Below are 57,671 nucleotides of genomic sequence, written 5' to 3'. Positions count from 1 at the left end.
CGAATTGCTCGACCGCCCAGCTCGTCGTCGCGCTGAAGCCGCTGCACGACCACGCCAAGATCAAGCGCGTCGTCGTCTCGACCTACCAGTCGGTTTCCGGCGCCGGCAAGGACGGCATGGACGAACTCTTCAACCAGACCCGCGCGGTGTTCGTCGCCGACCCCATCGAATCGAAGAAGTTCACCAAGCGCATCGCCTTCAACGTCATTCCGCACATCGACGTGTTCATGGAAGACGGCTACACGAAGGAAGAGTGGAAGGTTCTCGCCGAGACCAAGAAGATGCTCGACCCGAAGATCAAGGTGACCTGCACCGCCGTGCGCGTTCCCGTCTTCATCGGCCATTCGGAATCGGTGAACATCGAGTTCGAAAACGAGATCACCGCTGACGAAGCGCGCGACATCCTGCGCGAAGCGCCGGGTTGCCTCGTCGTCGACAAGCACGAGAACGGCGGCTACGTCACGCCTTACGAGTGCGCCGGCGAAGATGCGACCTACATCTCGCGCATCCGCGAAGACGCAACCGTCGAGAACGGCCTCAACCTGTGGGTCGTTTCCGACAACCTGCGCAAGGGTGCCGCTCTGAACGCGATCCAGATTGCCGAGCTGCTGGTCAATCGTGGCCTCATCAAGCCGCGCAAGCAGGCTGCCTGAAAACGGCATTAGAACCACTCACTCCCGCCAGGCTCTTTCGAGCCTGGCGGGTTTCCTGTTTCACGAGGGGCCGATCCTTCCCGGATTCACGTGAAACCACGATAAAGTTACCTGCCGCTTGCGGTAGGTGACACGGCCGGCGAAGGCTGGCATTTTTAAGAGCAACGAGATTCGGGCTATGACGGGGTATTTCATGCACAGGGCGAAGTGCGCAGCAGTGGGGCTTGCCGCCCTGATTTCGACTGCAGTTTTTCCGGCGGTGGCATCGGCCGCCCAATGCGGCAATGATGGAAGCGGCTTTGAGGCCTGGGTGCAGAACTTCAAGCAGCAGGCCTCCGGCAACGGCATCAGCCCGCAGGTGCTCGACCGTGCACTCTCCGGCGTCTCCTACAACAAGGCGACGATCCGCGCCGACCGCGGCCAGAAGAGCTTCAAGCTGTCGCTCGAGCAGTTCATGCAGAAGCGCGGCGGCCAGGTTATCATTTCCCGCGGCAAGAAGATGAAGCAGCAGAACGCCGCACTCTTTACCAGCATCGAGCGGCGCTACGGCGTGCCGGCTGGCCCGCTGATTGCCATCTGGGGCATGGAAACCGGCTTCGGCGGTTTCATGGGCAAGGAGCACACGCTCTCGGCCGTTTCGACGCTGGCCTATGACTGCCGTCGCTCGGACTACTTCACCAACCAGCTCTATGCGGCCCTGCAGCTCGTGCAGCGCGGCGATCTGAGCCCGGATGCGCGTGGCGCCGCCCACGGCGAGATCGGCCAGACCCAGTTCCTGCCCGCCAACGTCCTGAAATACGGCGTCGATGGAGATGGCAACGGCCATGTCGACATGGTTCGCTCCAAGGCCGACGCGCTGGCATCCACCGCCAATTTCCTGCGCGGCCATGGCTGGCAGCCGGGCGCCGGCTATCAGCAGGGCCAGGCGAACTTCGCTGCGATCCAGGGCTGGAACGCCGCAAGCGTCTACCAGCAGGCGATCGCCATCATCGGCGCCGAGATCGACGGTCTCTAGGATTTTCGTCCTTCGGAACGCATAACCAACCAGACAAAGGGCCCGGTTCGAAAGAGCCGGGCCTTTTTTGCTGACCGATTACATTCCCGGGCGGGAGAAGTCGCCCGTCACCGGGTCCATCACCCAGAGTTCGCCGGTCGAGATGTCGAACCAGGCGCCGTGCAGGTGGAGCTTGCCCTTGGCCTCGAGGATCTGGACGCACGGGAAAGTGCGCAGATTGGCAAGCGAGTTGCGGATCGAAACCCGCTCGAGCGCACGCTGGCGCTCCGCCTGCGTCATCACGTCGTTGCTCTGGATCTGCTCAGCCGCGGGCCTCAGCAGATGCATCCAGCGACCGATGAAATCGCCCGGTGACAGAGGCTCCGCATCGGGATCGAGTGCCGCTTTGATACCACCGCAGCGGCCATGGCCCATGACGACGATGTCGCTGACGCGCAGCGACTGCACGGCGAACTCGAGGGCTGCCGAAGTGGAGTGGTAGTGACCATCCGGCTCGTAGGGCGGCATGAGATTGGCGACGTTGCGCACGACGAAGAGTTCGCCCGGGCCGCTGTCGAAGATCGTTTCCGGCGCAGCGCGCGAGTCGCAACAGGCAATCACCATCGTCTTCGGCTTTTGCCCGGTTTCCGCCAGCGCCTTGTAGCGTTTCTGCTGCTCGCTGAAGCGACCGTTCATGAAGTTGTGGTAGCCGTTCAGAAGATAGTCCGGAAAACGCTGCTGCTGCTTGTCCATCGATTGCTCCGCTCGTGCTTCAAGGCGGCATGGCCGGCTTTCGCCCACCTGCGCCTCCGTCATGAAAATGATCGCGATCTAAAATTCAATCCACGATGCCATAGGGGTGGCGGTCCGTGAACAGCTTCTTCACTTGCGCCGCATCTGATTCGGATGAACCAGTCGGCGCATCTGCACCATCGCCATTGGCGTCGATAGGCTCGACGCGTCCTGCTCGATGGTCAGTTCATCCGCGCCGCGCTTGACGCTCCGCGCGATGATCTCAAATACGCTCGCAGTCGCCATCTGCAAGGCGCGTTCCTCTGAAAGTCCTTCAAGGATCCGGGCGAGAAACACCGCCGCCAACAGGTCGCCCGTACCATTCGGCGGGTTTTCGACCAAACGATGTTCGGCAAGCAGGGCGTGGTTGCCCGAGAGAAAGAGATTGCCGGTCCCGCCGCTCATCATCGGCACGGCAGACGTCACCAAGACGCGGGCCGGACCGAGGCCGAGCGCTGCATCAAGGATCGCCGTGTTCGTCTCCAACGTCGCCCCGGCAAGCCAGGCAAGCTCGTAACGGTTCGGGGTCGCGAGATTTGCAAGCGGCAGCAACCGGTCGCGAATGGCAACCGCCGTGGTTTCCGGCACATAGAGACCGCCAGCATCGCCGATCACGGGGTCGCAGGCGTAGATCAGTTTGGGATTGCGCTCCTTCAGCGCCGTCACCAGCCGGGCCACGCTTTCGGCCTGTCCGGCCGAGCCGAGGTAGCCCGAAAGCACGGCACGCACCTCTCCGGCCCAGGGTGCTGCAATGAGGTCATCGATCACCGACCCGAAATCCTGATCGGAAATGGTGACCCGCGTCGAGCGGCCGTGGCCCGGATGCCAGGGGAGGATGACGGTCGGCAGGGCCCAGACTGGATGCCCCAGAGTTTCAAGCGCGAAGACCACGGCCCTGTTGCCCACCTTGCCGCGCACGACATGGCTCGAGATGACGATGACGGCGCCGGGCAGGGAAGGCATTTCGGGCATCGACCAGTCCAATCCTACGATCTCGAAACTCTGTTCACCCGACTGTCACCCCCCTGTCAACAGCCGATGGCAGATAGGCTCCGGAGAAGCCTCTGGCGTTTTCGTGCTTTTTCTTCGATTTTCGAGCAATTTTCGCGAAATTACCTTCGATTTAAATGGATTTAAGCTGTTTTCACGTGAAATTCTCCGATTTTGGGCTCGATTTTGCCGAAATCAGCGTAAAAAGCGGTCGCCATTAGCCATGGTTCTGATAGGGTTTGGCCTATCATGAATGGGAGAGACTTCATGGGCGTGAAATACAATCCGAAGCGGGACAGACACATCGACGCAGCGAAGGCGGCCGCCATCAAACTGGGCGTCGAGGCGCTGGCGCCGGAGATCCTCTTCGGTGGGGCCAGCAACGATGACCTCGATCTCTATTCGGCGGACATGCTGGCGCTGACGGCCGCCCATGCCTATCAGGAACTCGCCCGCTGGGATGGCGGCAAGCCGCAGGTTTCCGTCGAAACCGTCGCCGGTGTAGCACCTGGCGGCACCGAGGTGTCGATCATCGCGGTCACCGAACGCAACATGCCGTTCCTCTATGATTCGGTCATGGGGGAAATCACCAGCACCCACCGTGACATTCACCTCGCGATCCACCCCATCCTGGTCAAGGAGCCGGGCAAGCCGGCAAAGCTCTTCGATCCCGAAGAGGAAAGCGATCCGTCGCACCGCGTCAGCCATATCCAGATCCACCTGACGAAGCTGGCCCCCGTCGAGGCCGAACAGCTCAGCAACCGCATTCGCGACGTGCTGGAGCAGGTGCACCAGGCTGTGCACGACTGGCCAGCGATGACCGCGCTGCTCGATCATGCGATGCAGGAACTGGAGGCCTATAACGCCTCGCGCAAGAAGAGCGACCGCGACGAGGCGCTTGCCTTCCTCCGCTGGTTGCGTGACAACAACTTCACCTTCCTCGGCATGCGCGAATACACCTATTCCGGCAAGGGCGGAAAGGCGATGGTCGAGCGCGGCAAGGGCAGGGGCCTCGGCATGCTCTCCAATCCCGATGTGCGCGTGCTGCGCCAGGGCAAGGACGCGGTGCTGACTACGCCTGAAATTCTCGCCTTCCTCGAAAGCCCGGATTTCCTGATCGTCACCAAGGCCAACGTCAAGTCGGTCGTCCATCGCCGCGCCTATATGGATTATATCGGTGTCAAGCGCTTCGACGCCGACGGCAATGTCGCCGGAGAACTGCGCATCGTTGGCCTCTTCACCTCCTCGGCGTATACCCGCCAGGCGGCCGAGATCCCGCTGCTGCGCCACAAGATCGAAAAGATCGTCGATCACTTCGGCTACGATCCGCAGAGCCATTCCGGCAAGATGCTCGACAACACGCTCGAATCCTATCCGCGCGACGATCTCTTCCAGATCGATGTCGGCCTGCTCGCCGCTTTCTGCGAACAGATCAACGAACTCGGCGACCGGCCGCGCATCCGCGTGCTGCCACGCATCGACCATTTCGACCGCTTCGTCTCGGTCATCGTCTTCGTGCCGCGCGAACAGTACGATTCGGATGTGCGCGAAAAGATCGGCGACTACCTGAAGACGGTCTATGACGGCCGCGTCTCCGCCTACTACCCGGCCTTCCCGGAAGGGGGCCTTGCCCGCGTCCACTTCATCATCGGCCGCTCCGCCGGCAAGACGCCGCGCATTCCGCAGGCCAAGCTCGAAGAAGCCGTTCGCGGCATCGTCACCCGCTGGATCGACCGGTTCGACCTGCTTGCCCGCAAGGACGGCATCGAGCTCGATGTCGACAATGCCTACCAGTCGTTCTTCACGCCGGCTGAAGCCTATGCCGATCTGGCCGACATCGCCGCCTGCAAGGGCCCGGATCCGATCCGCATCGAGTTCTACCACTATCCCCGCGCCGTCTCGCGGCCGGACACCGCCGAGCTCAAGATCTTCCACGCCAGCGAACCCGTGTCGCTTTCGCGCCGCGTACCTTTGCTTGAAAACCTCGGCTTCCGGGTCATCAGCGAACAGACCTACGACATCGGCGTCAATGCCCATGGCGAAGAGAAGCGCAAGGTCGTGCTGCACGACATGGAGCTGATCCATCGTGATGGCCTTGCGCTGAACCTCGAAAAATCCGGCCCGGCGCTGGAAGAGGCGTTCCTGGCCGCCTGGAACGGCGCGATCGAGGACGACAACTTCAACCGGCTGATCCTGCTTGCGGGCCTCAACGCCCGCGAAGTGACGGTGCTGCGCGCCTATGCCCGCTATCTGCGACAGGCCGGCATCACCTACTCTCAGGGCTATATCGCCGACACGCTGAACAAGTATCCGGCGATTGCCGCCGATATCTTCAAGCTGTTTGTGACCCGTATGGATCCGAAGCTCGAGGAAAAGCCGCGCGCCAAGAAGTGCAACGCGCTGCTGTCGGCGATCGAGGACGCGCTCTCGGCCGTTCCGAGCCTCGACGAGGACCGGATTCTGCGACGCTACGTCAACGCGATCGAAGCGACGCTCCGGACCAACTACTTCCAGCATGACGCCGACGGCAAGCCGCGCGCGGTGCTCGCCTTCAAGCTGGACCCGAAGCAGCTCGACGGTCTGCCGGAACCGCATCCGTTCCGCGAAATCTTCGTCTACGGCACCGAGGTCGAGGGCGTGCACCTGCGCTTCGGCAAGGTCGCCCGCGGCGGTCTGCGCTGGTCGGACCGTGCCCAGGACTACCGCACGGAAGTGCTCGGTCTGGTGAAGGCGCAGCAGGTCAAGAACGCCGTTATCGTGCCCGTCGGCGCCAAGGGCGGCTTCTATCCGAAGCTGCTTCCGGTGGGCGGCACCCGCGACGAAATCTTCAAGGCCGGCACCGAAGCCTACAAGACCTTCATCCGCACGCTGCTGTCGGTCACCGACAACATCGTCGGCCAGGATGTCGTGCCGCCGGCCGACACGCAGCGCCATGACGGCGACGACCCTTACTTCGTCGTTGCTGCCGACAAGGGCACCGCGACCTTCTCCGACACGGCCAACGGCCTTGCACAGGAAGCGGGCTTCTGGCTCGACGACGCCTTCGCATCGGGCGGTTCTGCCGGTTACGACCACAAGAAGATGGGCATCACCGCCCGCGGCGCCTGGGAAACCGTCAAGCGGCACTTCCGTGAGATGGATACCGACATCCAGACGACGCCCTTCACCGTTGCCGGCGTTGGCGACATGTCGGGCGACGTCTTCGGCAACGGCATGCTTCTGTCCGAGAAGATCCGCCTCATCGCAGCCTTCGATCATCGCGATATCTTCATCGATCCGAATCCGGATATCGATGGGTCCTTTGCCGAGCGCAAGCGCATGTTCGACCTGCCGCGTTCGAGCTGGCAGGACTATGACCGCAAGACGCTTTCGAACGGCGCGATGATCATCTCGCGTGCCGAGAAGTCGGTGACGTTGACGCCTGAGGCGATGGCCGCCATCGGCCTCGACAAGCAGAAGGCAACGCCCTTCGAGATCATGAACGCGATCCTGAAGAGCCAGGTCGACCTGCTCTGGTTCGGCGGTATCGGCACCTATGTGCGCGGCAGCAACGAAACGGACGCCGAAGTTGGCGATCGCGCCAACGACGCCATTCGCGTGGCAGCCGAAGAGGTCCGCGCCCGCGTCATCGGCGAGGGCGCCAACCTCGGCGTCACCCAGAAGGGCCGCATCGGCTTCGGCCTCAATGGCGGCCGCTGCAACTCGGATGCCATCGACAACTCGGCGGGCGTCAACTCGTCCGACGTCGAGGTCAACATCAAGATCGCGCTGGCTTCCGCCATGCGCGATGGCCGCCTGACCCGTCCGAAGCGCAACACGCTGCTCGCCTCGATGACCGAGGAAGTGGGCCACCTGGTGCTGCGCAACAACTACGAGCAGTCGCTGGCGATCTCTCTGACCGCCATGCAAGGGCTCGGCAACCGCACGACGCTCGGCCGGCTCATGACCCGGCTGGAGGCCGACGGCCATCTCAACCGCAAGGTCGAGACGCTGCCGACCGACCAGGCCATGACCGAGCGTTACCAGGCGGGCAAGCCATTGACCCGCCCGGAAATCGGCGTGCTGCTCTCCTACTCCAAGCTCGTTCTCTTCGATGAGCTGATTGCGAGCGAGCTGCCCGACGATCCGTACTTCACGGCGACGCTCGAGCGTTACTTCCCGGGCAAGATGCGCAAGGCTTATGCCGGCGATATCCACGGTCACCGCCTGCGCCGCGAAATCATCGCGACGATCCTCGCCAACGAGGTCATCAACCGCGGTGGTCCGGCCTTTGTCTCGACCCTGACGGACGCCACCGGCTTCCTCTCGGCCGACGTCGTCAAGGCGGCGGTGCTGGCGCTCGACGGCTTCGACCTGCCGCGGATCTATGACGAGATCGACGCGCTCGACAACAAGATCGGCGGCGGCCTGCAGAACATCCTCTACCAGGAAGTCGGCCGCATCTTCACGCTCGTCACCGAGCGGGCGCTGCGCACCCATGCGGCGACCGGCTCGGTCTCCGAGGCCGTATCGCGCCTCGGCGACGGCCTGCAGAAGCTGCGTGCGACCATGCGCACTGCAGTGTCCGGCGAGAGCGCCGAAGAAGCCCGGTTGAAGACGGCAGCCTTCGTCGAGGGTGGCGTTCCCGCCAAGCTCGCCGAGGAAATCTCGGAACTGGCGCTGATGACGCTGGTGCCCGAGATCATGCAGATTGCCGCAGAAACCGGCGAGACGCTGAGCCGCACGGCGCAAGGTTATTTCGCCGTCACCGACACGCTTCGCATCAACCGTCTGCTGGCGGCATCCGATCGCGTTCCGGCAACCGAGCAGTTCGAGGCCATGGCTCTGTCACGCGCCGTATCCGATATCGCGGCGGCACGCCGGGATATCACCGCGGCAGCCCTGCGCGAGCAGAAGAAGGAGCGCAACCCGGTTGCGGCCTGGGAAGAAAGCGAGCGCGTCCGTGTCGCCCAGGCGACTGGCCAGCTGCGCCTTCTGACCGAGAAGGGTGAAACGACGCTTGCCAAGATCACCGTCGCTGCAGGTCTCCTCAACGACCTGGCACGCGGAAGGGCCAAGTAACGGTACCAAAGAGGATGCGGGCAGTTTTTTCGCCCGCGTCCGGTTCCAGACCTTTTGGAATCGGTTCAATTGAAGATAGGCTGCGCCGCGCGTTCGAGGGGACGCGTGGCGCAGTCGTTTCGGGAGGGGACTTTGCAGATTTCGGCCGAGGGGACTGAAGACCAGCCACGCACGTCCCGTGCGGGCATCGGCGGCTGGATGCTGTTCGACTGGGCCGCGCAGCCCTTCTTCACCGTCATCACGACCTTCATCTTCGGCCCCTATTTCGTATCGCGGCTGACGGAGGACCATGCGGTCGGCCAGGCGATGTGGGGCTACACGCTCACGGTTTCGGGCATCATCATCGCGGTTCTTTCGCCGGTGCTCGGCTCGATCGCCGACGCCACCGGGCCGCGCAAACCCTGGATCGCCTTCTTCGCCGTCATCAAGATCGCATCGCTGGCTATGCTCTGGTTCGCAGCCCCCGGCTCGCCGATCCTCTATCCGGCGATCTTCATGATCCTCGCGACGGTCGCGGCCGAGTTCTCGATCGTCTTCAACGATTCGATGATGCCCCGTCTGGTGCCGGAGAAGGACGTGGGGCGCATTTCCAACATCGCCTGGGGGCTCGGCTATCTCGGCGGCATGATCGTGCTGGTCGCCGTCGTGGCCTTGCTTGCCGGAAGTCCTGAGACCGGCAAGACGGCACTTGGCATCGACCCTCTGTTCGGCCTGGATCCGGCAAAAGGGGAGGATGCACGCATCACCGGCCCGATCTCCGCCGTCTGGTACCTCGTCTTTATCCTGCCGATGTTCCTGTTCACGCCCGATGCCACCAAGGCGGCGATGTCGCTCGGCAAGGCAACCGTCACGGGCCTCAGGGAGCTCAAGGGCACGCTCGTCGAGCTTCGGGAAAGGCGTGGGATCCTGCGCTTCCTGATCGCGCGCATGGTCTTCCAGGACGGCGTCAATGGTCTGCTGGCACTCGGCGGCACCTTCGCGGCCGCGATGTTCGCCTGGCAGACCCTGGAGCTCGGCGTCTACGGCATCATTCTCAACGTCGTCGCGATCGGCGGCTGCCTCTGCGCCAGCTGGCTGGATGCGCACCTTGGCTCCAAGGTGATCGTCACCGCCAGCCTGATCTGCCTGACGATTGCCACGATCGGCATCGTCTCGACGGGCCCCGGCTTCACGCTGTTCGGGCTGCTGCCGCTGTCGATGGAAGATACCGGCGGCCTGTTCGGCACGGCCGCCGAAAAGGCCTACATTCTCTACGGCCTGCTCGTCGGTGTCGCCTTCGGCCCCGTTCAGGCCTCGTCGCGCTCCTACCTCGCCCGCAGCGTCAGCCTCGACGAGGCCGGTCGCTACTTCGGCCTCTATGCGCTGTCCGGCCGGGCCACCTCGTTCCTCGCCCCCGCATCCGTTGCCACGATCACGCTTGCCACCGGCTCGGCACGGATCGGCATGATGGCGCTGATTGCTTTTCTGGTGATCGGCCTGCTGATCCTTCTGCGCACGCCCTATCCGGCCGATGACGGTCGCAAAAAAGCCGCCGCGTCCTGGGGAAGCGACGGCTTCTGACTGTTGGGCCTTAGCGGCCAATTCCGGACAGACGCCCAGCGCCCGCCCCGACGATCTTAGTGGCGGAAGTGGCGCATGCCGGTGAAGACCATGGCGACGCCATGCTCGTTCGCAGCCGCAATCACCTCTTCGTCACGCATGGAGCCGCCCGGCTGGATGACGGCCGTAGCACCCGCGGCGATCGCCGAGAGCAGGCCGTCGGCAAACGGCAGGAAGGCTTCGGAGGCAACAGCCGAACCCTTGGTGAGCGGCGTTGCAAGGCCCAGCGCCTTTGCGGCTTCTTCGGCCTTGATCGCGGCGATGCGGGCGGAATCGACACGGCTCATCTGGCCGGCGCCGATGCCGGCCGTCTGGCCGTCCTTGGCATAAACGATCGCATTCGACTTCACGTGCTTGGCCACCTTGAAGGCGAACTTCATGTCTTCGAGTTCCTGGGGCGTCGGCGCGCGCTTGGTGACGACCTTGAGTTCGAGATCCTCGACCATGCCGTTGTCGCGCGTCTGCACGAGCAGGCCGCCCGAGACGGTCTTTGCGGCAAGACCCGGAATGCGCGGATCCGGCAGGCCACCGGTCGCAAGCAGGCGCAGGTTCGGCTTGCGGGCAATCACGGCCTTGGCCGCATCGCTGACCGAAGGCGCGATGATCACTTCGGTGAAGAGCTTGACGATCTCTTCGGCCGTCTCCGCATCGAGCTCCTGGTTGAGCGCGATGATGCCGCCGAAAGCCGAGGTGGAATCGCAGGCAAGCGCTCGGCGATAGGCTTCGGCAAGCGTCGGCGCGGTCGCGACGCCGCAAGGGTTGGCATGCTTGATGATCGCGACCGCCGGTGCCTTCTCGGGCAGGAACTCGGCCACCAGCTCGAAGGCGGCATCCGTGTCGTTGATGTTGTTGTAAGAGAGCTGCTTGCCCTGCAGCAGCGTCGCGGTGGCGACACCCGGGCGGTTCTCTCCGGTGAGATAAAAGCCCGCCTTCTGGTGCGGGTTTTCGCCGTAGCGCATTTCTTCCTTCAGGACGCCGCCGATGACGCGATGGCGCGGCATCGGGGTGTCGAGCGCCTCGGCAAACCAGTTGGAAATGGCCGCGTCATAGGCGGCAGTCCGGGCATAGGCCTTGGCGGCCATCTTCTGGCGGAAGGCATAGGTCGTCTTGCCGGAAGCAAGCTCTTCGAGCAGCACCGGGTAGTCGGCCGGATCGGTGACGATCGTCACATAGGCATGGTTCTTGGCCGAGGCGCGGATCATCGCCGGGCCGCCGATATCGATGTTTTCGACCGTCGTCGGGTAGTCGCCGCCCTTGGCCCTGACCTCTTCGAAGGGATAGAGGTTGATGATCGCGAGGTCGATGGCGGTGATGCCGTGCGTCGACATGGCCGCAACGTGATCGGCATCGTCACGGATTGCCAAGAGGCCACCGTGAACGCCTGGATGCAGCGTCTTCACGCGGCCGTCCATGACCTCGGGAAAGCCGGTCAGCTCGGAAACGTCGCTCACCGGCAGGCCAGCCTCGGAGAGTGCCTTGTGGGTCCCGCCCGTCGAAACGAGCCGAATGCCCTTTTCGTTAAGGGCGCGCGCGAGCTCGACGACGCCCGTCTTGTCGGAGACGGAGAGGAGGGCGGTGCGGACCGTAACCTCGTTCGGGGCGGGGATTTTCTTGGAGGCGACAGCCACAACCATGCTCCTTTGGCGGCGCCGGACGCCCCGGGAGGAAGCTCCGGCGGTTGAGATGGCTGCCCGTTAGCATAGCTTGCCGGGCGAAGGAACCTCGCCGGGCCTGAAGATCGCGATGAATCTGGATCGGATCGATCCAAATTCTTCAATGCGATCGCTCCTGAAACGCGAACGGAAAACTTGAGGCGCTTTCTTGGGCGTGCCCGTCGTCAAGACAGAAGGCTCAGTTCGCGCGTGAAAACGTCCACTGGATCTCCGGCTGCTGCGCAATCGCAAAGGTCACCGTCAGCTGCTGCGAGGCCCGGATACCCGAAGGATCGGCAAAGAAGATGTCCTCCTCGACGGCAAGGTCACCATCCTGGCAGGCAAACAGCCAGATCTCGCCATCCGGCGCCGTCAGGAAGATCTCGCGGGCGCTGTTCTGGCGAATGGCGACCGCCGGGTGAATGTGGAACCGCGCCACGGCAATCGCGGTATCGCTTGCCTCCGGGTCGCTGCCGTCGGCGCGCGACAGCCGGTCGCGACCGCGGACCATGCGACCGCCGTTCAACACACCGATGCCACGCTCGTGGACCAGGCCGAAGGCGGCAAGATAGCCATCGTGGCTTGCGGTCACCGATTCGAGCCCGCCCGCTTCGTCCTTGCGGGCCGCCGTCACGTGCTTGACGCCCGACGTCATGATCGGTCCGAGAAAGCGCGATTGCGAGAAGCGCGACGACGACGTGTCGTTGACCGTCACGGTCGAATGGGCAGCCGTCATCCGCGCCATCTGGCGGAATCGCTCCCCGGCAAACTTCGGGGCGCCGGAATTGACGACGAAGCGCGTCTTGCCCGAGGACATTTCGAAGGACAGGCAGCCGGCATGGGCACTGCGCGACAGGTCTACGGAAAGCGGCCGGCCGGTGTCCATGATGACAACGGTGTTTTCCATGGCCATACGTTCGTAGTGGGCGTGCGGCAGCGAGCGGAAGGGCTCGCCGGCCGTCTCGTCATAGCGCAGCACCGACGCCAGTTCATGCGCCAGAACCGAGGTAGCACCATTAAACAGCGCGAGTTCGCCGCCCTGGTGCCGGAAGAAGCGCAGGGCCGGGTACATCCGGTCGATGCAGGGAATGAGGCGCGACGGCACGTCATGCCCGAGATTAACGTAGGTCTGGCGGAGTGGCAGCAGATCCAGCAACAGCTCAAGACCCGCGCGCGGACTACGCGAGAAGTGGCTGCCGTCGGGCAGGATCTGGCGGTCGAGTTCGAGATCGAGATGGCGCGATGCCTTGCGGATGGCGCTCGGCGATGCCGGCATGGAGACCGACGCCATGGCAAGCGCAAGCCGCACCCGAAGCCTCTGCTCGCCGTCGCGCACAGTATCGGCGATATGCCTGAGATAGCGCACCTGCAGCGCCAGGCTTTTCAGGAAACGGCGGTAGAAGCCATGCTCGGCATTGCGCAGCACCACCGGCGAATGGGACAGCCAGGCGATGATGCGCTGCGCCATGATATCCGCATCCCAGGCGATGCCGCCGAGATCGCGTCCATGGGTGCCGATCCAGTCGTCGACGATCTGCCGCAGCCGGACGAAACCCGCATCCTCGCGGATCGCCCGCAGGTGCCGCAGCCAGCCGAAGGAATGCAGCCGGGCCGCAAATTCGCGCGACGGCAGATCGATCTCGAACGGCGACTCGCCCTCCGTGTCGAGCACGCGGCCGGCAAGAGGGAAGCGCCCGGCAAGAATTTCTTCCGCGACAAAGGGATCGACGGCCCTCAGATCCGTCGGCGCAACGATCAGGCGATTGGGGGTGGAGCCGGTAAAGCGCAGAGTGGAGACGCGCCCGATCGACAGGCGACGCGACACGCGGCGCCAGCCTTCACGCACATACAGGTAAGAAAGCCTTCGCCTGCCGGAAAACAACATCAACGCCGCCGGTTACCTCATTTCTGGCACGATCACTCACATCATCGGAGCGCGCCAGGACCTCGCGCCAGCGTCCGCATGGTGCCGCGAAGACCATTAAACTTTTATCAATCCTGCCATCTTTGATAGGCTTCCCGGTCGAAAGCGTCAAATGATGCGGTGAAACAGGGCCTTGAGGCCCGGTTCCAGCTGCTGAAAGCTCAGTTTGCGCTGTTATTTGCGCCGAATCACCGCCGCGTAGAAACCATCGAGGCCGCTCGAAAACGGTGCATCGAGCGGCAGCATGGCCGGCGTCGTCCGCATTTCGCCGACCTGCGTGATCGCATCCTCGAGCCCCGGCCAATCCGCTGCAGAAATCGGAACGCGCTCGTAGCTTTCGCCGGAACCGATAACCCGGGCAACGACCTCTTCGCCTTCACGCGGGTCGAGGGAGCAATTCGAGAAGACGACGGTGCCACCGGGCTTGACCACCGTCAGCGCATGACGAAGCAGCCGCTCCTGCAGGTCGGCAAGCTTTTCGATGTCTTCCGGTCCCTTGGTCCACAACACATCAGGGTGACGTCGTGTCGTGCCGGTCGAGGAGCAGGGAGCGTCGAGAAGCGCCGCATCGAACAGGGCTTCCGGCTGGAAGTCCGCCATGTTGACTTCCTTGGTCTCGGCCTCGAGCCCCAGCCGCTTGAGATTGCCCTTCAGCCGGCGCAAGCGGCTGCCGGACTGGTCCAGCGCCGTCACTTCGGCGCCAGCAAGAATGAGTTGGGCCGTCTTGCCGCCCGGTGCGGCGCAGAGATCGACGGTCCGCTTGCCCTTGAGGTCGCCAAAGAGCCGCGCAGGGATCGATGCAGCCGCGTCCTGGACCCACCAGCCGCCATCATCGAATCCGGCTAAGGAGGGGATGGAGCCGGAGAATGCGCCGAGCCGCACAGAGCCGGTCGGCAGGACGGTGCCACCAAGCCGCTCGGCCCAAGCCGCAGGCTCGGATTTGACGGAAAGATCGATTGCCGCCGGCGTCAACTGCGCCTCGGCGATCTTCTCGGCCGCCGCTGCGCCGTAGTGGGCAATGAGGCGCTCGAAGAACCATTCCGGCATCGCCGGAATATGGCGCGTGCTTTCGAGAACGGCTTCCTTTTCGCGCGACAGGCGCCGCAGCACGGCGTTCACGAGATTGGCGAAGCGGCGGTTGCGCGGATCGTTCTGCGCCTGTTCGACGGCGAGATCGACGGCGGAATGATCGGGCACGTCGAGATAGAGGATCTGTGCCGCTGCCACGGCAAGCACATGCTCCAGCGCCCGCGCACCCTCCGGTAGGGGCGTCTGCAGCAGCGAGTTGATCGCAGCCTGCACGCGCGGGAGATGGCGAAGGGCGGAATTGAGTATTGCCCGGACCAGAGCGCGGTCGGCGTCGTTAAGCTCGCGATAGGCCGGGTTGCCGTGCTCGCTGTCGAGCATGCCGTCGAGCGACGTCTTGCGGTCGATAACTGCTGCCAAGATCTTCGCGGCGGCCTGACGAGCCCTCAACCCCGGCTTCTCCGGACCACGCGGCGCCGGAGCAGGCTTCTTCGATTTCGCTGCGCCGCCGTTGCGGTGCGATCGTTTCGGACGTGAATCGTTGTTGTTTTCTGCAGACATCAGGACCAGGGACCTTTGGGCGGTTCGGAACCACCGCGACCCCATCCGGTAGAGGGCACAGAGCGCGATTTGCGCACGGGATTATCAGCACGAACCGGCGGCGTCGAGACCGAAGACATCTCCTGCGCCATCTGCTGCAGGGCCGCGATGCGGTTTTCGGTGTTCGGATGGGTCGAGAACAGGTTGTCCATGCGCTCGCCGGAGAGCGGATTGATGATGAACATATGCGCCGTTGCCGGGTTGCGCTCGGCATCGTCATTGTGGATCTGATGGGCGGCGCCTGCGATCTTCTGCAGCGCCGAAGCGAGCGCCAGGGGCTTGCCGCAAATCTCGGCGCCGCGACGGTCGGCCGAGTATTCGCGCGTCCGGCTGATCGCCATCTGCACCAGCATTGCCGCCATCGGCGCCACGATCATCGCGACAAGCGTGCCGATGAAGCCGAGCGGATTGTTGTTTTCACGGTTGCCGCTGAAGAAGAAGGCAAAGTTGCCGAGCATCGAGATCGCGCCGGCAAGGGTTGCCGTCAGCGTCATCGTCAGCGTATCGCGGTTCTGCACGTGCGCGAGTTCATGCGCCATCACGCCGGCGACCTCGTCATAGTCGAGAGCGTGAAGCAGCCCGGTCGACGCGGCGACCGCGGCATTCTCCGGATTGCGACCGGTGGCAAACGCGTTCGGCTGCGGGCTATCGATCACATAGACGCGCGGCATCGGCAGGCCGGCATTGCGAGCGAGGTCACGCACGATGCCGTAATATTCCGGGGCACTGCGCTCATCGACCTCCTGCGCGCGGTACATGCGCAGCACCATCTTGTCCGAGTTCCAATAGGAGAAGAAGTTCATGCCTGCGGCCATGACGAAGGCGATCATCATGCCGCCCCGTCCGCCAATGGCGAAGCCTACCGCCATGAACAGGGCGGTCATGACTGCAAGCAGCATGGCGGTGCGGACAAGGTTCATCAGGAGGCTCCGGGTCGTCTACGTTTCACGTGAATCAGGGTTCCCGTCCGGGGAACGGCATCCTATATGATGGGTGCAAACACCCAATTCTTCAATATTGATGCTCGAATCCGGATACCGTTCAGATGCAGAACGACAATGACAACGCCGCCGACCGCCCGAAGAAGCCGCTGCCGCCCGCCGCTGTGCGGGCGCTGAAGGAAGCGGAAGAGCGGCGTCAGGCGGAGATCAAGAAGGAACTGCCGCAGGAGATCGGCGGGCGCGGAGGTGAAGATCCAGCCCGCTACGGCGACTGGGAGATCAAGGGTCGGGCGATCGACTTCTAAGTTCAGGTCGGGCGCCTGCGCCTGCAACCTCGATCTGAATCCGGCTCACGAAATGGTTTGACGGCCACCTGGCGACGAGAGGGGAACCGCCGCACGTCCAAGAGACGCGCGGCGGTTTTCAAGGTCAGGCCTTGTTCTGGCGGTTCGCGATCAGATCATCGACAACGGCCGGATCGGCGAGCGTCGAGGTATCGCCGAGCGCACCGAAGTCATCCTCCGCGATCTTGCGCAGGATGCGGCGCATGATCTTGCCCGAGCGGGTCTTCGGCAGGCCCGGAGCGAACTGGATCTTGTCCGGCGTCGCGATCGGCCCGATTTCCGAACGGACATGCTTCACCAAGGCGGCGCGCAGTTCGTCGTTGCCGATTTCACCAGCCATCAGTGAAACATAGCAATAGATGCCCTGGCCCTTGATCGGGTGCGGATAGCCGACGACGGCCGCTTCGGAGACGAGATGATGCGACACGAGCGCCGATTCGACTTCGGCCGTACCGAGGCGGTGGCCGGAGACGTTCAAGACATCGTCGACGCGGCCGGTGATCCAGTAGTAGCCGTCCTCATCGCGGCGGCAGCCGTCACCGGTGAAATACTTGCCCTTGTAGGTGGCGAAGTAAGTCTGACCGAAACGCGCATTGTCGCCGTAGATCGTGCGCATCTGGCCCGGCCAGCTGTCGGTGATGCAGAGGTTGCCGTCGGCAGCACCTTCCAGAACATTGCCTTCGTTGTCGACGAGCTGCGGCTGAACTCCGAAGAACGGCCGCGTGGCCGAACCGGGCTTGAGATCCGTCGCACCCGGCAGCGGCGTGATCAGGATGCCGCCGGTCTCGGTCTGCCACCAGGTATCGACGATCGGCGACTTCTGCTCGCCGACGACGTTGTAATACCACTCCCAGGCTTCCGGGTTGATCGGCTCGCCGACCGAACCGAGCAGGCGAAGCGACGAGCGCGAGGCGCGCTTGACGAAGTCGTCGCCGGCGCCCATCAGCGAGCGGATCGCCGTCGGCGCGGTGTAGAAGACGTTGACCTTGTGCTTGTCGACCACTTCCCAGAAACGCCCGGCGTCCGGGAAATTCGGCACACCTTCGAACATCACGGTCGTCGCCGCATTCGCGAGCGGACCATAGACGATATAGGAGTGGCCAGTGACCCAGCCGACGTCGGCGGTGCACCAGTAGACCTCGCCATCGCGGTAGTCGAAGACATATTCGTGCGTCATCGATGCATAGACGAGGTAACCGCCGGTCGTATGCAGCACACCCTTCGGCTTGCCGGTCGAGCCAGAGGTATAGAGGATAAACAGCGGATCTTCCGCCTTCATCTTCGCCGGCTCGCAATGCGGCTTCACGGTCGCGATTTCCTGGTGGTACCAGAGGTCACGGCCCGGTGCCCAGGCGGTCTTGCCGCCGGTGCGGCGCACCACCAGAACCTTGTTGACGATGACATGCTGCTTGGCCGCGATGTCGATCGCCGTATCAGTGTTTTCCTTGAGCGGGACCGGCTTGCCGCCGCGCACGCCCTCGTCGCAAGTGATGACGAAGGTGGACTCGCAGTCGACGATACGGCCAGCAAGTGCGTCCGGCGAGAAGCCGCCGAAGACGACCGAATGGATGGCGCCGATGCGGGCGCACGCGAGCATCGCATAGGATGCTTCCGGGATCATCGGCATATAGATGGTGACGCGGTCGCCCTTCTTGACGCCATGCTTCTTCAAGACGTTGGCAAGGCGGCAGACCTGCTCGTAGAGCTGGTTGTAGGTGATCTTCTTGTCGATATAGGGATTGTCGCCTTCCCAGATGATGGCAGTCTTTTCGCCATGCGTCTTCAGGTGGCGGTCGATACAGTTGTAGGAGACGTTGGTAAGGCCGTCTTCATACCACTTGATCGAGACCTTGCCTTTGAAGGACGTGTTCTTGACCTTGGTATAGGGCTTGAACCAATCGATCCGTTTGCCGTGCTTGCCCCAGAACTTTGCCGGATCGGAAACGCTCTCCTCGTACCACTTCAGGTAAGTGGCGTTATCAAGCAGCGTCCGGCTCTTGGCAGACTTCAACACCGGATAGATTTTGGCGGACATATTTTCCTCCCTACGCATTCCTAGTGTGGCTCGCCCCTCCTAGGGCTCCCCCGTTTCGCGGACATTCATAGCAGGTCAAATGCCCGCCGCAATTAGACAAAAGGACATTTGGAACTGAAGAATTGCAATTTCGCGACAACGACGGTATAGAGGCCCACATTTCCCGGAAATCAGTGGTAGACTCCACGGCCCGCGACACCGGCGCGGCGGACAAAAGGACTATATCCATGGCTCAGCAACTGCTTATGCCCAAGGCGACCGCCGTCTGGCTGGTTGACAATACCGCGCTGTCCTTCGACCAGATCGCGCAGTTCTGCAAGCTGCACCCGCTCGAAGTTAAGGCGATCGCCGACGGTGAATCCGCGCAGGGCATCAAGGGCCTCGACCCGATTGCGACCGGTCAGCTTTCGCGCGACGAGATCGCGCGCGCCGAAGGCAACCCCAACCACAAGCTGAAGCTGTCCGAGCCGAAGGTTCGCGTACCTGATAGCAAGCGCAAGGGCCCGCGCTACACCCCAGTTTCCAAGCGCCAGGATCGCCCGAACGCCATTCTGTGGCTGGTTCGCAACCATCCGGAGCTCAAGGACGCGCAGATCTCGCGCCTCGTCGGTACGACCAAGTCGACGATCGAGCAGATCCGTGAGCGCACCCACTGGAACTCCGCCAACCTGACGCCGATGGATCCGGTAACCCTCGGCCTCTGCTCGCAGATCGACCTCGACCTCGAAGTCGAACGCGCTTCCAAGGGTCGTCCGCTGCCGACGGCTGCCGAACTCGGCCAGACGCTGGAATCGGCCCAGGAAACCGAAAAGCTGGGCTTCAGCTACGAGCGCGAGGAAGAGAAGGAAATCGACGCCGATGCCGTCTTCGCCAAGCTCAAGTCGCTGACGTCGGACCGCAAGGACGAGGACGAAGACGATCAGTACTGATCGCCGTCCAGCCCAATGAAAAAAGCCCGGATCGACGATCCGGGCTTTTTTGTTGGTCAGTGCTCAGCAACGTGCTCAGTAGGCCGAACCGGATGGATCATTGAGGTTGTGGCGCTCGGTCCCCTTGAGCGGCGGATTGAAAATGCTGACAAGGACCAGATCTTCGTCCTTGCCACCGCGAAGATAGTGTTTGTCGTGCTGGTCCAGCACGTAGATATCACCCTTGTTGATCGGGAAGACCTTGCCCTGCATGTCCTCGACCTCGCCGTGCCCGGCGATGCAATAGCAGGCCTCGAGATGGTTGCGGTACTCGAGCAGCGATACCGTTCCGGCGCGCACCACCGTGTGGCAGACGGTGAAACCCATACCGTCCCTCTCGGTGAGCAGGCGGTGGCTAGTACCGCTGCCCCACTCGACGAAATGATCAGTTGCTTCGATCTGCTGCAGGCTGCGGACGAACATGGGCCTCTCCATCTGTAAATATTCCTAATATCCGCCAACGGAAAAGCTCTCTCCCGCCTCGGTTGGAAGCCCAGTATCCGTTGACATCGACAACCAATCAAACGACGATTCCTCAAGGATTTGATGAGGAAAACTTACAGATGATGTTGCCCCCACTCGGCATGCTGCGCGCCTTCGAAGCCGCAGCGCGTCTGGCGAGCTTCTCCCGCGCCGGTGACGAACTGCATGTGACGCACGCCGCCATCAGTCACCAGATCCGGCTGCTGGAGGCGTGGTTCGGCCGGCCGCTCTTCATGCGCGAGAAGCGTGGGGTCAGTCTGGCGCCCGAGGCGGAGAACCTATCCGCCGTGTTGACATCGTCATTCGAGCGCATCGCCGCGGAAACGGAGTTGCTGCGGCTGAACGCCAAGGCGCAGGTGAGCGTTGCCTGCATACCCTCGATCGCCACGCGATGGCTGATCCCGGCACTCGGCGAATTCCTGCAGCGTCACCCCGAGGTGGACGTCAAGGTCGTCTACGCGATGGCCGAGCAGCAATTGCGGGAAACCGGCTGCGACGTCCTCATCACGCTCGGCGCCGACAAGAGCGAGGGGACCCGCTCCGATCGGCTGTTCTCCCGCATCAATCGGCCGGTTGCGAGCCCCCGTTATCTCGAGCGGAAAGGCGCGTTGAGGACACCAGAGGCAATCGCGTCTGCCGATCTGCTGCACGACGAAACGACGTCACGCTGGCGCGATTGGCTGGCAAGGGCAGGGCAGGAGACCACGCAGACGTTGCGTGGCCCGGTTTTCCAGGATTTCAATCTTCTGGCGACGGCGGTCATTGCCGGCCATGGCGTGGCGCTTTGCCCGGTCGAAGTCTTCCGCCGCGAAATCGAAAACGGTGACCTGGTGATCCTGTCCGATGTCGCCACCCTGGAGGACGAGAGTTACTTCCTGATCACCAAACTCACACGCTCGAAGGCGGCAGCCAGTTTCGCCGATTGGTTCGCGGCCATTGTGTACGCCTAATACGGAATGCACCTCGCAGATTCATGAGCCGGCTTAGCAATCGTTATACACCGATGCCGCGCCCATGCAGCGCAACGGTGATTTCGTCGAGGATGACTGGATCGTCGATCGTCGCGGGCATCTTCCAGGGCTGGCGGTCAGCGATCTTCTGGATCGTGGCGCGCAGGATCTTGCCCGACCGCGTCTTCGGCAGCCGCTTGACGCAGATGGCCAGGCGGAAGGCGGCAACAGGTCCGATGCGTTCGCGCACGAGGCTGATGACCTCGCGCTCGATCTCCGACGTTTCACGGGAAACATTGGAGTTGATGACGAGGAAGCCGGCCGGTACCTGGCCTTTCAGGTCGTCGGCAATGCCGATCACGGCGCATTCGGCCACATCGGGGTGGCTGGCGCAGACCTCCTCCATCGCTCCGGTGGAGAGGCGATGGCCAGCCACGTTGATGATGTCGTCCGTCCGCGCCATGATGAAGATGTAACCATCCTTATCGAGGTAGCCGGCATCGGCAGTCTTGTAGTAGCCGGGAAACTCGTCGAGATAGGCCGCGCGGAACCGATGGTCAGCATTCCAAAGCGTCGGCAGGCAGCCGGGCGGCAGCGGCAGCTTTACCACCACATTGCCGAGCGTACCGGCGCCAACTGGATGTCCGGCATCGTCGAGAATCTGGACGTCGTATCCCGGCAGCGGAACCGCCGGAGAACCGTACTTTACCGGCAGGAGCCCGAGCCCCATCGGATTTCCCGCCACGGGCCATCCCGTTTCCGTCTGCCACCAATGGTCGATGACGGGCACGCCGAGCGCGTTTTCTGCCCATTGGATCGTATCGGGATCCGCCCGTTCTCCGGCAAGAAACAACGCGCGGAATTTCGACAGGTCGTATCGGCGAACGTGGGAAGCCTCCGGATCTTCCTTGCGGATCGCTCTCAGCGCCGTCGGCGCGGTGAACATCACCACGACGCCGTGTTCGGCAATGATGCGCCAATAGGTGCCTGGATCCGGCGTGCCGACCGGCTTGCCTTCGAACAGGATCGAGGTGCTGCCGTTGAGGAGCGGACCATACACGATATAGGAGTGGCCAACGACCCAGCCGATATCGGACGCAGCCCAGAACACTTCGCCCGGCTGCACGCCGAAGAAATTCTCCATCGACCATTTGAGCGCGACCATGTGGCCGCCATTGTCGCGCACCACGCCCTTGGGCTGGCCGGTCGTGCCCGACGTGTAGAGCACATAGAGCGGATCGGTCGAGGCGACCGGAGTACAGCCGACCTCTTCTCCCGCCTGCTTGGCCGCCGCCAAAGCCGCAGCGAAATCGATGTCGCGTCCCTCGGTCATGGCGGCTTCCGCCATCTCGCGTTGGAAGACGAGGCAATGGGCCGGCTTGTGGGTCGCGATGTCGAGCGCCGCATCCAGCAGCGGCTTGTAGGCCACCGTGCGCCCAGGTTCGATGCCGCAGCTTGCGGACACAATGAGCTTGGCCTGGCAATCGTCGATGCGTACGGCGAGCTCGTTGGCGGCAAAACCGCCGAAAACCACGGAATGCACGGCGCCGATGCGCGCAGCCGCCAGCATAGCAACCGCCGCCTGCGGGATCATCGGCATATAGATGATGATCCGGTCGCCCTTGCCAACGCCGAGTTTCCGGTAGACGGCGGCAAGCGCTGCTACATCGCCGAGCAGAGACGCATAGGAGATGCGCTCGACCCGCCCGGTGACGGGACTGTCATAGATGAAGGCGATTTGCTCGCCACGGCCCGCGGCCACATGGCGATCCAGGCAATTGTAGCAGGTATTGGTGATGCCTTCGGCGAACCAGTGCCCATAGATGCCAGCGTCCGCATCAAATGCACGTGCCGGTCTTTCAAACCAGTCGATCGCATTGGCGGCATTTGACCAGAAACTCTGCGGATCCGATTTCCAGCCCGCGTACACGTCGGCATAGCGACTCGCCATGTCCGTTCCTCCCTGCGCATATTGCCGGACATGTCCGGCCTCCTCGTGCACAAGGATAGGCTAATGAGAAACGAGGGGAACCCCGACGAAAGCGGTATGTGACGAACGGACCTCAGCGTGCGCCGAAAATGGCCGAACCGACGCGAACGCCGGTGGCGCCGAACTGGACGGCCGTCTCGAAGTCGCCTGACATGCCCATCGACAGCTTCTCGAGCTTGCAGGCAGCAGCCAGCTTCGCGAGCAGGGCAAAATGCGGGCCGGGATTTTCTTCCACCGGCGGAATGCACATCAGCCCCTCGATCGAAAGACCCAGCTCGTTGCGGCAGAGATCCACGAAGGCAACGGTCTCCTCCGGCGCGATGCCGGCCTTCTGCGGCTCCAGCCCGATGTTGACCTGGACGTAGAGCCTAAGCGCCCGGCCCTGCCTCTGCATTTCGGCCGCAAGCGCGCGGGCGATCTTCTCGCGATCGACCGTCTCGATGACATCGAACAGCGCGACGGCTTCTGCCGCCTTGTTCGACTGCAGCGGGCCGATCAGGTGCAGTTCGAGACCGGACGTCTCGGCCTTCAGCTCCGGCCACTTGCCCTGCGCTTCCTGCACGCGGTTCTCGCCGAAGACCCGCTGCCCGGCGGCAATCACCGGGCGGATGGCGTCGGCGTCGAAGGTCTTGGAAACAGCGACCAGCGTGACGGCACCCTTGGCGCGACCGGCAGACTTCTCCGCTGCCTGAATCCGGCTCACGACATCCTGCAACCGCTCTTGAACTTCCATGGACCTGCTCTCCGACACGGGATTTCCAAACCACTGACCGAGCGGCTTAGGCAAAGTTGAGCCGATTGCCAAGGCCGCTCCGCCATGGACCGGCTCAAATCCGCCAAAGTGTCGCGGCAAACCCTTCAAAAACTTGACCGTCAGGCGGTTTCGTGGTGAAGGTCACCCCAACTATCATGAGGCGCCACTATGCGCCGCAGAACTTCCGGAACATCGAAAAGACATGTCTAGCGAACGATACAATCCGCGTGATGCCGAGCCCCGTTGGCAGCAGGAATGGGACAAGAACGAGGTCTTCCAGACCGAGAACGACGATCCGCGCGAAAAGTACTATGTGCTCGAGATGTTCCCCTATCCCTCGGGCCGCATCCACATGGGCCACGTGCGCAACTACACCATGGGTGACGTGGTAGCGCGCTACAAGCGCGCCCGCGGCTTCAACGTGCTGCATCCGATGGGTTGGGACGCCTTCGGGATGCCGGCCGAAAACGCCGCCATGGAGCGTGGCGTGCACCCGGCCAGCTGGACCTACCAGAACATCGCCTCGATGAAGGCGCAGCTGAAGGTTATGGGCCTGTCGCTCGACTGGAACCGCGAGTTCGCCACCTGTGACCCCGCCTATTACCAGCGCCAGCAGTACCTGTTCCTGGACTTCCTGGAAAAGGGCCTCGTCTACCGCAAGCAGTCCAAGGTCAACTGGGACCCGGTCGACAACACCGTGCTCGCCAACGAGCAGGTGATCGACGGCCGTGGCTGGCGCTCCGGCGCGCTGGTCGAACAGCGCGAACTGACCCAATGGTTCTTCCGCATCACCGACTTCAGCCAGGAACTGCTCGACGCGCTCGATACGCTGGATCAGTGGCCCGAGAAGGTGCGCCTGATGCAGAAGAACTGGATCGGCCGCTCCGAGGGCCTGTCGCTGCGTTGGGAAATCGTCGAAGGCACCGCCGGCGACGCAACCGAGCTCACCGTCTACACCACCCGTCCGGACACGCTCTTCGGCGCCTCCTTCCTGGCGATCGCCGCCGATCACCCGCTGGCAAGGCAGGTGGCGGCCAGCAACCCTGAGGTCGATGCATTCTGCGAGGAATGCCGCCGCGCCGGTACCTCCCTTGCCGCGCTGGAAACGGCAGAGAAGAAGGGTATCGACACCGGTATCCGTGCCAAGCATCCGCTCGATCCGAGCTGGGAGCTGCCGGTTTATGTCGCCAATTTCGTCCTGATGGACTACGGCACGGGCGCCATCTTCGGCTGCCCCTCCGGCGACCAGCGCGACCTCGACTTCGCGCGCAAATATGACCTGCCGGTCGTTCCCGTCGTCATGCCGAGGGACGGCGATGCCGCGACCTTCGCCATTGGTGACGAGGCCTATATCGGCGACGGCGTGATGATCAACTCGCGCTTCCTCGACGGCCTGTCGACGGAAGACGCTTTCGAGACCGTTGCTTCGAAGCTCGAGAAGGAAATGCTCGACGGTGCGCCGCGTGCCGAGCGCAAGGTCAATTTCCGCCTGCGTGACTGGGGCATCTCGCGCCAGCGCTACTGGGGCTGCCCGATCCCGGTCATCCATTGCGAGGACTGCGGCGTCGTACCAGTTCCGAAAGCCGACCTGCCGGTCGTGCTGCCACCGGACGTTACCTTCGACAAGCCGGGCAATCCGCTCGACCGTCACGCCACCTGGCGCCACGTCGCCTGCCCGCACTGCGGCAAGGACGCCCGTCGCGAGACCGACACGATGGACACCTTCGTCGATTCGTCCTGGTATTTCACGCGCTTCACCGCACCCTGGGAAGACAATCCGACCGACCCCAAGGTCGCCAACCACTGGCTGCCGGTCGATCAGTACATCGGCGGTATCGAGCACGCCATCCTGCATCTGCTCTATTCGCGCTTCTTCACCCGCGCGATGAAGGCCACCGGCCATGTTGCCGTCGACGAGCCGTTCAAGGGCCTGTTCACACAGGGCATGGTCGTGCATGAAACCTATAGCCGCGGCGAAGGCGCCCAGCGCGAATGGGTGACGCCGGCCGAGATCCGCATCGAGGAGATCGATGGACGCCGTAGCGCGACGCTGATCGAAACCGGTGAGGAAATCACCATCGGCTCGATCGAGAAGATGTCGAAGTCGAAGAAGAACGTCGTCGATCCCGACGACATCATCGCTTCCTATGGCGCTGATACCGCCCGCTTCTTCGTTCTCTCCGATTCGCCGCCGGATCGTGACGTGATCTGGTCGGAAGCCGGTGTCGAAGGATCGCATCGCTTCGTACAGCGCGTGTGGCGTCTGATCAGCGAAGCGGCCGAGAAGCTGCGGGCAATCGAGGCCGCCCCGGCGCTCGAGGGCGAGGCTCTCGCTGTTTCGCAAGCCGCGCACAAGACGCTGCGCGCGGTCGAGGCCGACTACGACAAGCTTGCCTTCAACAAGGCCGTGGCGCGCATCTACGAGCTCGTGAACACGCTTGCCGCACCGCTGACCCAGATAGCAGCCGGCAAGGCCGATGCGGCCCTGGCGGGGGCTGTGAAGGATGCGACGACGATCCTGATCAACCTCATCGCACCGATGATGCCGCACCTCGCCGAGGAATGCTGGCGCGAGGTCGGGGGCGAGGGCATGATTGCGGAACGCGGCTGGCCGGCGTTCAACCCCGCTTTGGTCGTCGAGAACGAAATCACCATGCCGGTGCAGATCAATGGCAAGAAGCGCGCTGATTTGACAATCGCTCGCGATGCGGATCAGAGTGCGATCGAAAGCGCCGTCCTGGCGCTCGATGCCGTCAAGTCCGCGCTCAACGGCAGCAGCCCCAAGAAAATCATCGTCGTGCCCCAGAGGATCGTCAATGTCGTTGTCTGATAGAGCTGGTTTCCGTATCCGGTCGATTCCGGTTCTGGCTGGCGCGCTCATGTTGACCGCGCTCGCCGGCTGCCAGGTCCGGCCGCTCTATTCCGACCCAGTCGGCACCTCGACGGCACTGGCGGCGATCGAGATTTCCGAAGCCACCGACCGTGTCGAGCAGGAAGTGCGTAACGCGCTGATCTTCCTGGCCGCAGGTGGTCAGGGCGAGCCCGTGAATCCGCAGTATCACCTGGCGCTCACCGTCACCCACCGGTCGATGGGCGTGCTCTACGATCAGGCCAAGGACCGCGCCGGCGCCGGCCGTATCGTCGTCAAGGCGGACTACAATCTGACGAAGATCGGTACGGGCGAGACCATCAAGTCCGGCAACCGCACGGCCGTTGCTCTCGTTGACTTCCCGGTCCAGGAATTTGCCAAGGTGCGCGCCGTTCGTGACGGCGAAAACCGCGCAGCCAAGGAACTCGCCGAGCTGATCCGGGCCGACATCGCCGCGGCTCTCAGCCGCTAACTGGTGTCGGCATGAGCGAGGTCAAGTCGCACGAGTTCGACTCCTTTCTCCAGAAGTCAGCCGGAGTCTACCGGCTTTTCATCCTCTACGGGCCCGACCGCGGGCTCGTCTCCGAGCGTGCCTCTGCAATCGCCGCCCGTTGCGGCGTGCCGCTCGACGATCCGTTTTCCCTGTTGAAGCTCGATGTCAGTGAACTGACGCAATCGCCCGGGCGGCTGCTCGATGAAGTAAACTCGATCGGCCTCTTCGGTGGAGAAAAGCTCGTCTGGGTCCGTGGCGCGACCAATGAAAAGCCGCTGGTCGATGCGTTGCAGATCCTTTCGTCCGAGCCACCGACCGGAAGCTATGTGATCGTCGAAGCCGGCGACCTCAAGAAGGGGTCCGCACTTCGAAAGATCGGCGAGAGCGCGCGTTCGGTCGCCTGTATCGCCTGCTACAGTGACGACGCGCGCAGCCTGCAGGCGCTGATCGACAAGGAACTCGGCGACGAGAAGCTGGGCATCAGCACCGCAGCACGGCAACGATTGCTGGAGGCGCTCGGTGGCGACCGCCTGGCCTCACGAAACGAGCTGCGCAAGCTTGCGCTCTACTGCCGTGGCAAGTCCACGGTGGACGAAGAAGACGTGCTCGATATCGTTGGGGATGCCAGCGCCATCTCCGTCGACGATGCCGTCGATGCCGTGCTGAAGGGCGACCTCGATGGATTGCTGCATGCGATGCAGAAGATCACCACATCCAAGACGCCGGCCTTTCTGGTGCTGCAGGCGTGCCTGCGCCAGTTTCAGCAGCTCGATGTGATGCGCGCCGAGATGGATGCAAGCCGCCAGCAGGCGGGGCAAGTGATCGCGACGCTGGGGCGTGGGCTGCACTTTCGCCGCAAGCCGATCGTCGAGGCAGCCTTGAAGCATTGGTCGAGCCCGGCCATCCGCCGCGAGCTCAATCGCCTGCAGACGACCATCTTTCAGAGCCGCAGCCGTGCGAGCCTGGAGGAAAGCCTGGTGCTGCAGAACCTGATGGCGATCGCGGTGCAATCGGCGCGACGCTGACCTGCCTCTGTCGACCCAGTCCCGTTACCGCAGCCTAGTGCTCGAATTTCGCCAACAGGTCTTCAGGCTGCATGAGGGAGATGGGTGGACCTCGCCGTCCGAAATTCAACTGGACGCCAAAAGATCTCATCATATCAAATAATTAGGCGCGCCGCTCGTTGGAGAGACGCGCCATCAATACGCCTAAGCAAAAATACGCACGAGTGGCTTATCGCCGCTCGAGCAGCCGGCAGATTTCTTCCAGTTGATCCAGCGTCTTGTAGGCGATGCGCAAATGACCACCGGATGCCTTGTGGTTCACGGTAACCTCAAGCCCGAGGCTATCCGACAACGTGCGCTCGAGCGCTAGCGTATCGGCATCCTTCTCGTCGCGACGGACGGTCTTGCCGTAATTCGGATCGTTCTGCGCGCGAATATCGTTCTGCGCGATGCGCTCGGCGTCACGCACCGAGAGCCCCTTGGCAATGATCGTCCGGGCGAGGGTAGCCGGATCCGAGGTCGGAATGAGTGCACGGGCATGTCCAGCCGAAAGCGCGCCTTCCGACAACATGTCCCGAACAGGTTCCGGCAGTTTCAAAAGACGCAGGCTATTGGCGACATGGCTTCGGCTCTTGCCGATGATCTCGCCGAGATCGTTCTGCGTATAGCCGTGCTCGGCGATCAACTGCTCGTAGCCAAGCGCTTCGTCGAGCGGATTGAGATCCGAGCGCTGGACGTTTTCGACGATAGCGATTTCAAGCGCCGTGCGATCGTCGACGTCGCGAATGATAACCGGGATTTCGGTGAACCCGGCCAGTTGTGCGGCACGCCAGCGGCGCTCGCCGGCGATGATCTCGTAGCGATCGACGCCGATGGTGCGAGCAACGACAGGCTGGACAATACCATGCTGACGGATCGAATTGGCGAGATCCTGGAGTTCGGCTTCGTCGAACTGACGACGCGGGTTGCGCGGGTTGCGCGATACGAACTCGATCGGCACGCGCCGATCCGGATTGACCGGGGCAGGGGCAGCTGCCCCTGTTTGCAACGGCTGATCCATCTCGCCGATCAACGCGGCCAGTCCGCGACCAAGCCGCCTCTTCGAGCTATCGTCGTTCATATCGTCACCCGAGTTAAATTACGCTACCGAAATGATTATGCCGCTTTGCGCTGGCGCTCGCGTTGAATGACTTCGGAGGCCAGTTGCAGATAGGCCTGACTGCCAGCGCACTTCAGATCATAAAGAATGGCCGGCTTGCCATAGGAAGGCGCTTCCGAGACGCGAACATTGCGCGGGATCAGGGTGTGGTAGACCTTGTCGCCGAGATGCGTCCGCACATCGCTAACAACCTGCTGTGCCAGGTTGTTGCGCGAATCGAACATGGTCAGGACGATGCCCTGGATATCCAGGCTCGGATTCACGGTTCGGCGAATCTGATCCACTGTCTCCAGCAGCTGGCTCAGACCCTCGAGCGCGAAGAACTCGCACTGCAGAGGGACAAGCACCGAATGGGCGGCCGCCATCGCGTTCATCGTCAGCAAGTTGAACGATGGTGGGCAATCGACGAGCACGTAGGAATATTCCATCGCGGCGGGGCTAACCAAGGCCTTGCGTAAACGGAAGACACGATCCGGTTCCTGCGAAATTTCCATCTCGACGCCGAGAAGGTCCATGGTCGATGGAATGATCGAGAGGTTCGGAACGGCTGTCTGTTGAGCGATCTCGCCGATCCCGTGCGATCCCATCATCAGCTCATAGGATGACAGGTTCCGATCGCGGCGTTGAATGCCGAGCCCGGTGCTGGCGTTGCCCTGCGGGTCCAGATCAACGATCAGAACGTGTTCGCCGATAGCCGCCAATGCGGTCGCCAAATTGATGGCGGTCGTGGTTTTGCCGACGCCGCCTTTCTGATTTGCGATTGTGATGATCCGGTTTTTGCCACCAAACATGTTTCCGCTCGCGATCACTGGGCCCTGCGCGCCAGATTTGCGATCTCGAGCACGACAGAATCCGGCTCGACCACGCTTGGATGTTTTACCAGATCAAACTGATAGCGGCCAACGGCTTTGTCGATTTCGCGCTGGTAATCCCGCCCTTTGTGGAAGTAGGCGACCGCTTTCTGCTCCTTCGCCGTCATCCATGGCGCAGAATAGTCGAGCAGCAAGGTCAAATCCGCGAGCGCGCGCGCCGAAACCGCGTCCGCGCGGGGAATCAATGCGCCTGCTTCTTCGATTCGAACCGGGTGAACCGAGCCGCGCGCACCCGTCTCGGCCAGAGCTACACGCAGAAAGGCAGCCTTCTTGTTGTTGCTTTCAACGAGATGGACCCAACCGTCGCCAAGTTCGGCGAGATAGATCGCCGTGATGACACCTGGAAAGCCGCCACCGCTGCCGAGATCGACCCAGGTCTTCGGACCGGGCGACAACTGCGCGAGCTGCAAGCTATCGACAATGTGCCGACGCCAAAGATCCTCGATAGTGGACGGCGCAACAAGATTGATCGACTTCGCCCACTTCTGAAAGAGCTTGGCAAAATGCTCCAGCCGTTCATTCGTTTCACGTGAAACACGCAGTCCGTTCAACACATCGATTGGACTCGCCTTCATTGTACGCCGGCCTTTTCTTCACGTTCTACGGTTCGGTTCTGACGCTTCACCCACGCCAGGATCAGCGATGCTGCTGCCGGCGTCATACCGTCGACCTTCATCACGTGAGCCAGATTGCGGGGCGCCTGCTGCTTCAGCTTCTGCTTCAGCTCGTTGGAGAGGCCCGAGAGCATATCGAAGTCGAAGCCATCGGGTATGGCAAGATTTTCCTCGCGCTGAATGCCGGCGATATCCGCTGCCTGCCGATCCATATAGACCGCATAGACCGCATCGATCTCAAGCGCCTCAACGACGCGCGGACCAATCGACAACAGCTCGGGCCAGATGGGCTGCAAGCCGGCAATCGACTGATCGGGATAGGACAGGATCTCGAAAGCAGTGCGCCGTTGGCCATCCTGGTTGAGCTTAAGGCCATGACGGTTACCTTCAGCCGGGGTTACCGAGAGGCCTTTCAACAGGGCACGTCCTTCGTCGAAACGCGCGCGCCAATCGACAAAGCGTTCGCGCCGCGCAGCCGAGATGCAGCCGACCTCCATTGCAAGCGGTGTCAGGCGCGCATCGGCATTGTCGGCCCGCAGCGACAATCGATACTCCGCGCGGGAGGTGAACATGCGATAGGGCTCGGTGATCCCGCGCGACGTCAGGTCGTCGATCATGACACCAATATAGGACTGCGTTCGGCTGAACACGATTTCGTGACGGTTGGTCGCGGCCAAGGCGGCGTTCAAGCCGGCAACAAGACCTTGCGCGCCGGCTTCCTCATAGCCGGTCGTACCGTTGATTTGACCGGCGAGGAAAAGCCCTGGCATCTTGCGGACGGCAAGGGTCGCGTTCAGTTCACGCGGGTCGACGTGATCGTACTCGATGGCATAACCAGGCTGCAGTATCGCGACATTCTCCAATCCCGGGATCGTCTTGATAAAGGCTTCCTGGATGTCAGCCGGCAGCGACGTCGAAATGCCGTTCGGGTAGATCGTATCGTCGTCGAGACCCTCCGGTTCCAGGAAGATCTGGTGGCCATCACGCTCGCCGAATCGTACGATCTTGTCCTCGATGGACGGACAATAGCGCGGTCCGACACCCTCGATCTGTCCCGAGTACATCGCCGACTTGCCGATATTGTCGGTAATAATCTTGTGCGTCTCTTCCGTCGTCCGCGTCACACCGCAATCGATCTGGCGATTCACGATCCCGTCGGTCATGAACGAGAAGGGCACGGGATCTTCGTCTGGACCTTGCCGGCCAACACGCGCCCAGTCAATGGTGCGTCCATCCAGGCGGGCGGGCGTTCCGGTCTTCAGGCGGCCGAGCCGCAACCCAAAACGCAGCAAGGTTCCCGAGAGCCCGACGGACGGTTCCTCACCGACGCGACCGGCCGGTATCTTCTGATCGCCAATATGGATGAGGCCCTTCAAGAACGTGCCCGTCGTCAGAACAACGGAGTTCGCTTGAAAGCTGCGGCCGTCCTTCATGACGACACCGTGGATGCGGCCTTGCTCTTCCAGAAGGTCGAAGGCATCGCCCTCGATAACGGTCAGATTCTCGATGGCAGCGATCTCCCGCTGCATGGCTTCGCGATAGAGGCGGCGATCGGCTTGCGTACGCGGTCCGCGCACTGCCGGACCCTTACGGCGGTTGAGCAAACGAAACTGAATACCGCCGGCATCAGCGACGCGCCCCATCAAGCCGTCCATCGCGTCGATCTCGCGGACCAGATGTCCTTTTCCCAAGCCGCCGATCGCCGGGTTGCAGGACATAACGCCGATCGTGGATGCCTTGTGCGTGATCAACGCTGTGTTGGAGCCCAGACGCGCAGCCGCAGCCGCGGCTTCGCAGCCGGCATGGCCACCGCCAATGACGATTACGTCAAATTGCATCATTGCCTCTTCTCCGGGGTTGACCCGGCACGAATCGTTTCACGTGAAACACAACGAAGGACTCGCACACGTTGTATTGCACTGGCCTACTGGTTATTTCCCGATACAGAATTCAGAAAATATCACATCGAGAAGGTTCTCAACATCCACGCGGCCGGTTATCCGTCCAATTGCGTCGCCAGCAAGGCGCAACAGTTCCGCGCGTATATCCAGCCCCAAGTCCTGACTTGCCAAGCTGTCGTCGATCGACCGCTGCGCCTGCCGGAGACTATCGACATGGCGCCGCCGCGAAGGCAGCGACAGCGAGGTCCGCCCACTGAGATCCGGCAGGTGCGCCGCGATCGCGTCCAGCAGTCGCTCCATGCCTTCGCCGGTTCTCGTCGAGACCAACACATCCACGGCCCCCTCGCGCCAGCCATCACTGCCGCGATCAAGTTTGGTTCCAACCCGTAGCACGGGCGTCGTGTCGGATGGGAAGTCGGACATGACATCAAAACCGTCCGGCGCATCGGCCAACAGCAAGATCAGATCTGCTCTCTCGATAATTTCTCGTGCGCGACGAATACCTTCTTGCTCTACTCTCTCGTCGGTTTCCCGCAGCCCCGCCGTATCGTAGAGCTTAACGGAGAATCCGGCTAAGGAAAGGTCCACGGAAAGAACGTCGCGGGTCGTACCAGCAATCTCGGTGACGATTGCAATGTCACGCTGGGCCAGTGCATTGAGCAAGCTCGACTTGCCGGCGTTCGGCGCACCGGCGATGACGATCTTCAGGCCGTCGCGGATGATCTCCGCGATCGGCGCATCGGCAATATGTGCTGCTATCTCTTGCGACAGCATGGACATATCCTGCCAGATGCGCTCGCTGACCGAGCCCGGCACATCGTCTTCATCGGCAAAATCGAGCTCGGCCTCGATCATCGCCCGCGCATGGGTCAAGCGCTTCGCCCAGCCGGCATAGATCTTTGATTGTCCACCGCCGGAGTGTTCGATCGCGAGCCGGCGCTGCATCTCGGTTTCCGCAGCAATCAGGTCGGCGAGACCCTCCACCTCGACCAGGTCAAGCTTGCCGTTCTGGAAGGCGCGGCGCGAAAACTCACCGGCTTCCGCATGGCGCAAACCCTCGAGCTTCGAGAGTTCCTCAAGCAAGGCGTTTACTGCCGCCCGACCACCATGGATCTGAAGCTCGGCGCAGTCTTCTCCTGTAAAGGAGGCAGGTCCGCGAAAATAGAGAACAAGGCCGCTGTCGATGACATCGCCGTTACGGAACCGAATCGATCTCAATGTCGCCGACCGAGGTGTTGGCACACCACCACACAACGCCTGCAACACCGCTTCGGTGCGCCCGCCGCTGATACGCACGACTGCGACGCCGGCGGGCAGAGATCCGCTGGAAAGCGCATAAATCGTGTGCGTCGCTGTCATGGGCTCACCTGAAAAGACCGCGGACACGCAGGGCGCGTCGATGGTCGATGCAATGGGGATCGTCGAAGTTCCGGACCGGATCGTTCCGCTTCGCGGAGCGCGCTCACGCGGGGCAAACGCTATCTCAATGGGTCGGCGTGCTTATGCCGAAAGAATGCCGAAATTTCAAGGCCTCGCCGTATCCTCGTATTTCACGGTGCGCACGTGTTTCACGTGAATCAGCAGAAACGGTGTCTGTCTGATTGCGGGCCTAGTCGGAGATTGTTGCGAAAACCGAATCGAATGACCGGAGAATCCGGCTAAGGTTTCGAAACGAGAAAACCGGCCGACGCGTGGTCGACCGGTCCCAAAGTCGGATGATGAACGCGTCTTAGGTGTTCATCGAGTCGAAGAAATCGCCGTTGTTCTTCGTCTGCTTGAGCTTGTCGATGAGGAACTCGATCGCGTCGGTCGTGCCCATCGGCGCCAGAATACGGCGCAGCACGAAGATCTTTTGCAGATCCTGGCGTGGAACGAGCAGGTCTTCCTTACGCGTACCGGACTTGAGAATGTCCATCGCCGGGAAGATGCGCTTGTCGGCGACCTTGCGGTCGAGCACGATTTCCGAGTTGCCGGTGCCCTTGAACTCTTCGAAGATGACTTCGTCCATGCGGCTGCCGGTGTCGATCAGCGCCGTCGCGATGATCGTCAACGAGCCGCCTTCTTCGATGTTACGGGCGGCACCGAAGAAGCGCTTCGGGCGCTGCAGAGCATTGGCGTCGACACCACCGGTCAAGACCTTGCCCGATGACGGAACAACGGTGTTGTAGGCGCGGCCGAGGCGGGTGATCGAGTCAAGCAGGATCACGACGTCACGGCCGTGTTCCACGAGGCGCTTGGCCTTCTCGATCACCATCTCGGCGACCTGTACGTGACGGGTCGCCGGCTCGTCGAAGGTCGAGGACACGACTTCGCCCTTCACCGAGCGCTGCATGTCCGTCACTTCTTCGGGACGTTCGTCGATCAGGAGAACGATCAGGTAGCATTCCGGATGGTTCGCGGTGATCGAATGGGCGATGTTCTGCAGGAGAACAGTCTTACCGGTGCGCGGCGGAGCGACGATCAGGCCGCGCTGGCCTTTGCCGAGTGGCGCAACCAGGTCGATAACCCGGGCCGACAGATCCTTCGAGGTCGGAACGTCGAGTTCCATCTTGAAGCGCTCGTTCGGGTAGAGCGGCGTCAGGTTGTCGAAGTGAACCTTGTGACGGATCTTTTCCGGATCATCGAAGTTGATGGTGTTGACCTTGAGGAGGGCGAAGTAGCGCTCGCCTTCCTTCGGTCCGCGGATCGGACCCTCGACCGTGTCGCCGGTCTTCAGCGAGAAGCGGCGGATCTGGGAGGGCGAGATGTAGATATCGTCCGGACCGGGGAGGTAGTTTGCATTCGCCGAGCGCAGAAAGCCGAAGCCGTCCTGGAGCACTTCAACGACGCCTTCACCGATGATCTCGATATCCTGGGCCGCGAGCATCTTGAGGATTGCGAACATCAGCTCCTGCTTGCGCATCGTGCTGGCGTTCTCCACTTCGAGCTCCTCGGCGAAAGCGAGCAGATCGGTCGGCGTCTTGTTCTTGAGTTCTTGTAGCTTCATTTCAGCCATGAAGGATCCATGTTTGGTATGGGTAGTGGGGAGATGGCGAGTATTCGTTAGGGAGCTGCAGCAGGAAGGGGCAGGCTCTTGTCTTTGTCACAAGCCATGAAGAGGAGATGGCAGAAAATAGCGATTCACGTGAAACCCTGCAAGGGGCTGTCGCAAATTAGAAACGCCTATGACAGGCCGCAAATCGATTAAATTCAGAATGGCTTCACGACGACCATGATGACGATGAGGATCATCAAGAGGGTAGGCGCCTCGTTCATCAACCGCCAATAGCGCGCATCGTGCCTGTTCTCGTCGCGCTGAAAGGCGCGCACAGCACGGCTGAAACGCATGTGGACACCGGTCAGCAGCACCACGAACAGAAGCTTGGCATGCAGCCAGCCACCCTGGAAGCCATAAACGCTCCAGGCCAGATAAAGCCCGAGTACCCAGGAAATCATCATGGCCGGGTTCATGATGACCTTCAGGAGCCGCAACTCCATCATCTTGAAGGTTTCCGACTGTGCGGAGGCGGGTTCCGCATCCGTGTGGTAGATGAACAGCCTGGGCATGTAGAGCAACGCCGCCATCCAGGACATCACGGCGATAACATGCAGCGCCTTGATCCAGAGATAGAGGTCATCCGGGCGCCAGACGAACAGACCGACGAGAAGCGCCACGAACGCACCAAGCGCGATCGCTGCCCTGAGCCGCGCCCTGTTGCCCGGCGCCCGGTCGGTCTGCTTCTCCGCCATCACCGCGCTCCACGAACCCGGGCAACCAGCGCCGAGACATGATCGGGATCGGCCTGCGGCGTTATGCCATGGCCGAGATTGAAGATCAGCGGACCGTGACCGAGTGCGTCGAGAATGCGGTCAATGCCTTCCTCAAGCGCCACGCCGCCGGCAACGACCCGCATCGGATCGAGATTGCCCTGTATCGGCCCTTCCTTCTGCAGATCCTTCGCAAAGGAAAGCGGAACGGTCCAGTCGAGACCGATCGCGTCAGCACCGGTCGCCTGCCGATATCCGTTCAACAGCTGCCCCGCGCCCTTCGCAAAGGCGATGATCCTTGCCTGCGGCCGCTGCGCCCGAACGGAGGCGATGATCCGCTGCACCGGCTTGACGGCGTAGCGGGCGAATTCCTCCTCACCGAGAACACCTGCCCAGGAATCGAAGATCTGCACGGCATCGGCGCCGGCATCGATCTGTCGCACGAGATATTCAGCCGATACATCCGCCAGAAAGGCGAGCAGATGATCGAAGGCTTCGGGATTGCGATACGCGAAGAGACGGGCAGGGGCCTGGTCCGGCGTCCCCTGTCCGGCGATCATATACGTCGCAACCGTCCAGGGAGCGCCACAGAAGCCGATCAGCGTCGTTTCCGAGGGAAGCTCTGCGCGCAACCGCGAAACCGTCTCAAAGACCGGCTGGAGGTGTTCAGCGATGCCCTCAGGCTTCAGGAGACGGATACCATCAGCATCGATCGGATCCATTCGTGGCCCATGGCCTTCTTCGAAGCGCACGTTGCGTTTCAGCGCATCGGGAATGACCAGGATGTCGGAGAAGAGAATGGCGGCATCGAAAGCGTAGCGACGGATCGGCTGCAACGTGACCTCGACTGCGAGATCGGGCGTGTAGCAAAGATCGAGGAAGCTTCCGGCTACGGCGCGCGTTGCCCTGTACTCGGGCAGGTAGCGTCCCGCCTGGCGCATGAGCCAGATCGGAGGAGGTGACACCGTCTTCCCTGCCAAAACCTCCAGAACCTTTCTGCGTGTTTCGGTCACGGATCGTCTCTCCCAATTAAAAATCAAAGATATTTAGAAGGTTTCTATTTCTTAGAGTCGGTGGGTATCAAGGATTAAAACAACGCACTGACTTGTCCACGACCGGCGATCACGACGCCCAGCGAAGGGACAATGAGTTCGATCTCTGGAAAAACAGCGTGGTCAATCTCAGAAAGGCATTTTGAATCAGTTCTTTAAGTCGCGTTCGATTTTTGACGCGCCTGTGGAAAAGAAGTTGATATCCGTGACACTTTGTCCGCGCCGTGAGTCTTGTCCACATCCGCCGCGAAACAATGTCCGCCGCAGCCCCAATTGTGAATAACTCGGCTGTTTTCCACTTGCCTGGATCCAGGCCCCGTCGTTAGCTGTGTTTCATCCCGGCTTGTCAACAGCACCAGGAGAATTGCGTGGAGAACAAGAAAAACTACTTCCACCTTCACCTGATTTCGGACTCAACGGGCGAGACTCTGATTGCGGCCGGGCGCGCCGCCGCGGCCCAATTTCAAAGCTCGCATGCGCTCGAGCACGTCTATCCGCTGATCCGGAACCGCAAACAGCTGCTGCAGGTTCTCGACGCGATCGACGGCGCACCGGGCATCGTTCTCTATACAATCGTCGACCGCGAACTCGCCGATATCATCGATCGCCGTTGCCGCGAGATGGGCGTCCCTTGCGTCTCCGTGCTGGATCCCATCATCGACCTCTTTCAGTCCTATCTGGGATCCCCGTCGCGGCGGAGATCCGGTGCTCAGCATGTGATGGATGCGGAATATTTCGCGCGCATCGACGCGCTCAATTTCACCATGGACCATGACGACGGTCAGCTGCCGGCGGATTTCGACGACGCGGATGTCGTCCTCATCGGCATCAGCCGGACGTCGAAGACGCCGACCAGCATCTATCTCGCCAACCGTGGCATCAAGACAGCGAACATCCCGATTGTCCCCGGCGTACCGTTGCCTGAAAGATTGATGGAAGCGACGAAGCCGCTCGTCGTCGGGTTGATCGCGACGGCCGACCGTATCTCGCAAGTGCGCCAGCACCGGGTGCTCGGAACGACGCAAGGCTTTCACGGCGATGAGTACACCGACAAGGCCTCGATCACCGAGGAACTGAAATATGCCCGGTCGCTCTGTGCGCGCAACAATTGGCCGGTCATCGATGTCACCCGCCGTTCGATAGAGGAAACGGCAGCGGCAATCGTTGCCCTGCGTCCACGTCTGCGTTAGAGCGGATTCGAACAATTCGGGAACTTGAATGATGACATCTTCGCTCGTCCTGGCTTCGGCCAGCCCGTTTCGCCGGGCGCTCCTGGAGAATGCCGGCCTGGTCTTTGAAGCGAAGGCGGCCGAGATCGACGAGCGCGCGCTGGAAAAGCCGCTCGAGGATAAAGGCGCTGCGCCCGAAACCGTTGCGCTCGAACTGGCGGAAGCAAAGGCACGCGATGTCGCCAGGTATTTCGCAGACGCGCTGGTGATCGGATCCGATCAGACAATGTCATTGGGGTCGCGGGTCTACCACAAGCCGAAGACCATGGCGGAAGCTGCCGCACATCTGCTTTCACTCTCCGGCCAGACGCACCGCCTGAACAGTGCCGTCGTCCTTTTGCGTGGCGAAGACGTCATCTGGCGCCATGTGTCTTCCGCCCACATGACCGTGCGCCCGCTGACGGCAGATTTCGTCGAGCGTCATCTAGAGCGTGTCGGCGAAAAGGCGCTTTCGAGCGTCGGCGCCTACCAGCTGGAAGGCGAGGGCATCCAGCTCTTCGAAAAGATCGAGGGCGACTACTTCACCATCCTCGGTCTTCCGATGTTGCCGCTGCTTGCCAAACTCCGCGAACTGGGAACGATCGATGCGTGATTCACGTGAAACATTTGTTAACCACGCCTTCGTCACCGGCTATCCGATCAAGCATTCCCGGTCGCCGCTGATCCATGGGTATTGGCTGAAACAGCTCGGTCTGCCCGGCAGCTATCGCGCGCACGAGGTCAAGCCGGAAGAATTCGCCGCCTTCATTGCCAGCCTCAAGGACGGGACATCCGGTTTCTGCGGCGGCAATGTGACCATCCCCCACAAGGAAGTGGCCTGTCGGCTGGTGGATCAGCCGGATGAGCTCAGCCAGGAACTCGGCGCCGCCAACACGCTGTGGGTTCAGGACGGAAAGGTGCATGCCACCAATACCGACGGCCGCGGCTTCGTTGCCAACCTCGACGAGCGGGCGGCCGGCTGGGACCGGACGTCGACGGCAGTCATTCTCGGCGCCGGCGGCGCAAGCCGGGCGATCATCCAGGCTGTTCGTGATCGCGGCATCAAGACGATCCATGTCGTCAATCGCACCGTCGAACGGGCGCAGGAACTTGCCGACCGGTTCGGTCCGGCGGTGGAAGCCCATCCGATGGGCGCACTCAAGGACGTGATGACCGGCGCAGGCCTGTTCATCAATACCACCTCGCTCGGCATGGACGGCAGCGAAGCACCGGCGATCGACTTCGGCGTTATGGCTTCGAGCGCAGTCGTCACGGATATTGTCTATGTTCCGTTGAAGACGCCGATCCTGGCGCAGGCAGAGGCGCAGGGCTTTGCGATCGTCGACGGTTTGGGCATGCTTCTGCACCAGGCGGTGCCCGGCTTCGAACTCTGGTTCGGCTGTCGGCCGACGGTGGACGCCGACCTTCGACAATTGATTATCGACGACATGGACAGGCACTGATGATTATCCTTGGGCTCACCGGATCGATTGCCATGGGAAAGTCGACGACCGCCCAGATGTTTCGCGACTTCGGCGTCCCGGTGAACGATGCCGACGAGGTCGTGCATCAGCTCTATAGCGGCGAGGCGGTGGCGCCGGTGGAAGCGGCGTTTCCCGGAAGCACGAAAGATGGAAAAGTCGATCGCGCCGAACTCTCGCGCCAGCTCATGCAGGCGCCGGAACGGCTGCGCGAGCTTGAGGCGATCGTCCATCCGCTGGTGCGCGGCAAGGAGCAGGAGTTCCTCGCGGAAAACCAGGCCGCCAGCGCGCCCTTCGTCGTCCTCGACATTCCTCTCCTGTTTGAAACGGGTGCGGACAAGCGGGTCGATCGCGTCGTCGTCGTGACCTGTTCGGCCGAGCTGCAGCGCCAAAGGGCGCTGAAGCGCCCAGGAATGACCGAGGAAAAACTTGCGATGATCCTTGCGCGTCAGGTGCCGGACAGCGAAAAGCGTAAACGCGCCGACTACATCATCGATACCAGCGACAGTTTCGACGTCACCCGGGGCCAGGTGAAGGCCGTCGTCGACCAACTCGCAGCCAGCAACGGAGACGCGGATGCGTGAGATCATCTTCGATACGGAAACGACAGGCCTCGACAATCGCGAGGACCGGGTGATTGAAATCGGCGGTGTCGAGCTCGAGAACCAGTTTCCGACCGGCCGCACGCTGCACATCTACATCAATCCCGGCAACCGCAAGGTTCACCCGGATGCGCTCGCCATCCACGGGATCACCGACGAATCCCTGAAGGACAAGCCGCCATTTGCCGATGTGGTCGACCAGATCCTCGAGTTCTTCGGCGACGCGCGCTGGGTCGCGCACAACGCCACCTTCGACATGGGCTTCATCAACGCCGAGTTTGCGCGTCTGGGCATGCCGCCGATCGCCATCGAGCGGGTGACCGACACGCTGGCGCTTGCCCGCCGCAAACACCCGATGGGGCCGAACTCGCTGGACGCGCTTTGCCGTCGCTACGGTATCGACAACTCGCACCGCGCCAAGCACGGCGCGCTTCTCGACTCCGAACTGCTGGCGGAAGTCTACATCGAGATGATCGGCGGCCGTCAGGCAGCACTCGGCCTTGTGTCCAGCAGATCGACCGATCAGGCAATCGAACTCGACGACGCGCCGATCCTTATCGGCCAGCGTCCGCGTCCCTTGCCGAACCGGCTCTCGGAGGCGGACCTGGCCGCCCACGCGGCGTTGATCGCGAAGATCGGCGCCAAGGCGATCTGGGCAAAATACGACCCCCAGGACTAAGGCAGATACGAAAAAGCCCGGCACATTGGCCGGGCTTTTCGTTTCAGCAATCTGAAATTCGATCAGTTTGCGGTTTCGTTCGAAACCTGGGCGCGGACCTTTTCTTCGGCCATGCGCTGAGCGAACATCTGCGCGAAATCGATCGGATCGATCATCAGCGGCGGGAAGCCGCCGTTGCGGGTTGCGTCGGCAACGATCTGACGGGCGAACGGGAACAGCAGGCGCGGGCACTCGATGAAGAGCAGCGGCAGCATGTGCTCCTGCGGGAAGCCGGCAACGCGGAAGACGCCGCCATAGGCGAGCTCGACGTTGAACAGGACGCGGTCGCCGTCCTTGGCTTCTGCGTTCAGCGAGAGCACGACGTCGAAATCGTTCTCTGCGAGCGGGTTGGCATTGACGTTGACGTTGATATTGATCGACGGCGCCTTGTCACGGGCCTGCAGCGAACGCGGCGCGCCCGGGTTTTCGAAGGAAAGGTCCTTGATATACTGGGCGAGGATGTTCAGCGTCGGGCTCTGCTGCGCGCTGCCGTTGCCGTTGGATGCGGTATCAGTCGTCATAAGGGTTCCTCGACAAAAATAGGTGAGGCCATCTAGCATTTCGGCCTAGGGCTTACAACCCTGCGGGCCTGGCGCTTTCCAGCGGGCGCTGGGTTTCTGCTCCAAGCGGAAAGCTGAAAGCATGCTCCGGAATATGGGCGATAGAGTGCCGTTCGCGCATTCTGTCACCGTGGCCTCTTGGCTAGGGCTGGCGGCGATCGCCGACCTGCGGCGGATCCTCGTCGTCCGTTCGCGAGAATTCGCCCTCATCGAGATCGATGACGCGCGGCGAGGGGCGCGGTTCGTGCGGCCGTGTCCAGCCGGCACCGGATGCCGCGGTCACGATCGTCATTCGCTTGCGCAGGAAACCGGCAACCGCATTTCGAACGAAAGGCAGAAACAGCAGGAGGCCGATCACGTCGCTGACGAAGCCCGGCACCACCAGCAGGATCGCCGCGACGAACAGCAATGCGCCGCCAAGCACCTCCCGGCCCGGGTCGCTACCGTTGCGCGTGGCGTCCTGCACTCGCCGAATGACGGTAAATCCCTGGACTCTCAGCAGGATAACGCCGACAAATGCACTGGCAAGAACCAGCAGCAACGTCATCAGGAGGCCGATCTCCCGGCCGACGACGACAAAACCGGCGATCTCGGCCAGCGGAAGCCCGAGGATGGCAAGGGGGATAAGAAATGAACGCATCGATGCTGCCCGAAAATGAAACCTGGTGTCACATCCCCGTCTAAGGGTGCGACATCGCCATTTGAATGATCTATCCTTGCGGACTATATGGAATAGCCACGAGAAATTCTAACAGCGGTTCCGGGTGGAAATGGGCTCTTTTGACTTCATCACGTTTTTTTTCCTGATCGCCGCGGTGGTCATTTTCCTCCAACTGCGCAGCGTCTTGGGCCGCCGGACCGGGAGCGAGCGGCCGCCGTTCGATCCGTATTCGCCACGCGACATGAGCCAGGGGCCGGAAAACGGCGACAAGGGCAAGGTCGTGCAGCTGCCGCGCCGCGAGAATGCGGACGAAGAAGCAAACCGCTACGAAATGATCGACGCTTTCGCCAAGACCGGAACGACGCTCAACACCCAGCTGCGGGCGCTGAGCGACGCGGATCAGGGTTTCGATCCCAAGGAATTCGTCAACGGCGCCAAGATGGCCTACGAGATGATCGTCATGGCTTTCGCGGACGGCGACCGAAAGACGCTGAAGAATCTGCTGTCCCGCGAGGTCTATGAGGGCTTCGACGCGGCGATCACCGATCGCGAGCGCAAGGGCGAAGTCGTCAAGTCCACCTTCGTCGGCATCGACAAGGCAGACATCATTCACGCCGAAGTGAAGGACAGCGAAGAGAACATCACCGTTCGCATCGTCAGCCAGCTGATTTCGGCGACGTATGACAAGCAGGGCGGTTTGATCGACGGCGACGCCGAGTCGGTTGCGGAGGTCAACGATCTCTGGACCTTCGCGCGCGACATTCGTTCGCGGGATCCGAACTGGAAGCTGATCGCCACCGAATCCGAAAACTGAGCGGACGCGGTACCCATGTCCTATCGACTTGAGCCAGCCCGTTTCGCCGAGCTTCCGGGCTGGCAACATGATGATCCGATCGCGGTGATCGAGGCGATGCGTCGCTGTCACCAGCATGTCTCGACGGCCAAACCCTATCGCACGGGCTCTCTCGGGATTTCAGTCGACGATCTTTTGCCGGTCTTCTCCGCCTCGCGGCAGCAGGTTGGTAGCGGAGAGAACGCACGGGCGTTTTTCGAAGCGCATTTCGTCCCCTTCCGGATCGTGCCCGAAATGGGTTCCGGTTTTGTCACGGCCTTTTACGAGCCCGAGATCGATGTTCGCGCCGAAGCGGACGAGACCTATCGTTATCCGCTCTATCGACGGCCGGTCGATCTGGTCGATGTTCACGATGGCAACCGGCCGGAGGGGATGGATCCCTATTTCGCCTTCGGTCTCTCCGAGGGTGGCCGGATCAGCGAGTATCCGGACAGGCAAGCGATAGAGCAGGGCCATCTGGCCGGACGCGGCCTGGAGATCGCCTATGCGAAGTCCAAGGTCGAGGTCTTCTTCGTTCATGTCCAGGGTGCCGCACGGCTCCGCTTCCCGGATGGTTCGCGTCGCCGCGTCACTTATTCGGCCAAGACCGGGCACTATTTCTCAGCCGTTGGCAAATTGCTGATCGAGCGCGGCAAGATCGATGCCGCCACCGTTTCGATGATGAGTATTCGCGACTGGCTGGAAGCGCATCCCGAAGAGGTCGATGAGGTTCTCTGGCACAACCGGTCATTCATCTTCTTCCGCGAGGCAGACGTCGAGGACGAGCGGCTGGGGCCGATTGCCGCCGCCAAGGTCTCGCTCGAACCGAACCGCTCATTGGCAGTTGATCGGCTGATCCACACCTTTGGCGTTCCTTTCTTTATCGCGAGCGAGAGCCTGACGCGGCTCGATGACGGAAAACCCTTCCAGCGTCTGATGCTGGCGCTCGATACCGGCTCGGCGATCGTTGGCCCGGCTCGCGGCGATATCTTTACCGGATCCGGTTTCGAGGCCGGTGAGCGGGCCGGAGCGGTTCGCAACGCAGCCGACTTTTACGTCTTCGTTCCCAAGGCGGCCGCGGCCCGTTACGGCCATGGCTAAGGACAAGAAACTCTCGGCCGAGGATCGCATTCTCTGGGGCAAGGTTGCCCGTTCGGCGAGACCGATGGCCGGTCGGCTCGCCGACCTGATGGAGATTCTGGCCGAGGACGAACAGGCAAAACCTCCGGAAGAGGCGAAGGGCAAGCAGCGGCCGCAACAGCCGGCAACAGCTCTCGAGCAGCCGGGCATAGCGCTGACGAAGAAGCTCGGCGAAAAAGTGCACCATCCACTGGAGCGGCCGGTCAAGCGCAAGCTGGCAAAGGGGCACCTGGTGCTTGAGGGCCGGATCGACCTGCACGGCATGATCCAGAGCGAAGCGCACGGACTTCTTCTGCAGTTTCTGCTGCGGGCGCACGAGCGGGGGCTGCGACATGTGCTCGTCATTACCGGCAAGGGCACCTCGTTCGGCAGCGACGGCGCCTTGAAGCGGGCGGTGCCACTCTGGTTCTCGCTTCCCGAATTCCGGCCGCTGATTTCGTCCTATGAGCCGGCCGCCCGTAACCATGGCGGCGACGGCGCGCTCTACGTCCGCCTGGCGCGGGTGAGAGGCAGCGCGCTATGACGCCCTTCGGCCAGGCTCTGCGCGACCTCAGGCGCCGCAAAGGCGTGTCGCAGAAGGAGATGGCAAAGGCGATCGGCGTCTCGGCCGCTTATCTCTCGGCGCTCGAGCATGGAAAGCGCGGTGCGCCGAGCTTCGACTTCCTCCAGCGCGTCACCGGTTACTTCAACGTGATCTGGGACGAGGCGGAGGATCTGTTCCGCATTGCCAACGTCTCCTCGCCAAAAACGGTGCTCGACACGTCGGGTCTGACGCCGGAGCACACGGCCTTTGCCAACCGATTGAGCGAACAAATTCGCGCTTTGTCTCCGGAGACGATCCGCAAGCTGCAAGATGTTTTGGAAAAAGCCACATTTCCTGATAATGACAGGGGATGAACGCTTGTTTCCGGCCGCCGCGCGGCGGTCCGGGATTTGGAACCCTGGACAAATTTTCTATAGTCCAAGAGGCGTCCGAGACGTGATTCGCAACGAATCACCATGTCCGAAGAACCTGGAAAGACCCGTAGCTGAATGACCGACAATCCTGAGACCGAAACCGGCGCCAGCGCCGAATATGGTGCCGATTCCATCAAGGTGCTGAAGGGCCTGGATGCCGTACGCAAGCGGCCGGGCATGTATATCGGCGACACCGACGACGGCTCCGGTCTGCACCACATGGTGTACGAGGTGGTGGACAACGCGATCGACGAAGCGCTTGCGGGCCATGCCGACATCGTGACGGTGTCGCTCAATCCGGACGGCTCGGTGACGGTAACCGACAACGGTCGCGGCATCCCGACTGACATCCATAAGGAAGAGGGCGTCTCGGCGGCCGAGGTCATCATGACCCAGCTGCACGCCGGCGGTAAGTTCGACCAGAACTCCTACAAGGTTTCGGGCGGCCTGCACGGCGTCGGCGTGTCGGTGGTCAATGCGCTTTCGGTTTCGCTCAAGCTGAAGATCCGGCGCGCAGGCAAGATTCACGAGATGAGCTTCACCCACGGTGTCGCTGACGGCTCTCTCGCCGTTACCGGCGACGCCGGCGATGAGACCGGGACCGAGGTGACGTTCCTGCCGAGCAGCGAGACCTTCACCAAGACCGAGTTCGACTACAACACGCTCGAGCACCGCTTGCGCGAACTCGCGTTCCTGAATTCAGGCGTTCATATCATCCTCACCGACAAGCGCCATTCGGACATCCGCCAGGACGAGATGATGTACGAGGGCGGTCTTGAGGCCTACGTCGCCTATCTCGACCGCGCGAAGAAGCCGCTGGTGCACAAGCCGGTATCGATCCGCGGCGAGAAGGACGGCATCACCGTCGAAGTGGCGATGTGGTGGAACGACAGCTATCACGAAAACGTGCTCTGCTTCACCAACAACATCCCGCAGCGCGACGGCGGCACGCATATGGCGGGCTTCCGTGGCGCGTTGACCCGGCAGGTCACGTCCTATGCCGATACGTCCGGCATTACGAAGAGAGAAAAGGTCACGCTCCAGGGCGAGGACTGCCGCGAAGGCCTGACGGCCGTACTCTCGGTCAAGGTTCCGGACCCGAAGTTCTCGTCGCAGACCAAGGACAAGTTGGTGTCGTCGGAAGTGCGACCGGTGGTCGAAAGCCTCGTCAACGAGGCGCTCAGCACCTGGTTCGAAGAACATCCGACCGAAGCCAAGATCCTCGTCGGCAAGGTGGTCGAAGCGGCCGCTGCCCGCGAAGCTGCCCGCAAGGCGCGCGAACTGACGCGCCGCAAGGGCGCGCTCGACATCTCGTCGCTGCCGGGCAAGCTGGCGGACTGCTCCGAGCGTGACCCGGCAAAGTCCGAAGTCTTCCTGGTGGAAGGCGACTCGGCGGGTGGTTCGGCCAAGCAGGGCCGGTCGCGCGAAAACCAGGCGATCCTGCCGCTGCGCGGCAAGATCCTAAACGTCGAGCGAGCGCGATTCGACAAGATGCTGTCGAGCCAGGAAATCGGTACGCTGATCACCGCGCTCGGCACGTCGATCGGCAAGGACGAGTTCAACGCCGACAAGCTGCGTTACCACAAGATCATCATCATGACGGACGCCGACGTCGACGGCGCCCACATCCGCACCCTGTTGCTCACTTTCTTCTTCCGGCAGATGCCGGAACTGATCGAGCGCGGGCACATCTATATCGCCCAGCCGCCGCTCTATAAGGTGACGCGCGGCAAGTCGGCGCAGTATCTGAAGAACGAGCAGGCGCTTGAAGACTACCTGATTTCGATGGGTCTCGAGGAAGCGACGCTGCAGCTTGAATCGGGCGAAGTCCGCGCCGGGCAGGACCTGCGCGAGGTGATCACCGATGCCCTGCGCTTGCGTAACCTCATGAACGGGCTTCACTCGCGCTATAATCGGGCGATTGTCGAGCAGGCGGCCATCGCCGGCGCGCTGAACGTCGAGCTCAACGGCCAGCGCGACGAGTACGAAAAGACCGCCGCCGAGATCGCACGTCGCCTCGACGTGATCGCCGAGGAAACCGAGCGCGGCTGGACCGGCACAGTTACCAGCGAAGGCGGGTTGCGGTTCGAACGCATGGTTCGCGGCGTCAAAGAATTCGCCGTACTCGACATGGCGCTGATCGGTTCGTCCGATGCCCGCTATATCGACCAACTGGCGTCAAAGTTGAAAGAGATCTACTCGGCACCGCCGGTTTTGCGTCGCCGTGACGGCGCGCAGGAGGTCAGCGGCCCGCGTGCGCTTCTCGACGCGATCTTTGCCGCTGGCCGCAAGGGCCTGTCGATGCAGCGCTACAAGGGTCTGGGTGAGATGAACGCCGAGCAGCTCTGGGAAACGACGCTCGATCCGAACGTCCGCTCGCTGCTGCAGGTCCGGGTCACCGACGCCACCGACGCGGATGGCCTGTTCTCGCGTCTGATGGGAGACGAGGTTGAGCCGCGTCGCGAGTTCATTCAGGAGAATGCGCTGAGCGTCGCAAACCTCGACATCTGATCGAGGCCTATGCAGAGATAAAAAGAAAATCCCGGCCTCAGAGCCGGGTTTTTTTGTTGGTGCTTCATTCGCCCTTGAACTGCCCCTCGAAGGCGAATTCGCCGACCGGCTTGCGTTGGCTCGGGATTTCGCGTGCGCGCAGATCGTCCGGCAATGTCGAGGAATCGGCAAGCCGGCCGATCGCAACGGCGGCTTCGACCCGGTAGTGCTCGGGAACATTCAGGGCGTGCATCGCCCTGTCGCGATCGATACCGGCCATGCCATGGGTGTGCCAGCCCGCGAGCGAGGCCTGCAAAGCGAGGCTGTACCAGGCCGCCCCAGTGTCGAAGGCGTGGGTATAGGCATGCCGCATCTCGCCGTTCTGCGCTGCATTATGCGTTCTTGAAATCACGACCAGAAGTGCTGCCGCGTTCTTCGCCCAGCGCTGGTTTCCCTCGTCGAGCGTGTCGAGCAGCACCGGGAAGCGATCTGTGCCGCGGCGCGCATAGACGAAGCGCCAGGGTTGCCGGTTGCTGGCAGACGGCGCCCAACGCGCCGCTTCGAAGAAGGAAAGCAGGGTCTTTTCGTCGATTTCCTCATTGGTGAAGGCGCGGGGCGACCAGCGCTCGATGAACATAGCATCGATCGGATGGTCAGCTTTTCTGTTGTCGGTCGCCGTCATGGACAAGCCTCTTCTCGGTGTCGCGTGAACCTGGGAACGCCGCTGGACCGACTGGTGGCCCATGGTTTGATTCGTTTCGAACGCTACATGAGGACGGATGGCGAAGAAACGGGTTGGATGCATGGAAACGTGAGCGCCCGCGCGCCTTGTGCGCCTCAGGAAATTGCAGAAACGGCGACTCGAGGTCATTGCCGTTTCCAAGAAAAAAGTTGTATAAGTTCTGTAGGATTTGAGAGAGGACGGATCATGTCGTTTAAAGACCCATCATTGTTTCGCCAGGCAGCCCTCGTTGGCGGCGAGTGGATCGAGGCGGACGCGGCAAACGCGATCGAGGTGAACAACCCGGCGACGGGCGAGATCATCGGCCGGGTGCCGAAGCTCGGCGCCAAGGAAACCAGGGCTGCGATCGAGGCCGCGCGCGTGGCCCAGAAGACCTGGGCAGCGCGCACGGCCAAGGACCGCGCCGGCGTGCTGCGCAAGTGGTTCGAGCTGATGATCGAGAACAAGGACGATCTCGGCCGCATCCTGACCCTGGAGCAGGGCAAGCCGCTCACTGAGGCGACCGGCGAGATTGTCTACGGTGCAAGCTTCGTCGAGTGGTTTGCCGAAGAGGCGCGCCGCATCTATGGCGACCTGATCCCCGGCCACCAGCCCGACAAGCGCATCCTGGTCATGAAGCAGCCGATCGGCGTCGTTGCGGCGATCACGCCCTGGAACTTCCCCAATGCGATGATCACCCGCAAGGCCGGCCCGGCCTTTGCCGCCGGCTGCGCCATGGTGTTGAAGCCGGCTGCCCAGACGCCGTTCTCGGCGATCGCCATTGCGATCCTTGCCGAGCGTGCAGGCCTGCCGAAGGGCCTGTTCAGCGTCATCACCGGTTCTGCCCGCGAGATCGGCGCCGAGATGACCTCGAACCCGGTCGTGCGCAAGCTCACCTTCACCGGCTCGACAGAGGTGGGGGCCGAACTCTACCGCCAGAGTGCCGCCACCATCAAGAAGCTCGGGCTGGAACTCGGCGGCAATGCGCCGTTCATCGTCTTCGACGATGCCGATCTCGATGCCGCAGTCGAAGGCGCGCTGATCGCCAAGTTCCGCAACAACGGCCAGACCTGCGTGTGCGCCAACCGCATCTATGTGCAGGACAAGGTCTATGATGCCTTCTCCGACAAGCTCGCCAAGGCGGTCGCCAAGCTGAAGATCGGCAACGGTCTCGACGAAGGCGTGATCCTTGGCCCGCTGATCGACAAGGCGGCGCTGGAAAAGGTCGAGGAGCACATCGCCGATGCGACGTCGAAGGGCGCACGCGTCATCCAGGGCGGCAAGCGCCACACGCTCGGCGGCACCTTCTATGAGGCGACGGTTCTGGCCGACGTCACCCAGGCGATGGCGGTTGCACGCGAGGAAACCTTCGGGCCGGTGGCCCCGCTCTTCCGCTTCACCGACGAGGCGGATGTGGTCGAGCAGGCAAACGACACCGAGTTCGGCCTTGCCTCCTATTTCTACGCCAAGGACCTGGCGCGGGTGTTCCGGGTCGCCGAAGCGCTGGAATACGGCATGGTCGGCGTCAACACCGGGCTGATCTCGACGGCGGAAGCGCCGTTCGGCGGCGTCAAGCTTTCCGGACTTGGCCGCGAGGGCTCGCGCTACGGCATCGAGGAGTTCACCGAGATCAAATACGTCTGCCTCGGCGGCGTTGCGTAAGATACGGTACCCAATCTGAAAAACCGGCCGGAAAGTTCTGGCCGGTTTTTTTCTTTGCCGGTAGAAATCTCGTGATTGCGGGATTGAGGCATCGCTCGTCCCGTCGCATAGCAGGAGGAGACGACCCATGCCGGCACCGAAGAACCCTTTCAAAGCAGCCCTGCGCGAAAACCGCTTCCAGCTTGGGCTCTGGGTGGCGCTAGCCAGCCCCTATGCGGCCGAAGTGGTGTCCGGCAGCGGCTATGACTGGCTGCTCATCGACGGCGAACATGCGCCGAACGATATCCCGCTGCTGTCGGCGCAGTTTCGTGCCGTCTCCGCATCGGCGAGCCACCCGATGGTTCGCCTGCCGGTGGGCGATACCGTGTTGATCAAGCAGATCCTCGATACCGGCGTGCAGACCCTCCTGATCCCGATGGTCGAGAGCCTGGCGCAGGCGCAGCAGTTGGTGCGCGCCACCCGCTATCCGCCCCATGGTATTCGCGGCGTCGGCGCCGCCCTCGGGCGGGCCTCGGAGTTCGGCCGCATCGGCGACTATCTTCAGACCGCCGGCGACGAAATCTGCCTGATCCTGCAGATCGAGAGCCGCGCAGGTCTTGCCGCCATCGACGAGATTGCCGCGCTCGATGGCGTCGACGGCCTCTTCATCGGCCCCTCCGATCTGGCCGCCGACATGGGTTACCTCGGCAAGCCGGGTCATCCGGAGGTGCGCGCGGCGATCGCCGACGCGTTCGAGCGCATCAAGAGGGCCGGCAAGGCGCGGGGCATCATGACGCTCGATCTCGAGCAGGCGCGAGACTATCGCGAGATGGGCGCCGATTTCATGGCGATCGGCACGGATGTCACCTCGCTCGTGCGCGCGACGACGGCATTACGCCAGGAGTTTCTCGGTGAGGCGACGTCGGTTCCGAAAAAGCAGGAATCCGGCTACTGATCGCAGATTGCCTGGAGCTCGGGCATGGCTACGCCGGGGCTCCAACGCCGCAAATCGACGATCCGCCGTTCGATCTTTTCGCGATGATGATTGGCGATATCGCCTAGGCGGTGGTTGAGGAACGGGTTTCTGAAGCGTTCCAGCGTCGCGGTCACGTAGTCTGCCGCTTCGCTCTCCAGGCCTTTTGCGGCAAAGGCGGGCATCACTTCGGATTGGTAGATTTTGTCCAAGTGTGCGGCAATGCCGGGGTCGGCCAGGATTTCCCGAACGGTCTCGTTCTGGTCGCGACCTTGCCTAAGCCAGAGCTCTGCGAGTACCGTGTGGCCGAGATTGAGAATGTGAAGCTTCAGCTTCTCGTAAGGCGTCAGGTCATCCACGAGCTTCACGCACGGATGGATGCAAGGGAGCCGCAGGCCGGACTGGTTTTCGATCGCCCAGAGCGCATAAGGTTCGGCAATTGCACCGGCAGGCTCGAGCGGCTCGGAGACGATGCGGTCGACCAGCGTGTTGGCCCAGACGACATCCTTGTCCAGCCAGTCGATAAAGGCGCTGTTTCCCATCCGCTCCGCCGCGAGCCGCAGCATCAGCGCCTTCAACACGTCGCCGTTGCGCGACACGAGCTCGCAAGGAAGAATCGTCAGCGGGCGTCGCGCCGCGTCGAAACGCGCCTTCAAGAGCAGGAGCAGCTTACCCGGAAAGGAAAGCGGAATGTCGGTTATCAGGTCGTTGTCGCCGACCTGGTAACCCGTATCGCCGGTGTTGGAGATCAGGATTTCGGCTTCCTCGGCGATAATCGCCCGGATCTCGCCCCAGTTTTGAGCGGTCGAAAGCGCGCGCGCCACGCTTGTCACTTGCTGCGTCGCGTCGATCGTCTCGCCTTCCTGGATGCCACGGATGATGACGGGAAAGCCTTCCGGCCGGGCAAGGGCTGCAAGGCGTCCAGACCGTTCGCTCGACCCTGTCGTTTGCACGATGGTGATCGGACCGGGCGCTTCCCCCTTCGTCAACGCTTCGCTGATGAAGAGATCGGCATGCGCCTGAAGAAAGCGGCTTGTCCCGAATTGCACGATCGGCGTCGGCATGCATAGGCTCCGATAGCTGGCTATGGAATGGATTGGAGAAGGGTTTCGCGAGCGGACTGAAGGTGTCGCCGGCAGGCCTGTTCCGCCTTTGCCGGGTCGTGCGAACGCAGTGCTTCGATATAGGCGAGGTGTTCTTCGAGCGCGCGGGCGTTGCGCTGGCGGGCATTCGTCTTGTTCCACTGGTAGTGATAGTGGAAGACGATCGCGATGATGTCGTAGAAATCGACGATGAACCGGTTGCTCGATGCCTTGTGTACCAGCAGGTGAAACTGCTCGTCGAGCTCGGAGAACTCCCGGTAGCGATTGTCGATGTCAGCGAGGATGTCCCGGTGCAGGGCCTCGATTTCCCGAAGCTCTTCCCAGGCCGGATGGTCGCCGGGCAGGGAGACGAAGCGCGCGGCCGAGCGCAGTTCGAACATCTCGCGCACTTCCGTCAGTTCCAGCGCGAATTCGCGGGTGAAACCCTTGAGGATCCAATGGCTGTTCGGCCGCTTCTCGATCAGGCCGAAGCGGCTGAAGCGGATCAGGAACTCACGCACGCTGGTCGTGCCGGTTCCAATGTCGCGCGCCAGTTCCAGTTCGTTGATCTGCATGCCCGGTTCGGCGCCGCCGGCGAGAATCCGGCGCATGAAGCTGCGCTCGATGATCTCGGCGAGTGAATCCGTCTCTTCCGTCGGAAAATAATCGTCGGGCCGGGGTTGTCGCAGCACGCTCTTTTTGCGCTTGTCCCAGGCAATCAGCTGCAGTTCCTCGAAGCGGCTGAGGATCGCGCGCACCGTCGTCCGGCTGACGCCGAGCATCTGTCCGAGTTCTGGCTCGGAGGGCAGCGAGGATGTGTCCGCCAGCAACTTCAGGCAGCGGTTATAGGCATCCTTGAAGACGGTGTTCTGCTTTGCCATGGGCTTCGTCCGGATCGTTCGAAGTTTTCTGCGCTTACGCGGAAGGCTCCTCTATCCCGTCGCTCCGGTTTTGTCTGCGTCTGTCATCCACATCTGTTCCTCCCAAGTCGCTCCGGGGCGTCTCGGCCTGCCGCCGATGTTTTCGCTATAATACCCATTGACGGCTATCTGTCTATTGTAGATAAAAGACAGAACGAAAATCATTTGGGAGAAACCGGGTGTCTGCGCCGTCCACCATCCTGCTCGCACCGGAGGACAATGTCGTCGTGGCGACGCTGGCGATTGCCGCTGGCGACGCCCTGCCGAACAATGTTCATGCAGCAGCGAAAGTCGATGCCGGCCACAAGATCGCGATCCGCCCGATCCGCGCCGGCGAGCCGGTCGTGAAATACGCCCAGGCGATCGGCCGGGCGACCGCCGATATCGCGCCGGGCGACCACGTGCACTCCCACAACCTCGCCTTCGACAAGGATCGCTTGGCGATCAGCCCACAGGGGGTGCCGGAAGCGGCAAGCGATGCCGACAAGGCCCGCACCTTCATGGGCTATCGAAGAGGTGATGGCCGGGCAGCGACGCGCAACTACATCGGTGTCGTCGCCAGCGTGAACTGTTCCACCACGGTCTGTCGCGCCATCGCCGAGGAGGCGAACAGGCGCATTCTCCCGAGATATGAGGGTATCGATGGTTTCGTGCCGATCGTGCACGATCAGGGCTGTGGCATGTCCTCGACCGGCGACGGCATGGCCAATCTGCACCGAACCCTCGCCGGCTACGCCCGCCATGTCAATTTCGGCGGCGTTCTGATGGTCGGCCTCGGCTGCGAGGTCAACCAGTTGACGCTCTATGGCCAGAGCGGCGCCGGCGCGGAGAAACGTCATTTCAACATCCAGGAAGCCGGCGGCTCGCGTCGATCCGTTGAAAAGGCGCTGGGCATTCTCGAGGAAATCGCGGCTGAAGTCGGCAAGGAACGCCGTATTGCGATCCCGGTCAGCGAGATCATCGTCGGTTTGCAATGTGGCGGTTCGGATGGGCTTTCGGGCATCACCGCAAATCCGGCGCTGGGTGCTGCGGTCGATATCCTTGCCGCGGCCGGCGGCACGGCGATCCTCTCCGAGACTTCGGAAATCTATGGCGCCGAGCACCTGTTGCGCAGCCGTGCAGTCAACGAAGCGGTGGCGCTGAAACTTGATGGGCTGATTTCCTGGTGGGAGAGCTATGTGGCGATGCATGGCGCCTCGCTCGACAACAATCCTTCGCCGGGCAACAAACGTGGTGGCCTGACCACGATCCTCGAAAAATCGCTCGGTGCCGTCGCCAAGGGCGGCCGCTCGCCGCTGAACGCGGTCTACCGTTATGCCGAACGCGTCACCGAGCACGGGCTCGTCTTCATGGATACGCCTGGCTACGACCCGGTATCGGCCACTGGCCAGGTCGCCGGCGGCGCCAATGTCATTGCCTTTACCACCGGTCGCGGCAGCTGTTTCGGCTGTCGGCCCGCGCCGTCGATCAAGCTTACCAGCAACACGGCGCTCTACCGGGCGATGGAAGAGGACATGGATATCGATTGCGGCGTGATCGCTTCGGGGGAGGCGAGCATTGCCGGGCTTGGCCGCGAGATCTTCGACCTGATCATCGAGACCGCTTCGGGCCGCAAGACCAAGAGCGAGCTTTTCGGCTACGGCGATAATGAGTTCGTGCCCTGGCATCTGGGCGCAACGCTCTAAGTACGTAAGGCATCCTTGGAGGAGGAAACGGGGAAATGCAGACGAGACGGATCGGTCGAACCGACCTATCGGTGACCGAGTTTAGCTTCGGCGCCGCCGGTCTTGGCGGCCTCTACCGCGAATGCACCCGCGAGTCGGCGATGGCGACCCTGGACGCTGCCTGGCAGTCGGGCATGCGCTACTTCGACGTTGCGCCCTTCTACGGCCTCGGCCTTGCCGAGCGCCGCGTCGGCGACTTCCTGCGCGATAAGCCGCGCGACCAGTTCGTGCTCTCCACCAAGGTCGGCCGTCTCCTCCATCCGGTGCCGCAAGACGAGGTGCCGGACTATTCCTATGTGAAGCCGCTCAATTTCGACGTCACCTACGACTACAGCTATGACGGCATCATGCGCTCCGTCGAGTTCAGCTACGCCAGGCTCGGGCTCAACCGCATCGATATCCTCTATGTGCATGATATCGGCGTCTATACCCATGGCGCCGCCCGCAATACGATCTATCTGCGGCAGTTGCTGGAGGGCGGCCTCAAGGCGTTGGAGGAGCTGAAATCCTCGGGAACGATTGCGGCCTATGGTCTTGGCGTCAACGAAGTGCCGGTCTGTCTCGACGTCCTGCGTCAGGCCGATCTCGACTGCATCCTGCTCGCCGGGCGTTACACCTTGCTCGACCGGTCGGCTGTCGCCGAACTGCTGCCGCTCTGCGAGAAGAAGCAGACTTCGCTCGTCGTCGGCGGGGTCTTCAATTCGGGCATCCTGGCGACGGGACCGGTCGAAGGCGCGCATTTCGACTACATGCCGGCAACGGAAGATATCCGGCAAAAGGTCGGTGCCATGGACGCGGTCGCCCGCGGCATGAACGTGCCGCTTGCCGCACCCGCCATGCAGTTTCCGCTCGCCAGTCCGCAGGTCGCCTCGGTGCTGCTCGGCACCGCCAAGCCGCAGAGCCTGGCGCGGAACATGGCGCTCGTCGAGCACCGGTTTTCCGCCGCCGATTTCGCCGCCTTCGAGCCGTTCACACTGGTCGCACCGGAGCTCGGGGACGAGCCTGTTCGGGTTTAACGGACGGCACTAAAGCGCCGCCCGAAATGCTGTTCCGGCAGCTTGCCAAGCCGGGATTGTCGTATTAGCATTCCAATATGTTTTTTATCGATAAAAGGTCGATAAGCCAGCACCTGCGATCGATCTCCAAGAAGTGGAACACGGTGCACCAAGAGGAGAAACCTGGGATGAGCATTCTGAAAAGCAGCCTTACCCGTCGCGCCTTTACCGCCTTGGCCGGCGCCGCGATGATCGCCGGCATGTCGCCGGTCGCCTCCTTCGCACAGGACGTGACGATCCCGATCATCGTCAAGGATACCACGTCCTTCTACTGGCAGATCGTGCTCGCTGGCGCCCGCGCCGCCGGCAAGGATCTCGGCGTCAACGTACCGGAACTCGGCGCTCAATCCGAATCCGATATCAACGGCCAGATCAGCATTCTCGAGAACGCGGTTGCGGGCGCGCCGGCTGCCGTCGTCATTTCGCCGACGGAATTCAAGGCGCTCGGCAAGCCGATCGACGAGGCGGCAAAGGCCGTTCCGATCATCGGCATCGACTCCGGTGCCGACTCCAAGGCCTTCTCGTCGTTCCTCACCACCGACAACGTCCAGGGCGGCCGCATCGCTGCCGATGGTCTCGCTGCGGCGGTCAAGGAAATGAGCGGCAAGGAAGAGGGTGAGATCGCCATCATCACCAGCCTTCCGGGCGTCGGCTCGCTCGACCAGCGCCGCGAAGGCTTCCTCGATCAGGTCAAGACCAAGTATCCGGGCTTCAAGGTCGTCGTCGACAAATATGCCGACGGCCAGGCGACCACCGGCCTCAACATCATGACCGACCTGATCACCGCCAATCCCAACCTTGTCGGCGTCTTCGCGTCCAACCTGATCATGGCGCAGGGTGTCGGCCAGGCAATTGCCGAAAACAAGCTCGGCGACAAGATCAAGGTGATCGGCTTCGACAGCGACGACAAGACGGTCGGCTTCCTCAAGGAAGGCGTTCTGGCCGGTCTCGTCGTTCAGGATCCCTATCGCATGGGTTATGATGGCGTGAAGACGGCGCTCGCGGTCTCGAAGAAGGAGAAGGTCGAGGCGAATGTCGATACCGGCGCCAATCTGGTGACCAAGGCCAACATGGCCGAGCCGAAGATCGACGCTCTCTTGAACCCGAAGGTCAAGTGACGACGGCTGCGGCGGGCGTTGAGCCTGCCGCGCCCGCTTGCGGCCGGAACGAGGACCGGCCGCAAGCGATCTCTGCGATGGGAGGAATGCGCAGATGACCGATTTGCAAGAGGCACGCGACGGGAGGACCGAAGGACTGCACGTGGCGACACGCCATCCGGTTCCGAAAGGCGAGCCTATCCTGGAGCTGCGCGCCCTGCAGAAGAAGTATGGTGCCGTCGAAGCCTTGAAGCCGGCGTCGCTGACCTTTCTTTCCGGTGAAGTTCACGCGATCGTCGGTGAGAACGGGGCCGGCAAGTCGACGCTGATCAAGCTTCTGAC

The 57,671-nt window shown here is 62.1% G+C and carries 49 protein-coding genes (2 of these 49 cut by a window edge); 26 read left to right on the top strand and 23 right to left on the bottom strand.

Annotated elements, in window-relative coordinates:
- Positions 1-653, top strand: partial view of an aspartate-semialdehyde dehydrogenase gene (locus ASE71_RS12610; protein ID WP_034800169.1) — the 3' portion only. 382 nt of this gene lie to the left of the window's left edge; the window shows 653 of its 1,035 coding nt (coding positions 383-1,035); the start codon falls outside the window, past its left edge; its stop codon occupies positions 651-653.
- 193 nt (positions 654-846) lie between these two features.
- Positions 847-1,668 carry a lytic transglycosylase domain-containing protein gene (locus tag ASE71_RS12605; protein WP_034800180.1) on the top strand — a complete coding sequence of 274 codons (822 nt, stop codon included), beginning with the start codon at positions 847-849 and terminating at the stop codon, positions 1,666-1,668.
- Between the two features lie 78 nt (positions 1,669-1,746).
- Here ASE71_RS12605 and ASE71_RS12600 read toward each other — a convergent pair whose 3' ends face one another.
- Together ASE71_RS12600 and pdxY are read right to left on the bottom strand one after the other, a co-directional pair.
- A complete protein-coding gene (locus ASE71_RS12600; protein ID WP_034800167.1) occupies positions 1,747-2,400 on the bottom strand; it encodes a carbonic anhydrase in 654 nt (217 codons plus the stop codon).
- A gap of 129 nt (positions 2,401-2,529) precedes the next feature.
- Positions 2,530-3,411 carry a pyridoxal kinase PdxY gene (pdxY, locus tag ASE71_RS12595; protein WP_060521507.1) on the bottom strand — a complete coding sequence of 294 codons (882 nt, stop codon included), beginning with the start codon at positions 3,409-3,411 and terminating at the stop codon, positions 2,530-2,532.
- 285 nt (positions 3,412-3,696) lie between these two features.
- Here pdxY and ASE71_RS12590 point away from each other — a divergent pair, with 285 nt between their 5' ends.
- On the top strand, positions 3,697-8,490 hold the full coding sequence (locus ASE71_RS12590) for an NAD-glutamate dehydrogenase (RefSeq protein WP_060521508.1): 4,794 nt from the start codon (positions 3,697-3,699) through the stop codon (positions 8,488-8,490).
- A 198-nt stretch (positions 8,491-8,688) separates the two neighbouring features.
- Positions 8,689-10,050, top strand: a complete 1,362-nt coding sequence (locus tag ASE71_RS12585) for an MFS transporter (RefSeq protein WP_413814636.1) — start codon at positions 8,689-8,691, stop codon at positions 10,048-10,050.
- A gap of 56 nt (positions 10,051-10,106) precedes the next feature.
- Here ASE71_RS12585 and purH read toward each other — a convergent pair whose 3' ends face one another.
- The 4 genes from purH to htpX form a co-directional block, all read right to left on the bottom strand.
- Complete coding sequence (gene purH / locus ASE71_RS12580; RefSeq protein WP_034800161.1) at positions 10,107-11,717, bottom strand: bifunctional phosphoribosylaminoimidazolecarboxamide formyltransferase/IMP cyclohydrolase; 1,611 nt, start codon at positions 11,715-11,717, stop codon at positions 10,107-10,109.
- A 223-nt stretch (positions 11,718-11,940) separates the two neighbouring features.
- On the bottom strand, positions 11,941-13,626 hold the full coding sequence (locus ASE71_RS12575) for a heparinase II/III family protein (RefSeq protein ID WP_060521510.1): 1,686 nt from the start codon (positions 13,624-13,626) through the stop codon (positions 11,941-11,943).
- Positions 13,627-13,839: 213 nt separating this feature from the next.
- Positions 13,840-15,252, bottom strand: coding sequence for an RsmB/NOP family class I SAM-dependent RNA methyltransferase (locus ASE71_RS12570; protein WP_060521511.1), 1,413 nt, complete (start codon positions 15,250-15,252; stop codon positions 13,840-13,842).
- A complete protein-coding gene (gene htpX / locus ASE71_RS12565; protein WP_034800156.1) occupies positions 15,252-16,211 on the bottom strand; it encodes a zinc metalloprotease HtpX in 960 nt (319 codons plus the stop codon). The genes ASE71_RS12570 and htpX overlap by 1 nt, the downstream gene beginning before the upstream one ends.
- Before the next feature lie 125 nt (positions 16,212-16,336).
- Between htpX and ASE71_RS12560 the strand changes: the two genes are divergently transcribed.
- Positions 16,337-16,537 carry a DUF1674 domain-containing protein gene (locus ASE71_RS12560; RefSeq protein ID WP_034800155.1) on the top strand — a complete coding sequence of 67 codons (201 nt, stop codon included), beginning with the start codon at positions 16,337-16,339 and terminating at the stop codon, positions 16,535-16,537.
- 124 nt (positions 16,538-16,661) lie between these two features.
- On the opposite strand, the gene acs is transcribed toward ASE71_RS12560, so the two are convergent.
- Complete coding sequence (gene acs, locus ASE71_RS12555) at positions 16,662-18,611, bottom strand: acetate--CoA ligase (protein ID WP_060521512.1); 1,950 nt, start codon at positions 18,609-18,611, stop codon at positions 16,662-16,664.
- Positions 18,612-18,838: 227 nt separating this feature from the next.
- On the opposite strand from acs, the gene ASE71_RS12550 reads away from it, so the two are divergent.
- Positions 18,839-19,540 (top strand): DUF1013 domain-containing protein, encoded by a 702-nt coding sequence (locus ASE71_RS12550; protein WP_060521513.1) that lies wholly within the window; start codon positions 18,839-18,841, stop codon positions 19,538-19,540.
- A gap of 75 nt (positions 19,541-19,615) precedes the next feature.
- Here the strand turns inward: ASE71_RS12550 and ASE71_RS12545 are convergent, their stop codons facing one another.
- Positions 19,616-20,002 carry an ectoine synthase gene (locus ASE71_RS12545; protein ID WP_060521514.1) on the bottom strand — a complete coding sequence of 129 codons (387 nt, stop codon included), beginning with the start codon at positions 20,000-20,002 and terminating at the stop codon, positions 19,616-19,618.
- 143 nt (positions 20,003-20,145) lie between these two features.
- Between ASE71_RS12545 and ASE71_RS12540 the strand changes: the two genes are divergently transcribed.
- Positions 20,146-21,012 carry a LysR substrate-binding domain-containing protein gene (locus ASE71_RS12540; RefSeq protein WP_060521586.1) on the top strand — a complete coding sequence of 289 codons (867 nt, stop codon included), beginning with the start codon at positions 20,146-20,148 and terminating at the stop codon, positions 21,010-21,012.
- 43 nt (positions 21,013-21,055) lie between these two features.
- On the opposite strand, the gene ASE71_RS12535 is transcribed toward ASE71_RS12540, so the two are convergent.
- Both ASE71_RS12535 and ASE71_RS12530 read right to left on the bottom strand, forming a co-directional pair.
- Positions 21,056-22,963, bottom strand: coding sequence for an AMP-binding protein (locus ASE71_RS12535; protein WP_060521515.1), 1,908 nt, complete (start codon positions 22,961-22,963; stop codon positions 21,056-21,058).
- Positions 22,964-23,075: 112 nt separating this feature from the next.
- A complete protein-coding gene (locus ASE71_RS12530; protein WP_060521516.1) occupies positions 23,076-23,735 on the bottom strand; it encodes a YggS family pyridoxal phosphate-dependent enzyme in 660 nt (219 codons plus the stop codon).
- 223 nt (positions 23,736-23,958) lie between these two features.
- Between ASE71_RS12530 and leuS the strand changes: the two genes are divergently transcribed.
- From leuS to holA, 3 genes are read left to right on the top strand one after another with little or no spacing between them, the layout of a single operon-like run.
- Complete coding sequence (gene leuS / locus ASE71_RS12525) at positions 23,959-26,586, top strand: leucine--tRNA ligase (RefSeq protein ID WP_060521517.1); 2,628 nt, start codon at positions 23,959-23,961, stop codon at positions 26,584-26,586.
- Positions 26,573-27,097 (top strand): LPS assembly lipoprotein LptE, encoded by a 525-nt coding sequence (lptE, locus tag ASE71_RS12520; protein ID WP_034800148.1) that lies wholly within the window; start codon positions 26,573-26,575, stop codon positions 27,095-27,097. The genes leuS and lptE overlap by 14 nt, the downstream gene beginning before the upstream one ends.
- An 11-nt stretch (positions 27,098-27,108) precedes the next feature.
- The gene (holA, locus tag ASE71_RS12515) at positions 27,109-28,143 is read left to right on the top strand and encodes a DNA polymerase III subunit delta (RefSeq protein WP_060521518.1); all 1,035 of its coding nucleotides are present in this window, start codon (positions 27,109-27,111) and stop codon (positions 28,141-28,143) included.
- Between the two features lie 208 nt (positions 28,144-28,351).
- Here the strand turns inward: holA and ASE71_RS12510 are convergent, their stop codons facing one another.
- The 8 genes from ASE71_RS12510 to hemE all read right to left on the bottom strand — a co-directional run bounded on the left by ASE71_RS12510 (position 28,352) and on the right by hemE (position 37,428).
- Complete coding sequence (locus ASE71_RS12510) at positions 28,352-29,242, bottom strand: ParB/RepB/Spo0J family partition protein (protein ID WP_034800146.1); 891 nt, start codon at positions 29,240-29,242, stop codon at positions 28,352-28,354.
- 35 nt (positions 29,243-29,277) lie between these two features.
- Positions 29,278-30,072, bottom strand: a complete 795-nt coding sequence (locus ASE71_RS12505; RefSeq protein WP_060521519.1) for a ParA family protein — start codon at positions 30,070-30,072, stop codon at positions 29,278-29,280.
- Between the two features lie 14 nt (positions 30,073-30,086).
- Positions 30,087-30,728, bottom strand: a complete 642-nt coding sequence (gene rsmG, locus ASE71_RS12500; RefSeq protein WP_034800144.1) for a 16S rRNA (guanine(527)-N(7))-methyltransferase RsmG — start codon at positions 30,726-30,728, stop codon at positions 30,087-30,089.
- Positions 30,725-32,608 (bottom strand): tRNA uridine-5-carboxymethylaminomethyl(34) synthesis enzyme MnmG, encoded by a 1,884-nt coding sequence (gene mnmG / locus ASE71_RS12495; RefSeq protein ID WP_034800143.1) that lies wholly within the window; start codon positions 32,606-32,608, stop codon positions 30,725-30,727. The genes rsmG and mnmG overlap by 4 nt, the downstream gene beginning before the upstream one ends.
- A 90-nt stretch (positions 32,609-32,698) precedes the next feature.
- Entirely contained in the window at positions 32,699-34,027 is a 1,329-nt protein-coding gene (gene mnmE, locus ASE71_RS12490) for a tRNA uridine-5-carboxymethylaminomethyl(34) synthesis GTPase MnmE (protein ID WP_060521520.1), read from the bottom strand.
- 370 nt (positions 34,028-34,397) lie between these two features.
- Positions 34,398-35,663, bottom strand: a complete 1,266-nt coding sequence (rho, locus tag ASE71_RS12480; RefSeq protein WP_089044254.1) for a transcription termination factor Rho — start codon at positions 35,661-35,663, stop codon at positions 34,398-34,400.
- Between the two features lie 194 nt (positions 35,664-35,857).
- Entirely contained in the window at positions 35,858-36,400 is a 543-nt protein-coding gene (hemJ, locus tag ASE71_RS12475) for a protoporphyrinogen oxidase HemJ (RefSeq protein ID WP_113544635.1), read from the bottom strand.
- A complete protein-coding gene (gene hemE / locus ASE71_RS12470; RefSeq protein ID WP_060521522.1) occupies positions 36,397-37,428 on the bottom strand; it encodes a uroporphyrinogen decarboxylase in 1,032 nt (343 codons plus the stop codon). Before hemE ends, hemJ begins: the two co-directional genes overlap by 4 nt.
- A 407-nt stretch (positions 37,429-37,835) precedes the next feature.
- Here hemE and ASE71_RS12465 point away from each other — a divergent pair, with 407 nt between their 5' ends.
- The 5 genes from ASE71_RS12465 to dnaQ are packed head-to-tail and all read left to right on the top strand — an operon-like array spanning position 37,836 to position 41,437.
- A complete protein-coding gene (locus ASE71_RS12465; protein WP_034800138.1) occupies positions 37,836-38,657 on the top strand; it encodes a pyruvate, water dikinase regulatory protein in 822 nt (273 codons plus the stop codon).
- 31 nt (positions 38,658-38,688) lie between these two features.
- Positions 38,689-39,288 (top strand): Maf-like protein, encoded by a 600-nt coding sequence (locus ASE71_RS12460; RefSeq protein ID WP_060521587.1) that lies wholly within the window; start codon positions 38,689-38,691, stop codon positions 39,286-39,288.
- Entirely contained in the window at positions 39,281-40,138 is an 858-nt protein-coding gene (locus ASE71_RS12455; protein WP_060521523.1) for a shikimate dehydrogenase, read from the top strand. The genes ASE71_RS12460 and ASE71_RS12455 overlap by 8 nt, the downstream gene beginning before the upstream one ends.
- Complete coding sequence (coaE, locus tag ASE71_RS12450) at positions 40,138-40,740, top strand: dephospho-CoA kinase (protein ID WP_060521524.1); 603 nt, start codon at positions 40,138-40,140, stop codon at positions 40,738-40,740. Before ASE71_RS12455 ends, coaE begins: the two co-directional genes overlap by 1 nt.
- On the top strand, positions 40,733-41,437 hold the full coding sequence (dnaQ, locus tag ASE71_RS12445) for a DNA polymerase III subunit epsilon (protein WP_060521525.1): 705 nt from the start codon (positions 40,733-40,735) through the stop codon (positions 41,435-41,437). Before coaE ends, dnaQ begins: the two co-directional genes overlap by 8 nt.
- A gap of 62 nt (positions 41,438-41,499) precedes the next feature.
- Here the strand turns inward: dnaQ and secB are convergent, their stop codons facing one another.
- Complete coding sequence (gene secB / locus ASE71_RS12440; protein WP_060521526.1) at positions 41,500-41,997, bottom strand: protein-export chaperone SecB; 498 nt, start codon at positions 41,995-41,997, stop codon at positions 41,500-41,502.
- Positions 41,998-42,178: 181 nt separating this feature from the next.
- On the bottom strand, positions 42,179-42,676 hold the full coding sequence (locus tag ASE71_RS12435) for an FxsA family protein (RefSeq protein WP_060521527.1): 498 nt from the start codon (positions 42,674-42,676) through the stop codon (positions 42,179-42,181).
- 130 nt (positions 42,677-42,806) lie between these two features.
- Here ASE71_RS12435 and ASE71_RS12430 point away from each other — a divergent pair, with 130 nt between their 5' ends.
- The 5 genes from ASE71_RS12430 (at position 42,807) to gyrB (ending at position 48,137) form a co-directional block, all read left to right on the top strand.
- Positions 42,807-43,511: a Tim44/TimA family putative adaptor protein gene (locus ASE71_RS12430; RefSeq protein WP_034800130.1), complete on the top strand. Its 705-nt coding sequence runs from the start codon at positions 42,807-42,809 to the stop codon at positions 43,509-43,511.
- 15 nt (positions 43,512-43,526) lie between these two features.
- Entirely contained in the window at positions 43,527-44,630 is a 1,104-nt protein-coding gene (locus ASE71_RS12425) for a murein transglycosylase A (RefSeq protein ID WP_060521528.1), read from the top strand.
- The gene (locus ASE71_RS12420) at positions 44,623-45,192 is read left to right on the top strand and encodes a Smr/MutS family protein (RefSeq protein WP_034800123.1); all 570 of its coding nucleotides are present in this window, start codon (positions 44,623-44,625) and stop codon (positions 45,190-45,192) included. Before ASE71_RS12425 ends, ASE71_RS12420 begins: the two co-directional genes overlap by 8 nt.
- Positions 45,189-45,566, top strand: coding sequence for a helix-turn-helix domain-containing protein (locus ASE71_RS12415; RefSeq protein ID WP_034800122.1), 378 nt, complete (start codon positions 45,189-45,191; stop codon positions 45,564-45,566). The genes ASE71_RS12420 and ASE71_RS12415 overlap by 4 nt, the downstream gene beginning before the upstream one ends.
- 135 nt (positions 45,567-45,701) lie before the next feature.
- Positions 45,702-48,137, top strand: a complete 2,436-nt coding sequence (gyrB, locus tag ASE71_RS12410) for a DNA topoisomerase (ATP-hydrolyzing) subunit B (RefSeq protein WP_034800121.1) — start codon at positions 45,702-45,704, stop codon at positions 48,135-48,137.
- A gap of 64 nt (positions 48,138-48,201) precedes the next feature.
- Here gyrB and ASE71_RS12405 read toward each other — a convergent pair whose 3' ends face one another.
- A complete protein-coding gene (locus ASE71_RS12405; protein WP_060521529.1) occupies positions 48,202-48,798 on the bottom strand; it encodes a nitroreductase family protein in 597 nt (198 codons plus the stop codon).
- Positions 48,799-49,044: 246 nt separating this feature from the next.
- On the opposite strand from ASE71_RS12405, the gene gabD reads away from it, so the two are divergent.
- Together gabD and hpaI are read left to right on the top strand one after the other, a co-directional pair.
- Complete coding sequence (gabD, locus tag ASE71_RS12400; RefSeq protein ID WP_060521530.1) at positions 49,045-50,499, top strand: NADP-dependent succinate-semialdehyde dehydrogenase; 1,455 nt, start codon at positions 49,045-49,047, stop codon at positions 50,497-50,499.
- Between the two features lie 127 nt (positions 50,500-50,626).
- On the top strand, positions 50,627-51,433 hold the full coding sequence (gene hpaI / locus ASE71_RS12395; protein ID WP_060521531.1) for a 4-hydroxy-2-oxoheptanedioate aldolase: 807 nt from the start codon (positions 50,627-50,629) through the stop codon (positions 51,431-51,433).
- Here hpaI and ASE71_RS12390 read toward each other — a convergent pair.
- Positions 51,427-52,515: a D-mannonate oxidoreductase gene (locus ASE71_RS12390; protein WP_060521532.1), complete on the bottom strand. Its 1,089-nt coding sequence runs from the start codon at positions 52,513-52,515 to the stop codon at positions 51,427-51,429. The genes hpaI and ASE71_RS12390 overlap by 7 nt on opposite strands.
- Before the next feature lie 20 nt (positions 52,516-52,535).
- Complete coding sequence (locus ASE71_RS12385; RefSeq protein ID WP_060521533.1) at positions 52,536-53,414, bottom strand: GntR family transcriptional regulator; 879 nt, start codon at positions 53,412-53,414, stop codon at positions 52,536-52,538.
- Between the two features lie 218 nt (positions 53,415-53,632).
- Here ASE71_RS12385 and ASE71_RS12380 point away from each other — a divergent pair, with 218 nt between their 5' ends.
- The 4 genes from ASE71_RS12380 to ASE71_RS12365 form a co-directional block, all read left to right on the top strand.
- Positions 53,633-55,138 carry a UxaA family hydrolase gene (locus ASE71_RS12380; protein ID WP_060521534.1) on the top strand — a complete coding sequence of 502 codons (1,506 nt, stop codon included), beginning with the start codon at positions 53,633-53,635 and terminating at the stop codon, positions 55,136-55,138.
- 35 nt (positions 55,139-55,173) lie between these two features.
- On the top strand, positions 55,174-56,193 hold the full coding sequence (locus tag ASE71_RS12375) for an aldo/keto reductase (RefSeq protein ID WP_060521535.1): 1,020 nt from the start codon (positions 55,174-55,176) through the stop codon (positions 56,191-56,193).
- 167 nt (positions 56,194-56,360) lie between these two features.
- The gene (locus ASE71_RS12370; RefSeq protein WP_034801640.1) at positions 56,361-57,350 is read left to right on the top strand and encodes an ABC transporter substrate-binding protein; all 990 of its coding nucleotides are present in this window, start codon (positions 56,361-56,363) and stop codon (positions 57,348-57,350) included.
- A 94-nt stretch (positions 57,351-57,444) separates the two neighbouring features.
- Positions 57,445-57,671, top strand: the 5' portion of a protein-coding gene (locus ASE71_RS12365; protein WP_060521536.1) for a sugar ABC transporter ATP-binding protein. The gene runs 1,327 nt beyond the window's last position; 227 of the gene's 1,554 nt are visible here — the first part of the coding sequence; its start codon is at positions 57,445-57,447; its stop codon lies off the right edge, out of view.

The organism is Ensifer sp. Root954 (assembly GCF_001429005.1).
Taxonomy (GTDB): Bacteria; Pseudomonadota; Alphaproteobacteria; order Rhizobiales; family Rhizobiaceae; genus Ensifer; species Ensifer adhaerens.
The sequence above is the reverse complement of the archived record's forward strand: the minus strand, read 5'-3'. Positions and strand labels throughout refer to the sequence as shown.

Coding starts and splice junctions, on each gene's coding strand:
- ASE71_RS12605 (WP_034800180.1), top strand. CDS start 847: ATGCACAGGGCGAAGTGCGCAGCAGTGGGGCTTGCCGCCCTGATTTCG.
- ASE71_RS12600 (WP_034800167.1), bottom strand. CDS start 2,400: ATGGACAAGCAGCAGCAGCGTTTTCCGGACTATCTTCTGAACGGCTAC.
- pdxY (WP_060521507.1), bottom strand. CDS start 3,411: ATGCCCGAAATGCCTTCCCTGCCCGGCGCCGTCATCGTCATCTCGAGC.
- ASE71_RS12590 (WP_060521508.1), top strand. CDS start 3,697: ATGGGCGTGAAATACAATCCGAAGCGGGACAGACACATCGACGCAGCG.
- ASE71_RS12585 (WP_413814636.1), top strand. CDS start 8,689: ATGCTGTTCGACTGGGCCGCGCAGCCCTTCTTCACCGTCATCACGACC.
- ASE71_RS12575 (WP_060521510.1), bottom strand. CDS start 13,626: ATGTTGTTTTCCGGCAGGCGAAGGCTTTCTTACCTGTATGTGCGTGAA.
- ASE71_RS12570 (WP_060521511.1), bottom strand. CDS start 15,252: ATGTCTGCAGAAAACAACAACGATTCACGTCCGAAACGATCGCACCGC.
- htpX (WP_034800156.1), bottom strand. CDS start 16,211: ATGAACCTTGTCCGCACCGCCATGCTGCTTGCAGTCATGACCGCCCTG.
- ASE71_RS12560 (WP_034800155.1), top strand. CDS start 16,337: ATGCAGAACGACAATGACAACGCCGCCGACCGCCCGAAGAAGCCGCTG.
- acs (WP_060521512.1), bottom strand. CDS start 18,611: ATGTCCGCCAAAATCTATCCGGTGTTGAAGTCTGCCAAGAGCCGGACG.
- ASE71_RS12550 (WP_060521513.1), top strand. CDS start 18,839: ATGGCTCAGCAACTGCTTATGCCCAAGGCGACCGCCGTCTGGCTGGTT.
- ASE71_RS12545 (WP_060521514.1), bottom strand. CDS start 20,002: ATGTTCGTCCGCAGCCTGCAGCAGATCGAAGCAACTGATCATTTCGTC.
- ASE71_RS12540 (WP_060521586.1), top strand. CDS start 20,146: ATGTTGCCCCCACTCGGCATGCTGCGCGCCTTCGAAGCCGCAGCGCGT.
- ASE71_RS12535 (WP_060521515.1), bottom strand. CDS start 22,963: ATGGCGAGTCGCTATGCCGACGTGTACGCGGGCTGGAAATCGGATCCG.
- ASE71_RS12530 (WP_060521516.1), bottom strand. CDS start 23,735: ATGGAAGTTCAAGAGCGGTTGCAGGATGTCGTGAGCCGGATTCAGGCA.
- leuS (WP_060521517.1), top strand. CDS start 23,959: ATGTCTAGCGAACGATACAATCCGCGTGATGCCGAGCCCCGTTGGCAG.
- lptE (WP_034800148.1), top strand. CDS start 26,573: ATGTCGTTGTCTGATAGAGCTGGTTTCCGTATCCGGTCGATTCCGGTT.
- holA (WP_060521518.1), top strand. CDS start 27,109: ATGAGCGAGGTCAAGTCGCACGAGTTCGACTCCTTTCTCCAGAAGTCA.
- ASE71_RS12510 (WP_034800146.1), bottom strand. CDS start 29,242: ATGAACGACGATAGCTCGAAGAGGCGGCTTGGTCGCGGACTGGCCGCG.
- ASE71_RS12505 (WP_060521519.1), bottom strand. CDS start 30,072: ATGTTTGGTGGCAAAAACCGGATCATCACAATCGCAAATCAGAAAGGC.
- rsmG (WP_034800144.1), bottom strand. CDS start 30,728: ATGAAGGCGAGTCCAATCGATGTGTTGAACGGACTGCGTGTTTCACGT.
- mnmG (WP_034800143.1), bottom strand. CDS start 32,608: ATGATGCAATTTGACGTAATCGTCATTGGCGGTGGCCATGCCGGCTGC.
- mnmE (WP_060521520.1), bottom strand. CDS start 34,027: ATGACAGCGACGCACACGATTTATGCGCTTTCCAGCGGATCTCTGCCC.
- rho (WP_089044254.1), bottom strand. CDS start 35,663: ATGGCTGAAATGAAGCTACAAGAACTCAAGAACAAGACGCCGACCGAT.
- ASE71_RS12460 (WP_060521587.1), top strand. CDS start 38,689: ATGACATCTTCGCTCGTCCTGGCTTCGGCCAGCCCGTTTCGCCGGGCG.
- ASE71_RS12455 (WP_060521523.1), top strand. CDS start 39,281: ATGCGTGATTCACGTGAAACATTTGTTAACCACGCCTTCGTCACCGGC.
- coaE (WP_060521524.1), top strand. CDS start 40,138: ATGATTATCCTTGGGCTCACCGGATCGATTGCCATGGGAAAGTCGACG.
- dnaQ (WP_060521525.1), top strand. CDS start 40,733: ATGCGTGAGATCATCTTCGATACGGAAACGACAGGCCTCGACAATCGC.
- secB (WP_060521526.1), bottom strand. CDS start 41,997: ATGACGACTGATACCGCATCCAACGGCAACGGCAGCGCGCAGCAGAGC.
- ASE71_RS12435 (WP_060521527.1), bottom strand. CDS start 42,676: ATGCGTTCATTTCTTATCCCCCTTGCCATCCTCGGGCTTCCGCTGGCC.
- ASE71_RS12430 (WP_034800130.1), top strand. CDS start 42,807: ATGGGCTCTTTTGACTTCATCACGTTTTTTTTCCTGATCGCCGCGGTG.
- ASE71_RS12425 (WP_060521528.1), top strand. CDS start 43,527: ATGTCCTATCGACTTGAGCCAGCCCGTTTCGCCGAGCTTCCGGGCTGG.
- ASE71_RS12420 (WP_034800123.1), top strand. CDS start 44,623: ATGGCTAAGGACAAGAAACTCTCGGCCGAGGATCGCATTCTCTGGGGC.
- ASE71_RS12415 (WP_034800122.1), top strand. CDS start 45,189: ATGACGCCCTTCGGCCAGGCTCTGCGCGACCTCAGGCGCCGCAAAGGC.
- gyrB (WP_034800121.1), top strand. CDS start 45,702: ATGACCGACAATCCTGAGACCGAAACCGGCGCCAGCGCCGAATATGGT.
- ASE71_RS12405 (WP_060521529.1), bottom strand. CDS start 48,798: ATGACGGCGACCGACAACAGAAAAGCTGACCATCCGATCGATGCTATG.
- gabD (WP_060521530.1), top strand. CDS start 49,045: ATGTCGTTTAAAGACCCATCATTGTTTCGCCAGGCAGCCCTCGTTGGC.
- hpaI (WP_060521531.1), top strand. CDS start 50,627: ATGCCGGCACCGAAGAACCCTTTCAAAGCAGCCCTGCGCGAAAACCGC.
- ASE71_RS12390 (WP_060521532.1), bottom strand. CDS start 52,515: ATGCCGACGCCGATCGTGCAATTCGGGACAAGCCGCTTTCTTCAGGCG.
- ASE71_RS12385 (WP_060521533.1), bottom strand. CDS start 53,414: ATGGCAAAGCAGAACACCGTCTTCAAGGATGCCTATAACCGCTGCCTG.
- ASE71_RS12375 (WP_060521535.1), top strand. CDS start 55,174: ATGCAGACGAGACGGATCGGTCGAACCGACCTATCGGTGACCGAGTTT.
- ASE71_RS12370 (WP_034801640.1), top strand. CDS start 56,361: ATGAGCATTCTGAAAAGCAGCCTTACCCGTCGCGCCTTTACCGCCTTG.